This window comes from uncultured Dysosmobacter sp., assembly GCF_947631165.1.
Lineage (GTDB): Bacteria > Bacillota > Clostridia > Oscillospirales > Oscillospiraceae > Oscillibacter.
Map to the genome: position 1 here is coordinate 1 of NZ_CANRKH010000011.1, position 55,197 is coordinate 55,197.

The 55,197-nt window shown below is 61.5% G+C and carries 53 protein-coding genes and 1 riboswitch (1 of these 54 only partly in view); of the genes, 35 read left to right on the forward strand and 18 right to left on the reverse strand.

The features are described from left to right. Nucleotides 1–329: 329 nt before the first annotated feature. Nucleotides 330–1,466: an aldo/keto reductase gene (locus Q0Z69_RS07010; RefSeq protein WP_298031319.1), complete on the reverse strand. Its 1,137-nt coding sequence runs from the start codon at nucleotides 1,464–1,466 to the stop codon at nucleotides 330–332. Between the two features lie 163 nt (nucleotides 1,467–1,629). On the opposite strand from Q0Z69_RS07010, the gene Q0Z69_RS07015 reads away from it, so the two are divergent. Further along, the gene (locus tag Q0Z69_RS07015; RefSeq protein ID WP_298031321.1) at nucleotides 1,630–2,823 is read left to right on the forward strand and encodes a Xaa-Pro peptidase family protein; all 1,194 of its coding nucleotides are present in this window, start codon (nucleotides 1,630–1,632) and stop codon (nucleotides 2,821–2,823) included. Nucleotides 2,824–3,023: 200 nt separating this feature from the next. Here the strand turns inward: Q0Z69_RS07015 and Q0Z69_RS07020 are convergent, their stop codons facing one another. From Q0Z69_RS07020 to Q0Z69_RS07030, 3 genes are all read right to left on the reverse strand, one after another. Next, nucleotides 3,024–3,605 carry a LysE family transporter gene (locus Q0Z69_RS07020; RefSeq protein WP_298031323.1) on the reverse strand — a complete coding sequence of 194 codons (582 nt, stop codon included), beginning with the start codon at nucleotides 3,603–3,605 and terminating at the stop codon, nucleotides 3,024–3,026. A gap of 70 nt (nucleotides 3,606–3,675) precedes the next feature. After that, nucleotides 3,676–5,349 carry a DAK2 domain-containing protein gene (locus Q0Z69_RS07025; protein ID WP_298031325.1) on the reverse strand — a complete coding sequence of 558 codons (1,674 nt, stop codon included), beginning with the start codon at nucleotides 5,347–5,349 and terminating at the stop codon, nucleotides 3,676–3,678. 16 nt (nucleotides 5,350–5,365) lie between these two features. Further along, nucleotides 5,366–5,716 carry an Asp23/Gls24 family envelope stress response protein gene (locus tag Q0Z69_RS07030; RefSeq protein WP_298031327.1) on the reverse strand — a complete coding sequence of 117 codons (351 nt, stop codon included), beginning with the start codon at nucleotides 5,714–5,716 and terminating at the stop codon, nucleotides 5,366–5,368. Nucleotides 5,717–6,336: 620 nt separating this feature from the next. Between Q0Z69_RS07030 and rsmD the strand changes: the two genes are divergently transcribed. The 16 genes from rsmD (at nucleotide 6,337) to Q0Z69_RS07110 (ending at nucleotide 24,658) form a co-directional block, all read left to right on the forward strand. Further along, nucleotides 6,337–6,894, forward strand: a complete 558-nt coding sequence (gene rsmD / locus Q0Z69_RS07035) for a 16S rRNA (guanine(966)-N(2))-methyltransferase RsmD (protein WP_298031328.1) — start codon at nucleotides 6,337–6,339, stop codon at nucleotides 6,892–6,894. Between the two features lie 12 nt (nucleotides 6,895–6,906). Next, nucleotides 6,907–7,398, forward strand: coding sequence for a pantetheine-phosphate adenylyltransferase (gene coaD / locus Q0Z69_RS07040; protein ID WP_298031331.1), 492 nt, complete (start codon nucleotides 6,907–6,909; stop codon nucleotides 7,396–7,398). 5 nt (nucleotides 7,399–7,403) lie between these two features. Further along, nucleotides 7,404–7,931: a hypothetical protein gene (locus Q0Z69_RS07045; protein ID WP_298031333.1), complete on the forward strand. Its 528-nt coding sequence runs from the start codon at nucleotides 7,404–7,406 to the stop codon at nucleotides 7,929–7,931. A 379-nt stretch (nucleotides 7,932–8,310) separates the two neighbouring features. Further along, nucleotides 8,311–8,754, forward strand: a complete 444-nt coding sequence (mraZ, locus tag Q0Z69_RS07050) for a division/cell wall cluster transcriptional repressor MraZ (protein WP_298031335.1) — start codon at nucleotides 8,311–8,313, stop codon at nucleotides 8,752–8,754. Nucleotides 8,755–8,760: 6 nt separating this feature from the next. Beyond that, nucleotides 8,761–9,708, forward strand: coding sequence for a 16S rRNA (cytosine(1402)-N(4))-methyltransferase RsmH (gene rsmH / locus Q0Z69_RS07055; RefSeq protein ID WP_298031337.1), 948 nt, complete (start codon nucleotides 8,761–8,763; stop codon nucleotides 9,706–9,708). 54 nt (nucleotides 9,709–9,762) lie between these two features. Then, on the forward strand, nucleotides 9,763–10,317 hold the full coding sequence (locus tag Q0Z69_RS07060; protein ID WP_298031340.1) for a hypothetical protein: 555 nt from the start codon (nucleotides 9,763–9,765) through the stop codon (nucleotides 10,315–10,317). Nucleotides 10,318–10,584: 267 nt separating this feature from the next. Beyond that, nucleotides 10,585–13,002: a penicillin-binding transpeptidase domain-containing protein gene (locus tag Q0Z69_RS07065; protein ID WP_298031343.1), complete on the forward strand. Its 2,418-nt coding sequence runs from the start codon at nucleotides 10,585–10,587 to the stop codon at nucleotides 13,000–13,002. A 194-nt stretch (nucleotides 13,003–13,196) separates the two neighbouring features. After that, nucleotides 13,197–14,693: a UDP-N-acetylmuramoyl-L-alanyl-D-glutamate--2,6-diaminopimelate ligase gene (locus tag Q0Z69_RS07070; protein WP_298031345.1), complete on the forward strand. Its 1,497-nt coding sequence runs from the start codon at nucleotides 13,197–13,199 to the stop codon at nucleotides 14,691–14,693. Nucleotides 14,694–14,760: 67 nt separating this feature from the next. Further along, on the forward strand, nucleotides 14,761–15,753 hold the full coding sequence (gene mraY, locus Q0Z69_RS07075; protein WP_298031347.1) for a phospho-N-acetylmuramoyl-pentapeptide-transferase: 993 nt from the start codon (nucleotides 14,761–14,763) through the stop codon (nucleotides 15,751–15,753). Nucleotides 15,754–15,788: 35 nt separating this feature from the next. After that, nucleotides 15,789–17,072, forward strand: a complete 1,284-nt coding sequence (gene ftsW / locus Q0Z69_RS07080; protein WP_298031350.1) for a putative lipid II flippase FtsW — start codon at nucleotides 15,789–15,791, stop codon at nucleotides 17,070–17,072. A gap of 78 nt (nucleotides 17,073–17,150) precedes the next feature. Beyond that, entirely contained in the window at nucleotides 17,151–18,287 is a 1,137-nt protein-coding gene (gene murG, locus Q0Z69_RS07085; RefSeq protein WP_298031352.1) for an undecaprenyldiphospho-muramoylpentapeptide beta-N-acetylglucosaminyltransferase, read from the forward strand. A 63-nt stretch (nucleotides 18,288–18,350) separates the two neighbouring features. Further along, nucleotides 18,351–19,622 carry a UDP-N-acetylglucosamine 1-carboxyvinyltransferase gene (murA, locus tag Q0Z69_RS07090; RefSeq protein WP_298031355.1) on the forward strand — a complete coding sequence of 424 codons (1,272 nt, stop codon included), beginning with the start codon at nucleotides 18,351–18,353 and terminating at the stop codon, nucleotides 19,620–19,622. Nucleotides 19,623–19,638: 16 nt separating this feature from the next. After that, nucleotides 19,639–20,421, forward strand: coding sequence for a cell division protein FtsQ/DivIB (locus Q0Z69_RS07095; protein ID WP_298031358.1), 783 nt, complete (start codon nucleotides 19,639–19,641; stop codon nucleotides 20,419–20,421). Nucleotides 20,422–20,825: 404 nt separating this feature from the next. After that, nucleotides 20,826–21,932 carry a cell division protein FtsZ gene (gene ftsZ, locus Q0Z69_RS07100; protein WP_298031361.1) on the forward strand — a complete coding sequence of 369 codons (1,107 nt, stop codon included), beginning with the start codon at nucleotides 20,826–20,828 and terminating at the stop codon, nucleotides 21,930–21,932. 193 nt (nucleotides 21,933–22,125) lie between these two features. Beyond that, nucleotides 22,126–23,139 (forward strand): SpoIVB peptidase, encoded by a 1,014-nt coding sequence (gene spoIVB, locus Q0Z69_RS07105; protein ID WP_298031364.1) that lies wholly within the window; start codon nucleotides 22,126–22,128, stop codon nucleotides 23,137–23,139. 223 nt (nucleotides 23,140–23,362) lie between these two features. Next, the gene (locus Q0Z69_RS07110) at nucleotides 23,363–24,658 is read left to right on the forward strand and encodes a cation:proton antiporter (RefSeq protein WP_298031367.1); all 1,296 of its coding nucleotides are present in this window, start codon (nucleotides 23,363–23,365) and stop codon (nucleotides 24,656–24,658) included. 42 nt (nucleotides 24,659–24,700) lie between these two features. On the opposite strand, the gene Q0Z69_RS07115 is transcribed toward Q0Z69_RS07110, so the two are convergent. Further along, nucleotides 24,701–25,261: an NUDIX hydrolase gene (locus Q0Z69_RS07115; protein ID WP_298031370.1), complete on the reverse strand. Its 561-nt coding sequence runs from the start codon at nucleotides 25,259–25,261 to the stop codon at nucleotides 24,701–24,703. A 322-nt stretch (nucleotides 25,262–25,583) separates the two neighbouring features. Here Q0Z69_RS07115 and spo0A point away from each other — a divergent pair, with 322 nt between their 5' ends. Continuing rightward, entirely contained in the window at nucleotides 25,584–26,345 is a 762-nt protein-coding gene (spo0A, locus tag Q0Z69_RS07120) for a sporulation transcription factor Spo0A (protein WP_298031373.1), read from the forward strand. A 39-nt stretch (nucleotides 26,346–26,384) separates the two neighbouring features. Here spo0A and Q0Z69_RS07125 read toward each other — a convergent pair whose 3' ends face one another. Genes Q0Z69_RS07125 through Q0Z69_RS07135 form a run of 3 tightly spaced genes read right to left on the reverse strand, consistent with a single transcriptional unit; the run spans nucleotide 26,385 to nucleotide 29,520 of the window. After that, nucleotides 26,385–27,782: a DUF2812 domain-containing protein gene (locus Q0Z69_RS07125; RefSeq protein ID WP_298031376.1), complete on the reverse strand. Its 1,398-nt coding sequence runs from the start codon at nucleotides 27,780–27,782 to the stop codon at nucleotides 26,385–26,387. Continuing rightward, a complete protein-coding gene (locus Q0Z69_RS07130) occupies nucleotides 27,779–29,200 on the reverse strand; it encodes a DUF2812 domain-containing protein (RefSeq protein ID WP_298031378.1) in 1,422 nt (473 codons plus the stop codon). The genes Q0Z69_RS07125 and Q0Z69_RS07130 overlap by 4 nt, the downstream gene beginning before the upstream one ends. Continuing rightward, nucleotides 29,197–29,520: a PadR family transcriptional regulator gene (locus tag Q0Z69_RS07135; RefSeq protein ID WP_298031381.1), complete on the reverse strand. Its 324-nt coding sequence runs from the start codon at nucleotides 29,518–29,520 to the stop codon at nucleotides 29,197–29,199. The genes Q0Z69_RS07130 and Q0Z69_RS07135 overlap by 4 nt, the downstream gene beginning before the upstream one ends. 201 nt (nucleotides 29,521–29,721) lie before the next feature. Here Q0Z69_RS07135 and Q0Z69_RS07140 point away from each other — a divergent pair, with 201 nt between their 5' ends. From Q0Z69_RS07140 to Q0Z69_RS07160, 5 genes are all read left to right on the forward strand, one after another. Further along, complete coding sequence (locus Q0Z69_RS07140) at nucleotides 29,722–29,979, forward strand: TIGR03905 family TSCPD domain-containing protein (protein WP_298031384.1); 258 nt, start codon at nucleotides 29,722–29,724, stop codon at nucleotides 29,977–29,979. Further along, a complete protein-coding gene (locus Q0Z69_RS07145; RefSeq protein WP_298031386.1) occupies nucleotides 29,976–31,109 on the forward strand; it encodes a glycosyltransferase in 1,134 nt (377 codons plus the stop codon). The genes Q0Z69_RS07140 and Q0Z69_RS07145 overlap by 4 nt, the downstream gene beginning before the upstream one ends. Before the next feature lie 109 nt (nucleotides 31,110–31,218). After that, nucleotides 31,219–31,659: a cell wall hydrolase gene (locus tag Q0Z69_RS07150; RefSeq protein ID WP_298031389.1), complete on the forward strand. Its 441-nt coding sequence runs from the start codon at nucleotides 31,219–31,221 to the stop codon at nucleotides 31,657–31,659. Between the two features lie 8 nt (nucleotides 31,660–31,667). After that, a complete protein-coding gene (locus Q0Z69_RS07155) occupies nucleotides 31,668–32,273 on the forward strand; it encodes a hypothetical protein (RefSeq protein WP_298031391.1) in 606 nt (201 codons plus the stop codon). A gap of 220 nt (nucleotides 32,274–32,493) precedes the next feature. Then, complete coding sequence (locus tag Q0Z69_RS07160) at nucleotides 32,494–33,006, forward strand: nitroreductase family protein (protein ID WP_298031393.1); 513 nt, start codon at nucleotides 32,494–32,496, stop codon at nucleotides 33,004–33,006. A gap of 471 nt (nucleotides 33,007–33,477) precedes the next feature. On the opposite strand, the gene Q0Z69_RS07165 is transcribed toward Q0Z69_RS07160, so the two are convergent. Next, entirely contained in the window at nucleotides 33,478–34,863 is a 1,386-nt protein-coding gene (locus tag Q0Z69_RS07165) for a D-alanyl-D-alanine carboxypeptidase family protein (protein ID WP_298031395.1), read from the reverse strand. Nucleotides 34,864–34,980: 117 nt separating this feature from the next. Here Q0Z69_RS07165 and Q0Z69_RS07170 point away from each other — a divergent pair, with 117 nt between their 5' ends. The 4 genes from Q0Z69_RS07170 (at nucleotide 34,981) to Q0Z69_RS07185 (ending at nucleotide 38,360) form a co-directional block, all read left to right on the forward strand. Beyond that, the gene (locus Q0Z69_RS07170; protein ID WP_298031396.1) at nucleotides 34,981–35,361 is read left to right on the forward strand and encodes a helix-hairpin-helix domain-containing protein; all 381 of its coding nucleotides are present in this window, start codon (nucleotides 34,981–34,983) and stop codon (nucleotides 35,359–35,361) included. Further along, nucleotides 35,358–36,035 (forward strand): response regulator transcription factor, encoded by a 678-nt coding sequence (locus Q0Z69_RS07175; protein WP_298031398.1) that lies wholly within the window; start codon nucleotides 35,358–35,360, stop codon nucleotides 36,033–36,035. Before Q0Z69_RS07170 ends, Q0Z69_RS07175 begins: the two co-directional genes overlap by 4 nt. A gap of 64 nt (nucleotides 36,036–36,099) precedes the next feature. Then, entirely contained in the window at nucleotides 36,100–37,446 is a 1,347-nt protein-coding gene (locus tag Q0Z69_RS07180; RefSeq protein ID WP_298031401.1) for a cell wall metabolism sensor histidine kinase WalK, read from the forward strand. Next, the gene (locus Q0Z69_RS07185) at nucleotides 37,443–38,360 is read left to right on the forward strand and encodes a GerMN domain-containing protein (protein ID WP_298031404.1); all 918 of its coding nucleotides are present in this window, start codon (nucleotides 37,443–37,445) and stop codon (nucleotides 38,358–38,360) included. The genes Q0Z69_RS07180 and Q0Z69_RS07185 overlap by 4 nt, the downstream gene beginning before the upstream one ends. A 36-nt stretch (nucleotides 38,361–38,396) precedes the next feature. Here Q0Z69_RS07185 and Q0Z69_RS07190 read toward each other — a convergent pair whose 3' ends face one another. Together Q0Z69_RS07190 and Q0Z69_RS07195 are read right to left on the reverse strand one after the other, a co-directional pair. Further along, on the reverse strand, nucleotides 38,397–38,915 hold the full coding sequence (locus Q0Z69_RS07190; protein ID WP_298031407.1) for a spore maturation protein: 519 nt from the start codon (nucleotides 38,913–38,915) through the stop codon (nucleotides 38,397–38,399). After that, a complete protein-coding gene (locus Q0Z69_RS07195; protein ID WP_298031410.1) occupies nucleotides 38,912–39,496 on the reverse strand; it encodes a spore maturation protein A in 585 nt (194 codons plus the stop codon). Before Q0Z69_RS07195 ends, Q0Z69_RS07190 begins: the two co-directional genes overlap by 4 nt. A gap of 133 nt (nucleotides 39,497–39,629) precedes the next feature. On the opposite strand from Q0Z69_RS07195, the gene Q0Z69_RS07200 reads away from it, so the two are divergent. Then, entirely contained in the window at nucleotides 39,630–39,872 is a 243-nt protein-coding gene (locus tag Q0Z69_RS07200) for an AbrB/MazE/SpoVT family DNA-binding domain-containing protein (protein ID WP_298031414.1), read from the forward strand. 246 nt (nucleotides 39,873–40,118) lie between these two features. On the opposite strand, the gene rsmI is transcribed toward Q0Z69_RS07200, so the two are convergent. Together rsmI and Q0Z69_RS07210 are read right to left on the reverse strand one after the other, a co-directional pair. Further along, complete coding sequence (gene rsmI, locus Q0Z69_RS07205; RefSeq protein WP_298031416.1) at nucleotides 40,119–40,949, reverse strand: 16S rRNA (cytidine(1402)-2'-O)-methyltransferase; 831 nt, start codon at nucleotides 40,947–40,949, stop codon at nucleotides 40,119–40,121. Continuing rightward, a complete protein-coding gene (locus tag Q0Z69_RS07210) occupies nucleotides 40,946–41,680 on the reverse strand; it encodes a tRNA1(Val) (adenine(37)-N6)-methyltransferase (RefSeq protein WP_298031419.1) in 735 nt (244 codons plus the stop codon). Before Q0Z69_RS07210 ends, rsmI begins: the two co-directional genes overlap by 4 nt. A 207-nt stretch (nucleotides 41,681–41,887) precedes the next feature. Between Q0Z69_RS07210 and Q0Z69_RS07215 the strand changes: the two genes are divergently transcribed. Both Q0Z69_RS07215 and Q0Z69_RS07220 read left to right on the forward strand, forming a co-directional pair. After that, nucleotides 41,888–42,634, forward strand: coding sequence for an acyl-[acyl-carrier-protein] thioesterase (locus Q0Z69_RS07215; protein WP_298031421.1), 747 nt, complete (start codon nucleotides 41,888–41,890; stop codon nucleotides 42,632–42,634). Between the two features lie 338 nt (nucleotides 42,635–42,972). Further along, nucleotides 42,973–43,070, forward strand: a riboswitch (cyclic di-GMP riboswitch). A 32-nt stretch (nucleotides 43,071–43,102) separates the two neighbouring features. Beyond that, nucleotides 43,103–45,850, forward strand: coding sequence for a Cna B-type domain-containing protein (locus Q0Z69_RS07220; RefSeq protein ID WP_298031422.1), 2,748 nt, complete (start codon nucleotides 43,103–43,105; stop codon nucleotides 45,848–45,850). 60 nt (nucleotides 45,851–45,910) lie between these two features. On the opposite strand, the gene Q0Z69_RS07225 is transcribed toward Q0Z69_RS07220, so the two are convergent. Continuing rightward, nucleotides 45,911–46,930 (reverse strand): alpha-hydroxy-acid oxidizing protein, encoded by a 1,020-nt coding sequence (locus tag Q0Z69_RS07225; protein ID WP_298031425.1) that lies wholly within the window; start codon nucleotides 46,928–46,930, stop codon nucleotides 45,911–45,913. Nucleotides 46,931–47,142: 212 nt separating this feature from the next. On the opposite strand from Q0Z69_RS07225, the gene Q0Z69_RS07230 reads away from it, so the two are divergent. Then, entirely contained in the window at nucleotides 47,143–48,096 is a 954-nt protein-coding gene (locus tag Q0Z69_RS07230) for a DUF4349 domain-containing protein (RefSeq protein WP_298031427.1), read from the forward strand. A 112-nt stretch (nucleotides 48,097–48,208) separates the two neighbouring features. Beyond that, nucleotides 48,209–48,826, forward strand: a complete 618-nt coding sequence (locus tag Q0Z69_RS07235; RefSeq protein ID WP_298031431.1) for an MBL fold metallo-hydrolase — start codon at nucleotides 48,209–48,211, stop codon at nucleotides 48,824–48,826. A 279-nt stretch (nucleotides 48,827–49,105) separates the two neighbouring features. Here the strand turns inward: Q0Z69_RS07235 and Q0Z69_RS07240 are convergent, their stop codons facing one another. The 4 genes from Q0Z69_RS07240 to Q0Z69_RS07255 all read right to left on the reverse strand — a co-directional run bounded on the left by Q0Z69_RS07240 (nucleotide 49,106) and on the right by Q0Z69_RS07255 (nucleotide 53,258). Continuing rightward, nucleotides 49,106–49,807 (reverse strand): cysteine hydrolase family protein, encoded by a 702-nt coding sequence (locus Q0Z69_RS07240; RefSeq protein WP_298031434.1) that lies wholly within the window; start codon nucleotides 49,805–49,807, stop codon nucleotides 49,106–49,108. A gap of 14 nt (nucleotides 49,808–49,821) precedes the next feature. Then, nucleotides 49,822–50,643: a putative RNA methyltransferase gene (locus tag Q0Z69_RS07245; RefSeq protein WP_298031437.1), complete on the reverse strand. Its 822-nt coding sequence runs from the start codon at nucleotides 50,641–50,643 to the stop codon at nucleotides 49,822–49,824. After that, the gene (locus Q0Z69_RS07250; RefSeq protein ID WP_298031440.1) at nucleotides 50,640–52,031 is read right to left on the reverse strand and encodes an MATE family efflux transporter; all 1,392 of its coding nucleotides are present in this window, start codon (nucleotides 52,029–52,031) and stop codon (nucleotides 50,640–50,642) included. The genes Q0Z69_RS07245 and Q0Z69_RS07250 overlap by 4 nt, the downstream gene beginning before the upstream one ends. A gap of 93 nt (nucleotides 52,032–52,124) precedes the next feature. Next, nucleotides 52,125–53,258, reverse strand: a complete 1,134-nt coding sequence (locus Q0Z69_RS07255; protein ID WP_298031443.1) for a cysteine desulfurase family protein — start codon at nucleotides 53,256–53,258, stop codon at nucleotides 52,125–52,127. A 180-nt stretch (nucleotides 53,259–53,438) separates the two neighbouring features. Here Q0Z69_RS07255 and Q0Z69_RS07260 point away from each other — a divergent pair, with 180 nt between their 5' ends. The 3 genes in view from Q0Z69_RS07260 to yfbR are tightly spaced (at most 4 nt apart) and all read left to right on the forward strand, a layout consistent with a single transcriptional unit that may run on beyond the window. Further along, complete coding sequence (locus Q0Z69_RS07260) at nucleotides 53,439–53,630, forward strand: hypothetical protein (RefSeq protein ID WP_298031447.1); 192 nt, start codon at nucleotides 53,439–53,441, stop codon at nucleotides 53,628–53,630. Beyond that, nucleotides 53,627–54,913: a tRNA (N(6)-L-threonylcarbamoyladenosine(37)-C(2))-methylthiotransferase MtaB gene (gene mtaB / locus Q0Z69_RS07265; protein ID WP_298031451.1), complete on the forward strand. Its 1,287-nt coding sequence runs from the start codon at nucleotides 53,627–53,629 to the stop codon at nucleotides 54,911–54,913. Before Q0Z69_RS07260 ends, mtaB begins: the two co-directional genes overlap by 4 nt. A 4-nt stretch (nucleotides 54,914–54,917) precedes the next feature. Further along, nucleotides 54,918–55,197: the beginning of a 5'-deoxynucleotidase gene (gene yfbR, locus Q0Z69_RS07270; RefSeq protein ID WP_298031454.1), read on the forward strand. Its footprint extends 296 nt past the window's final position; the window shows 280 of its 576 coding nt (coding positions 1–280); the start codon lies at nucleotides 54,918–54,920; its stop codon lies off the right edge, out of view.

Genomic DNA, 55,197 nt, shown 5'->3' on the forward strand with positions numbered 1-55,197 from the left:
ATGCCTCATGTGGGCGCCGGCACCAAGGAGGCTCAGAAGCGCATCGGCGCCGAGCTGGTGGATATCGTGGAGCATTTTTGACAGACCGCTGATCTGTTAAGATGCACTTAAAAGTTCAGAGGAAATACCTAGAAAGGCATTTCCTCTGAACTTGGAATTATTTTATAGTCAATGAATTTGAAAATCGCAAGCGATTTTTCAAACGGGCTACGCCCGCTGCGCACAAAGTGCACTATGAAATCCAAATCATGGCGGCGTACCGCAGCCTGTCACAGCGCATCTGCGCTGTGACACTTGAAAAGTGGTTTACCACTTTTCAAGTGATTTGATTATAACAGCTCTGCTGCCTTAGCCATCCGGCTCACCACCGGAACGCCAAAGGGACAGCGGGACTCACAGCCGCCGCAGGCCATGCAGTCGCCGGCGTTGGCGCTCAAGGCGTTGTAATGCGCCCGGATGGTGGCGGGGATCTCGGGCTGCATGACGGCCAGATCGTACAGCTTGTTCACCATGGCGACATCAATACCGACCGGGCAGGGAGCGCAGTGGCCGCAATAGGTGCATTGACCGAAATAAGCGTTGCGGGGCGCGGACGCCAGAACAGTCGCGTAGTCTTTCTCATCTGGGGAGGCAGTCTCATAAGCCACGGCAGCATCCACGTGTTCCGGTGTGTCATAGCCCACCATCACACTGGCGACAGCTGGACGGGTCAAGGCATAGTGCAGGCATTGCACAGGGGTCAAGGCCACGCCGAAAGGAGAGGTGGAGGCGGAGAACAACCGGCCGCCGGCATATCCCTTCATCACGGTGATGCCTACGTTTTCCTGCTCGCAGATGCGGTACAGCTCCGCCCGTTCCGGCGCGATATTGCCCAGAGAGGGATCATACTGCTGGTAATAAGTCTGTATATCCTCCGAAGCCGGCAGCATGTCGAAAGCGGGATTGACGCTGAACAGGATCATCTCGATCTTGCCGCTGCGGGCAGCCAGTGTGGCCACATTTGGATTGTGAGTGCTCAGGCCAATGTGGCGGATGGCGCCTGCCTCCAGAAGCTGTCGGGCATATTGAAAGAACTCGCCCTCCATGATCCGGTGGAACTCCGCGATCTCATCCACAAAGTGGATCATGCCCAGATCGATGTAATCTGTCTGCAGCCGGGCCAGCAGATCGGCGAAGGCCTCCTTGACTTTGGGCATATCCCTGGTGCGGACATACTGGCCGTTTTGCCAGGTAGACCCCAGGTGGCCCTGGATGTACCAGCGTTCCCGGCGGCCCTTCAGGGCAGCGCCGATGTTGGAGCGGACGTTTGGCTCCGCCATCCAGCAGTCCAGAATATTGATCCCGGCGGCCTCGCAGCGGTCCACCACGGCCTGGATCTCCTGTGCATTGTGGCGTTCCAGCCATTCGCCGCCCAAACCGATCTCACTGACAAGAAGGCCGGTCTTTCCTAATTTCCTGTATTTCATTTCTGCACCTCATTTTTCTAAAGGCATATTGCGGGATATTTGGCATAAAGCCCAGCGTGTCTTATTGTACCGGGAAGACAGGGAAATGTCCATACATAAAAACACAGATAAGAACATAAATCCATGGCCGGGAGAAAAAACCGGCGGAAAGGAAGAACAAATCATGGAACTGAAAGAATATCGCATCGAACGGCTGAAAGCTGCTGCCGCGGCTGCCGGCGCGGACATGATCGTGGCGACTCTGCCGGCTAACCTGAACTATATCACAACGGGATATGTCTGCATCAATCAGGATGTTTTGACCCGTGCGGAATGCGCCATTGGCTATATCCCGGCGCAGGACAAATATGTGTACATTGTTGGCTATGCGGATCTTCCCACTGTGTTGGAGTTCGCCGGCAATGATGCGGAGGTCTATTTTGCTGGCGGCGGCTTCTTCTTTGAAAAGGGCGCTGAAAACGATGAATTCGTAGACAAGATCATGGCCTATAAGGAAAAGGCCTATCCTACTACCGCAGACGCCTGGAACGCCGCCGTCCGTAGCAATCTGCCGGAGGGATCCACCATCGCCATTGATGAGAGCCGTATTTTTGCCAGCCAGTTAAAGGCTGTAGAGGCCAAGCTGTCCGGTTATCAGGTCATCAATGCCACGGATCTGTTCATGGAGGCCCGCCTGATCAAGCATCCCGAGGAAGTGGCCGGTGTGGAGGCTTCCGCCCGCTGTGCAGCTGACTCTTTGATGGCTGCGCTGGCTCAGTTTGAGCCTGGCATGACGGAGTACCGCATTGGCGAGCTGTACAGCATCGAATTGGCCAAGCGGGGCGCCAAGCCCTATTTTTGCACGGTGACGTCTCAGCTTCGTGCTGCGTTCTCCGATACGACCAACGACCGTGTCCGCCCCATTGTCAAGGGTGACATGATCCGCTTTGACTTTGGCTGCATCCTGAACGGCTATTGCTCTGATCTGGGCCGCTTCGCTGTGGTGGGCGAGCCGACGGATAAAATGCGGCAGTACTACACGGCTATCTGCGCCGGTCTGGACGCGGCTGTCGCCATCGCAAAGCCCGGCGTCACGGCAGGCGAGCTGTTCGACGCCGCCATGGATGCGGTCCGTAAGAACGGCCTGCCGCATTATCGCCGTCATCACACGGGACATGGTATTGGCCTGGAGTGCTATGACAATCCCACCATTGCCCACGGCAATCCCATGCCCATTGTTGAAAATATGACCTTCAATCTGGAGACGCCCTACTATGAGTTGGGCTGGGGCGGCATGATGATCGAGGATACCTTTGCCATGACAGCCAACGGCGCCCGGATGCTGGACCATACGACCCGGGATATGATCCTGCTGTAATACGATTTCCTGACAAAAAATCAGAAGATCGTTTTATCAGGGATTCGTATATTGCCTCCGGCGAGTTTATACTCGCCGGGGGCTTTTCCCTTTTGACGGCAGATCAAAGCCAACGGGCAGAAGCCTCTGGCGGCCGTTTTTTTTGAAAACACACTGCATGCAGGGAGATCAGGCGGGAAAAGCGGGGCTGCCGGGTATTTTTACAGAAACAGCCGCACCGCGCACCAGACCATCAGCAGGGCCATGACCTTGTTGACGATGGCGGCATGCCGGGAGAACAGGACCCGCAGAAGCGAGCCGAACCCCGCCCAGCACAGGTTCAGGCAGAATCCCAGGAAAGCCAGCAGCAGGGCGAAGAGCAGTAAATGCACCGGCTGCCCCTGGTACAGCGGCAGCACGAAGCTCTGCATGGACACGATGCAGTAGATGTAGATCTTGGGATTGACGAACTGGAGAAAAAACCCGTCCCGAAAGCCGGACCGGGCGGCGGTGTTGTCGCCAATAGCGCCCGCCCGCCAGGTTTTCCAGGCCAGGTATAGGATGTAGCAGGCCCCCAGCACCAGCATGGGCGTCCGAATGGCGGGGATCAGGGCCTCCAGCGTGCTGCACAGCAGGGTGCAGGCCACGGAGACAATGGAAAATCCCGCCCAGATGCCGAAGGTATAGGGCAGTGTCCGCCAAAAGCCCAGACGGCTGCCGTTGGACAGGGAGGACAGGGTGTTGGGCCCCGGTGTCCCGGCGGTGACCAGGACATAAAGAAAAAATCGTGCCCAGGGAAACATGGATTACCTCCTGAATTGTGATATGAAACCCGCCTGGACATCCATTCAGGCGGGTTTCATAAGCAAGTGCTTATTCCATAGAGACGATATAGTAGTAAACGGGCTGTCCGCCGGAGAGGACCGCGATCTCCGCGTCGGGGCAGGCGGCCTTAAAAAGCTGCCCGGCCTTTTGAGCGTCGGACTCGGACACGTCCTCGCCGAAATACAGGGAGATGAAGCTGGCCTCCCGCTCCACAGCGTCCGCCGCCAGCTTGTGCAGCAGAGCGTCCAGGTCGCTGTCGGTGCCGAAGAGCTTGCCCTCCTCCAGGGCCAGATAATCGCCCGCCTTGATGTCGAAGCCGTCAAAGTCGGAATCCCGGGCGGCGTAGGTGATCTGGGCGGTGGTGACGGTGGAGAGGCTCTCCGTCATGGCGTCGGTGATGGTCTGGGCGTCCGGAGCCTCAAAGTCCACGTTCATCATGGCGGTGATGCCCTGGGGCACTGTCTTGGTGGGGATGACCACCACGTTTTTCTCCGTCAGCACGCCGCACTGCTGGGCGGCCATGATGATATTGCCGTTGTTGGGCAGGATGAACACGGTCTCGGCGGGGATCTTCTCGACCCCTGCCAGAATGCTCTCCGTGGAGGGATTCATGGTCTGTCCGCCGGATACCACGCCGTCGGCCCCCAGATCCTTAAAGACCGCCGCCAGGCCGTCGCCGGCGCAGACCGCCAGGAAGCCATAGGGCTTCTCCGGCGCGGCGGGGGCCTCGCCCCGTTCCAGCTCTTCCTCGACAGCGTCCAGGTCGTCAGTGCTCTGCGCCTGCCGGCCGGCGGCCAGATCCTCCGCCTGGGTGCGCATGTTCTCGATCTTGGCCAGCTCCAGCGTACCGTATTTCTGGGCCTCCATCAGAGCTGCGCCGGGGATATCGGTATGGACGTGGACCTTGAATGCCTCGTCGTCCTCGCCGATGACCAGGCTGTCACCGATGCTGTTCAGGTATTCCCGGAAAGGCTCCAGGGGCTTATCCACCGTCTTGCGGACGATGAACACCGTGTCGAAGGTGAAAGTGATGTCCTCCAGGCCCAGGGCGGCGAAGTCCGCCTTTTCCTGAACGGATTCCTCCTCGGCTGGCTCCGGCAGAGGTTCGCCCCGCAGAGCGGCCAGCATCCCCTCCAGGATCAGCAGGTAGCCCTTGCCGCCGGCGTCCACCACGCCGGCCTTTTTCAGCACCGGATTCATGTCGGTGGTCTGAGCCAGGGTTTCGTAGCCCTCCTTCAAAGCCGCCTCCAGCACCGTCTCCAGGTCTTTGACGCCTTGAGCGGCGGTCTCGGCGGCCCGCTTGGCCGCCAGCCGGGAAACGGTGAGCACCGTACCTTCGGCAGGCTTCATCACCGCCTTATAGGCGGCGGACACGCCCTCCTGCATGGCGGCGGCAAAGGCGGCGGCGTCGGCGGTCTCTCTGCCTTTCAGACCCTTGGAGATGCCCCGGAACAGCAGGGACAGGATGACGCCGGAATTGCCCCGGGCGCCCCGCAGCAGGGCGGAGGCGGTGACGTCGGCTGCCTTGGACAGCGTGGGAGGCTCGGCCTTCCGCAGCTCCGCCACAGCAGCGCCGATGGTCATGGACATATTGGTGCCGGTGTCTCCGTCAGGCACGGGGAACACGTTCAAATCGTTGATGCCCTGCTTCTGGGCGGTGATAACGGCGGCGCCGTGGAGCACCATCTGCTTGAACAGGGCGCCGGTGATCAGTTCGTTCATCTGACTGCTACCTCCCTCACAGGGTCATGGAATCGACGCACACGTCCACAGCGCGGACGGCGACGCCGGTGTTTTTGGTCACCACATAGCGGACCTCGTTCATGATGGACCGGCACACTGCGGGGAGGTTGACGCCGTTCTCCACGATGATGTGCAGCTCGATGGAGACGGAGTTATCGTCGTGATAGGTGACGCTGACGCCCTTGCTCATGGCCTCCCGCCGCAGCAGGTGGACCAGGCCGTCGGTCATAGAGCGGTAGGCCATGCCCTTGACGCCGAAGCAGTTGGTGGCGGCCATGCCGGTGATGTTGGAGAACACGGCGCCGCTGACGGAGATCTCGCCTAGTTCAGATGTGAAATGGATCATGAGAACATCCTTTCCTTCCCGGTCATTCTGAAGCAGGCGGCGGAGCCGCCTTTTCTGACGCGCAGTTTTTGAGGACTTTATTATATACGATTCTTTCGCAAAGTACAAGTAGAAAAAGTCCGTCTCCCGTTTGAAATGCTCGCCGCAGGGTCAGATCTCCGGCGAGCTGCTGAAACGGTTTGCCGATGCGCGGCCTCATGCGGCGTCCGGCGGCCCCGGTTCATGTCAAGCCCTGCGGAGGCGCTCCCGCGTCGTAAGACGGCATACATAGACAGCTGCTATCCTGCTAAAATAAAGGGAAATATATGGAAAACCGCTCGGAAACATGATATACTCGACCCAAGCAGCCGAGCGATAAAGGCGGATTTAATCGGGAGAAAACACGAGGGCCCAAATCATAAAAAACGATTCACTTCCAGTTTCCCGGAGAGACAGCAGACCTTACCGCGGATCACGGCGGGATCGCCCGAAAGCGGCTCCGGGGAGGCGGACGGGCGGCCCCGGTGCCGAAATCGGCAAAAAAGCTGGAAAAAGGCGGCGGCATCCTATTGAAATCAGCGGCGGGATGTCCTAAAATAATAAACTGAGAAACCGCCGGAGAGGGCGGAGGAGGATGGACCATGCGTGTCATCACAGGCTCCGCCCGGGGCCGCCGACTGAAAGAGCTGGAGGGGATGGAGACCCGCCCCACCACCGACCGGGTGAAGGAGGGCCTGTTCAGCGCCCTGCAATTCGACATCGAGGGCCGCCGGGTCCTGGATCTGTTTGCCGGCACCGGCCAGCTGGGCATCGAGTGTCTCAGCCGTGGGGCCGCCTCCGCCGTGTTCGTGGACCGGCGGGCCGACGCGGTGAAGCTCATCCGTGAGAACCTGCGGATCACGGACCTTCAGGACAAGGCCCAGGTGGTGGCGGGGGATTCGGTGGAGTATCTGAAGTCCGTCCGCCAGCCTTTTGACATCATCCTGCTGGACCCGCCCTATCAGGCGGGCCTGCTGGAGCCGGTGATCGCCCATATCATCACATTTGACATTCTGTCGCCGCATGGTATAATTGTGGCGGAGCATCCGGCGGGCATGTCCCTGCCAGGGGTCAGCGCCCCATACCGGCTCCACAAGAACTACCGCTATGGCAAGATCGGTCTGACCATCTTCCGCCGGGGCGGAGACCAAGAGAACTGAGGGAACGGCCCTATGAAAACAGCCATCTGCTCCGGCAGCTTCGATCCGATAACCCTGGGCCACCTGGACGTGATCCGGCGGGCTGCCGCGTGTTTCGACCAGGTGTGGGTGTGCGTCAGCCCCAATGCGGAAAAGAAGAATCCCATGTTTAGCCCGGAGGAAAAACTCCTGCTGGTAAAAGCCGCCGTGGCGGACCTGCCCCATGTGGAGGCGGAGCTGTGGCCCGGCCTGCTGGCGGATTACGCCGTGGCCCACGGGGCCTGCGCCATCGTCCGGGGCGTCCGCAACGCCACGGATTTTGATGTGGAATATCAAATGGCCCTGATCAACCGGGGCCTGCATCCGGAACTGGAGACGCTGCTGTTGCCTGCCAGCGCGGCGTATCAGCATTTCAGCTCCTCCATGGTGCGGGAGATGATCCGCTACAACCAGCCGCTGGAGCAGTATATGCCGCCGTCCATTATCCCCCTGGTGCGGGACATGATGAAGAAAAAGGAAGGATAATACTTATGGCCAACGATGTCAACCGCCTGATCGACATGCTGTATGAAAAGATCGAGGACGCTAAATCCCCCGCTTTAAAGCCCACGATGTGCGTGGTGGACCGGGATGAGCTGCTGGACCTGCTGGACGAGCTGCGGGCACAGCTGCCGGTGGAGATCAAGCGCGCCCAGGAACTGCTGGCCGCCAGGGAGAAATTCGTGGAGGAGGCCAAGCGGGATGTGGAGCGCATGATGCGCCAGGCGGAGCTGGAGGCCAAGACCAAGGTCTCTGACAGCGAGGTGCTCTACGCCGCTAGGGAGAAGTCCCGCCAGATGGTCGCCCAGGCGGAGGAGCGTTCCCGCAAGCTGTACCAGGTGGCCAACGAATATGCCGAGGACGTCCTCTCCCGGACCGAGGAGGCCGTGCAGGCCGCACTGGACGAGGTGCGGGAATCCCGTGTGAATTTCCGCAGCGCCTCCGCCGCCAAAATGCAGGCGCAGCGGGACGAGCTGGACGGCAAAAACGACCCCCAAGCGGGCCAGGAGACCGGCTGACGCCACAGGTAGACCATAATTCAAAAAATTTTGTAAAAATCGACGAAAAAATCGGTGAAACTTTTCTACGCACTTCAAGATTTTGTAGTTGAGTTTTTCACAAAACGCCTCCGGCACAAGATGTTGTGCCGGAGGCGTTTTCCAATTTTACGTCAACCAGCGAAAAAACATCGAACGTTCGTTTCATTTTCCTGATTTTTTATGAAAAAACGAATAAAAATGAATTTTTTGCCAGTTTCACGTCGGAAAAAAATACTTGCATTTCCTGGAATATTTGCTTATACTCAAAATACATGGTGGGGAAAAGTGGGGCCAACTAACTGCTAAGTGTTAAATTATCCCTAAAATTCCTCAAAAATCCGGGGAAGGTGGCGGCACTATGGCGGGTTTGCTGGGAAAATCCAATAACAGCATCGACGCCAAGGGCCGTTTGGTGATTCCCTCCACCATGCGGGACGCGTTGGGAGACACTTTTTTTATCACCATCGGTGCGGAGCACTGCCTGACCATCTACCCTCAGGCCAAATGGGAGCGGATGGGAGAGGACATGGACGCCCTGTCCTATACTGAGGCCCGAGCGCTGACACTGCTGTATGCCAACGCCGTCCAGTGTGAGCCGGATGGCCAGGGCCGGGTCCTGATCCCTGCCAGCCTCCGGGCCTATGCGGGATTGAAAAAGACGGCCACCGTGGTGGGGATGAACTCCTTCGCGGAGATCTGGGACCAAAAGACCTGGGCGGAGCGGGAGCAGCAGATGCTGGAGGCCGACGACATGGCCGCCGCCATGGACGCATTGGCCCGTGTCCGCCGGAACCGGGGGTAAGGCTCCATGGAATATACCCACAAGCCGGTTCTGCTGGACGAGTGCGTCGACGCGCTGCACATCCGCCCTGACGGAGTCTATGTGGACGGGACCCTGGGCCGCGCGGGACACAGCCGGGAGATCGCCAAACGATTGACCACCGGCCGTCTGATCTGCATCGACCGGGACATGGCCGCTATCGACGCGGCCAAGGAGCGGCTGGCCCCCTGGATGGACCGGGTGACGCTGGTGCACAGCAACTTTTCTGAATTGGGACAGGTCCTGCGGGCCGCCGGGGTCACCGGCGCTGACGGGATGCTGTTTGACCTGGGCGTGTCCTCTCCCCAGCTGGACGACGCCTCCCGGGGCTTTTCCTATATGCAGGACGCCCCGCTGGATATGCGGATGGACACCTCTGCCCCCCTCACTGCCCATGAGGTGGTGAACGGCTGGAGCTGTGAGGAGCTGCGCCGCATCCTGTTTGAATACGGCGAGGAGCGCTATGCGCCCGCCATTGCCAAAGCCATCGTCCGGGCGCGGGAGACTGCGCCTGTGGCCACCACGCTGGAGCTGGTGGCGATCATCAAAAGCGCTATGCCTCCGGCGGCCCTGCGGGAGAAACAGCACCCTGCCAAGCGCAGCTTTCAGGCCATCCGCATCGCTGTCAACGGCGAGCTGGACGCCCTGCCGCCTATGCTGACGGCGGCGGTGGAGGGACTGGCCCCCGGCGGGCGGCTGGCGGTCATCACATTCCATTCGCTGGAGGATCGCGTGGTCAAGCGCCGCATGGCGGAGCTGGCCAGGGGCTGCACTTGCCCGCCGGAGTTTCCGGTGTGCGTGTGCGGCAATAAGCCGAAGATCAAGGTGCTGACCCGCAAGCCCATCGTCTCCGGCGGGGCGGAGCTGGCGGAGAACCCCCGCGCGCGCAGCGCAAAATTACGCGTGGCGGAGAAATGCGATCCATTGGATATTTGATATGGGGGACAAGCCCCCTGTTTGTAAAGATCTGGAGGAAGGGAGGAGTTCACTGTGGCATCCACAGCGCGGGAACTGCGCTATCAGAGCCGGTCCGCTGTCAACGGCAGCCTGGCCTATGATCTGGATTACGCGGTCCGGGAACGGGAACTGCGCCACGCCGGCGAACTCCCCCGCCGCCAAGAGCAGGAGAAGGCGAAGGTCCGCAGCATTCCCAAGGTCCAGCTGCGGGAGCGGCAGCGGGTGTCCGTCCTCTCTGTACTGGGCACTGCGGCCATCATGGGGCTGGCAGTCCTGGTGCTGATGAGCTACATCCAGCTGACGGTCCTCTCCGCCGAGACAGTGGAGCTGAAAAGCCAGCTGAGCACTCTGGAGACGGAGAACGTGACCCTCACCGCGGAATACGAGCAGATCTTCGATCTGGCCACCGTGAAGGAGGCCGCCGAGGCCGCCGGGATGTCCAAGCCCAGCAGCAGCCAGATCTTTTACATCGACCTGTCCGGCGGGGACAGCGCCGTGGTGTACCGGCAGGAGGACCCCAGCGTGCTGGATCGGGTGTTGACGTCCCTGAACCACGGCGTCTACGCGGTGGTGGAATATTTCGACTGACCGCCGCACTATACTGAAACACAGCGGGGAGTGAGAAGCTAGTTTCTCGCTCCCCGCCGCCTGTCATACTATTTCCTGATCAAAAACATTCAAAAAGTTTTTGATTGCGGCGCACAGGAAAAGTATGGACGTTCATCGCAGGCGGCTTTGCCGCCGGGGCCGCTTGTGCGGCCCCCATAAAACAAGAAAATTGTTTTATGCGTGATTCGTATCAGAGGGGAGCGGTCCCGCTGGTGGGCGGCAAAACGGCTCCAAGGAGGAAAAACCATGGCAAGCAATCGAAAAAGCGAAGCGGCCCGCCGGGCGAATCAGGTCATCCGGACCCGGACGGTGCTGATCATGCTGCTGCTGGGCGTGGGGACCTTCCTGCTCCTGTTCTGGAAGCTGTACGACATCCAGATCAACCAGCACGAGGATATGCAGGAGCGGGCCGTGGGCCAGCAGACCCGCAGCGCGGTGATCTCCGCCTCCCGGGGGACCATCTATGACCGCAGCGGCGTGACCCTGGCCATCTCCGCCTCGGCGGAGACGGTGAATATCTCCCCTCTGGATATCCAGAGATTCGTGGACAGCCAGGAAGATACCATTGCGAAGAAGAAGGAAGCGGCGGCGGAAAAGGGAGAGACCTACACCGCCCCGGAGGTGCGGGATCAGGCCTATATCGCCCGGGGGCTCAGCCGCATTTTGGACGTGGATCAGGGCACCATTGAAAAGTGGATGGAGCAGGTCGACGACCAGTATGTGGAGGTTAAGAAAAAGACAGAACGGGCCGTGGCGGACCAGGTCCGCCAGTTCATCAACGGCCAGATCGACGACGAGGGGAACGCGGTGCCGGAGAACCAGCAGAAGCGGCTCCAGGGCGTCTGGCTCCAGCCGGATTCCAAGCGCTATTATCCATACAGCAGCCTGGCGGCCAACGTCATCGGCTTCGTCAACGGCGAGAACCAGGGCGGCGTGGGCCTGGAGGCCAAATACAACGCCGAGTTGGATGGCACCGCCGGCCTGACCGTCACCGCCAAGAACGCTGCCGGTACGGATATGCTGTTCAACTACGAGCAGTATTACGATGCCGAGAACGGCAACAGCCTGATACTGACCATCGATCAGGAGGTCCAGTCCTATCTGGAAAAGGGGCTGGAGAGCATGCTGAAAAAATATGACGCGGCCAACGGCGGCACCGGCATCGTCATGAACGTGAACAACGCGGCCATCGTGGCCATGGCGTCCTATCCAAATTACGACGTGAACGAATACGGCACCATCCTGGACGAGGCGCTCCAGGAAAAGCTGGACGCCGCCCTGGCGGAGCTGGCCAAGGACCGGGGAAAATACGAGACGGAGGAAGCGTACCAGAAGGCCGTCGACAAGGCCATGAGCGACGCGGTGCAGACCCAGTGGCGCAACAAGTGCATCGACTCTACCTATGAGCCTGGCTCCACCTTCAAGCCCATCACCCTGGCGGCGGCGCTGGAGGAGGGCAAGGTGAACATGAACTCTACCTTCAACTGCACCGGCTCCGTCATGGTCCCCGGCTGGAACAAGCCCATCAAGTGCTCCAATAAGTCCGGCCACGGGATGCAGACCTTGGAGGAGGCGGTGGGGCACTCCTGCAACCCCGCTTTTATTTCCATGGGCTTGAAGGTTGGCACAAAGACCTATTATAAATACCTGAAGTCCTTCGGCTTTATGGAAAAAACTGGAGTCGACATGATCGGCGAGGTGCCTGGCATTTTTGCCAGCGAGGAGAGCTTCAATTCCAATGTGGTCTCTTTGGCGTCTTACTCCTTCGGTCAGACCTTCAACATCACGCCTCTGGAGCTGATCCGGGCGCAGGCGGCCTGCATCAACGGCGGCTATCTGTATACGCCTTATGTGGTGGAGCAGGTGCTGGATGACGAGGGCAACATTATTTCCCAGCACGACAGCACCCCTATACGGCAGGTCATCAGTGAAGAGACCTCCGCCAAGGTCCGCCAGTGCCTGGAGTATGTGGTGGCTGAGGGCGGCGGCAAAAACGGACAGGTGGCGGGCTACCGCATCGGCGGCAAGACCGGCACGGCGGATAAGACTGGTACAGGCGACGTTGTGGTCTCCTTTATGTGCTTTGCCCCGGCGGACGATCCCCAGTACATCATGCTGCTGACCATGGATACCCCCAGCCGCAACACCGGCACCGCCGTATTCGGCGGCACTATGGTGGCCCCCGTGGCCAGCCAGATCATGGCGGATATTCTGCCCGCCTTGGGCATCGAGCCGGACTACTCCGCCGAGGAGCTGAAGGGCGCCGACGCGGCGGTCCCCAATGTAGTGGGCAAATCCGCGGCGGACGCCAAGGCCAAGCTGACGGCGGCGGGCTTTGGCTGCCGTACCGTGGGCAATGGGGACACAGTGACCGACCAGACGCCGGCAGGCGGCGCCATCGTGCCCAACAACGCCTCTATCGTGCTCTATCTGGGGGTCGCCAAGAGCGACGCCAAGTGTACCGTGCCCAATGTGATCGGCAAGACCGCCTCGGCGGCCAACACCGCCCTGACCAACGCGGGCCTCATCATGAAAGTCACCGGCACCACCAACAGCAGCTCCGGCAATGTCCACGCTCTCAGCCAGTCCTACCCGGAGGGAACGGAACTGGCGGCGGGGGCGGTGGTCACCGTCCAGTTCGGCGACAGCTCCGTGCTGGACTGAGGACCCCGCGCGCCAGTATGCCGGAGACGGATGTTCAGGTCCGGCGGCAAAAGGCCACGCATCCAGGCCCCGCTGGCGGGACGGCAGATTTTGCATGGTTTTCGGCACCATTCTCCGTATGCTTCCCGGTCCCAGGGGGATATACTGGATGCTGACGGCTTTTGGCCGCCATACCTGTGAAAAGAGGCTGTGACATGAAATTAAAGGAACTTTTGCGGGGCGTTCCCGTTCTCTCCGCCACGGCGGACATGGAGCTGGAAATCCCCGGCGTCAGCTATGACTCCCGCACGATCCGGCCCGGCGAATTGTTCGTGGCTATGACCGGCTTCGCGGCGGACGGCCACGCCTTCATCGGAAAGGCGGCGGAAGCCGGCGCGGCGGCGGTGCTCTGTGAGCAGATACCCCGGGGGGGTATCCATGAAGAGGCCGGCAAGATACCCCCGGGGGGTATCCCCTATGTCCAGGTGGAGAACTCCCGCCGCTGCCTGGCGTTGTTGGGGGCCAATTTCTTCGGCCATCCGGCGGACAGCATGACCATGGTGGGCGTCACCGGCACCAACGGCAAGACCACCACCACCTATCTGCTGAAAGAGGTCCTGGAGCGGACCCGGGGAGCCAAAGTCGGCCTGATCGGCACCAACCAGAACATGATCGGCGATCAGGCCCTGCCCACGGAGCGGACCACGCCGGAATCCTTTGAGCTGCAGCGGCTCTTCGCCCGGATGCGGGACGCGGGCTGCACCCATGTGGTGATGGAGGTGTCTTCCCACGCCCTGGTGCTGGACCGGGTCTACGGCGTGCGCTACGCCGTGGGCATCTTCACCAATCTGACTCAGGACCACCTGGACTTCCACAAGACCATGGAGGCCTATTGCGACGCCAAAGCGCTGCTGTTCCAAAACTGCACTGTCGGCGTGTTCAACGCCGACGATCCCTGGGTCGGGCGGCTGCTGGAGGGCACCGCCTGCCGGAAGCTCTTTTACGCGGAGCGGGAGGCGGCGGATCTGCGGGCAGAGGATATCCGGCTGGCGGCGGACCACGTGGCCTTTACAGCAGCGGCCGGCGCGGAGCGGGTCCCGGTGCGGGTGAACATCCCCGGCGGCTTCATGGTGTACAACACCCTGGATGTGCTGGGGGCGGCCATGGCCCTGGGCGTCTCCCTGGAGGAGAGCGCCGCCGCCCTGGCCCATGTGCCGCATGTGAAGGGACGGGTGGAGGTGGTCCCCACGCCGGGGAAGGACTACACCGTGCTCATCGACTACGCCCATACGCCGGACAGTCTGGAAAACGTGCTGAAGAGCGTGAAGGGCTTTGCCAAGGGCCGCACCGTGGCGCTGTTCGGCTGCGGCGGAGACCGGGACCGGACCAAGCGGCCCAAAATGGGCAGGATCGCGGCGGACTGCGCCGACTTTGTCATCGTGACCACCGACAATCCGCGGACGGAGAAGCCGGGCGACATCATTGCCGACATCCTGCCGGGACTGGCGGGCACCGACACGCCCCATGTGGTGGTGGAGGACCGGACCGAGGCCATCCGCTTCTGTCTGGACCACGCCCTGCCGGGGGACGTCATCGTGCTCTGCGGCAAGGGCCACGAGACCTATCAAGAGATCAATCATGTGAAGCATCACATGGACGAACGGGAGATCGTGGCGGAGCATCTGAACGAGCAAGAGATCAATAGGAGTTAGGAGTTTTCCTCTCTTCATTTACGAAGGAACCGGGGAACCGGCGGGAACAGGAAAGGGAGAAGAGCAAATGGATATTTATTGGCTGTTGGCGCTGGCGGTCAGCTTTGTGCTGACGCTGGCGGTGGGCAGGTCGCTGATCGCCGAGCTGAGGAAGCTGAAGGCGGGACAGGAGATCCGGGAGGACGGCCCCAAGTGGCACGCCGGCAAGGCGGGAACGCCCACTATGGGCGGCATCATGTTCATCCTGGGCACCGGCGTAGCGGTGTTCGTTGTGGGCTGGAACCGGATGCTGACAGGGCAGTTCGCACACCTGTATGTGTACCTCTTCTCCCTGGCGTTCGGCATGATCGGTTTTGTGGATGATTACCGCAAGGTCCGCCAGCACCAGAACGAGGGCCTGACCGCCAAGCAGAAATTTGTCCTGCAGCTGGCGGCGGCGGTGGTGTTCCTGTGCCTGATGCGGTATGAGGGCCTGCTGACCAACGCGCTGTATATCCCCTTTTTCAACACGACCTGGAACGTCAACTGGATCGTCTATCTGATCTTCGCTGCCTTCGTTATCGTGGGCTGCGTCAACGCCGTGAACCTCACCGACGGCATCGACGGCCTGGCGGCCAGCGTGACTCTTGTGGTGATGGCGTTTTTCACCGTGGCGGCGGTGAGCTGGGGCCTGTTCGACCTGGCGCTGTTCCCTGCGGCGCTGGCGGGGGGCCTTGCGGCGTTCTTCGTCTATAACCACCATCCGGCCAAGGTCTTTATGGGCGACACCGGCAGCCTGTTTCTGGGCGGCGCGGTGGCGGCTCTGGGCTTTGCGTTGGATATGCCCCTTATTTTGATCCCCGTGGGCATCATATACATCGCCGAGACCATGTCCGACATTATCCAGGTTGCCTATTTCAAGGCGACCCACGGCAAGCGCTTTTTCAAAATGGCGCCGCTGCACCATCACCTGGAGCTGTCTGGCTGGAGCGAAACCAAGCTGGTGACGGTGTTCTCCGCCATCACGCTGGTGTGCTGCATGCTGGCCTGGATAGGCGTGCAGGGGAGATACGGAGCCTGAGTGGTCCTGAAACGAAGCGGAAAGGAGGGAGCGGGATGTCCCAACGCCGGAGGCCGGAGACATACCAGACGCACCGAAGAGCAGAGCCGCACCGGGGCCCGGAGCCGCAGCGGCGCAGGCCGCTGACCCGGGAAGAGGCCCAGGCGCGGCAGGAGCGCCGCCAGCGGCAGCAGGAGCGGGAGGAGATCAGCCGGGAGCTGGCCAGAGGCCCCATCGACCTGCCCTTTTGCCTGCTGGTGCTGCTGCTGACGGCCATCGGCCTGGTGATGCTGCTGTCCGCCAGCTTTCCCTCCGCCTATTACGAGACGAAAAATCACGACCCCACCTATTACTTTACCCGCCAGAGCGTGTTCGCCGTCATGGGCATTGCCGCCATGTTTTTCGTGGGAAAGATCAACTACCAGCGGTTCCGGGGCGCGGCGAAGCTGCTGCTGTACGTGTCCATCGTGCTGCTGATCCTGGTCATCATTCCCGGCAATCCCCTGGCTGTGACCCAGAACAACGCGACCCGCTGGCTGGGCAAGGCCGGCGTGTTCACCTTCCAGCCGTCGGAGATCGCCAAGGTGGCTATCGTCCTGTATTTTTCCGACAGCATTTCCAAGAAAAAAGATAAGATGCAGACGACCCGCTACGGCGTGGCGCCCTATGTGGTGTGGCTGCTGGTCACCGGCGGCCTGGTAGCTCTGGAGCCCCATCTGTCCGGCGCTATCCTCATCATGGGCGCCGGGGCGGTGCTGATGCTGGTGGGCGGCATCAACTGGCGCTGGGTGTTCATCGCCGCAGGCGGCGCGGCGGGAGCGCTGTATATGATCCTGTTCGTCATCGGCTACAACACCTCACGCATCACCTACTGGCTCCGGCCCTGGGAGGACGCACAGGGCAAGGGATACCAGCTCTGGCAGAGCATGATCACCATTGGATCCGGCGGACTGTGGGGCGTGGGCCTGGGCAAGAGCCGCCAAAAATTTATGTATCTGCCGGAGGAGCACAACGACTTCATCTTTGCTGTGATCTGCGAGGAGCTGGGCCTGATCGGCGCCACAGTCATCATGCTGCTGTTCGCGGCGCTGATCCTGCGGGGCTACTGGATCGCGCTCCACGCCCGGGACCGCTTCGGCAGTCTGATGGTGGTGGGCGTGACCACCCTGATGGCCATGCAGGTCTTTCTGAACATCGGCGTGGTGACGGGCCTGCTGCCCACCACTGGCATCTCCCTGCCATTTTTCAGCTACGGCGGCACGGCGTTGTCCATCCAGCTGGCGGAAATGGGCATCGTGCTGAGCGTGTCGCGGCAGATGCGGCCGGCAAGCGGGAAATAGGGAGCTGCGTTCCGCCTTTCCGGCTTTTCCACTAAGGGGCGCAGAGTACAGGATACTGTGAAATGTGAGGTGAGAGAAATGGAGAAAAAGCTGAAGCGGGTCATCTTTACCTGCGGCGGGACGGCGGGGCATGTGAATCCCGCCATCGCCCTGGCGCAGCTGATGCGGGAAAAGGACCCGGAGACGGAATTCCTGTTTGTTGGCGCGGAGCGGGGCCTGGAAAAGGATCTGATCCCCAAGGCGGGCTACGCGTTCCGCACGGTCCACATCTCCAGCTTTCACCGCTCCCTCAAGCCTCGGGAGATCAAGCACAACGCGATCTCCGTCTGCAACCTGATCCGGGCGCCCCGAGAGGCCCGGGGCATCCTGCGGGAGTTCCGGCCCGATGTGGTCATCGGCACCGGCGGCTACGCCAGCTATCCCATGGTGAAGGCCGCCGCCAAGGCGGGGATCCCCACGGCGGTCCATGAGTCCAACATGGTGCCAGGGCTGACCACGGAGATGCTGGAACCATTCGCGGACCGCGTTCTGGTGGGCTTTGAGGCCTGCCGCCAGCACTACCGCCATCCGGAAAAGGTGATCGTCACCGGCACGCCGGTGCGGGGAGACTTTTTCGCCCTGACGAAAGCGGAGGCCAGGCGGAAGCTGGGCCTGGACGACGGACGGCCGCTGGTGGTCTCCTTCTGGGGATCCCTGGGGGCTTCCGGTATGAACCGGCAGATGGCGGATATGCTGGCGCTGGAGGCGGCCAGGGAGCCGTTCCATCACATCCATGCTGCCGGAAAGAGCGGTTATCCCCTGGTACGGGAGCTGCTGCGGGAAAAGAACGTGGAGCTGGCCAGCTGCCCGGCCCTGGACCTGCGGGAGTATATCTATGACATGGCGGTGGTCATGCGGGCGGCGGACCTGGTGATCTGCCGGGCGGGAGCCTCCACCATCAGCGAGCTGACGGCCCTGGGCGTGCCTGCCCTGATGGTGCCGTCCCCCTATGTGACCAACAACCACCAGGAGAAGAACGCCCGCATCCTGGAGCAGGCCGGCGGCGCGATGGTGCTGCTGGAGAAGGATTCCACCGGGCAGGCCCTGTTCCAGGCCGCCTGCGGCATCCTGCGGGACGGCGCCCGCCGGGCGGAGATGGAAAAGGCCATGGCCGCGCTGGGCATCCGGGACGCCACGGAGCGCATTTATCAGACTGTGCTGGAGATCTGCGGGTAACCAAGGACCCCTTTTGCCCATAGGATGGTTTGGATACCATTTTGGGCACGGAGGGGAACGGATATGAGCCAGCTTTTGGTAAAGGGCGGGAACCGCCTCACGGGAGAGGTGACTGTCCAGGGAGCGAAAAACAGCGTACTGCCGATCCTGGCGGCCACGCTGCTGGCGGGCGGACAGGTGGAACTGCGAAACTGTCCCCGCCTGCGGGACGTGGAGGCGTCCATCCACATTCTGGAGGCGCTGGGCTGCGCCGCCCGGTGGACGGACAGCGGCCTGCTGGTGGATACTGGCGGCTTGAACGGCTGCGTGATCTCTGATATACTGATGAGAGAGATGCGCTCCTCCGCCATCTTCCTCGGGGCGATCCTGGCCCGGTGCGGACAGGCGGAGCTGAGCTATCCCGGCGGCTGTGAGCTTGGCCCCAGGCCCATCGACCTGCATCTGGCGGGTCTGCGGGAGCTGGGGGCGGAGATCGACGACACTGGCGGCCTGCTGCGCTGCGAGGCCCCCCGGCTGCGGGGACGGGAGATCGTGCTGAGCCTGCCCTCTGTGGGAGCCACAGAGAATTTGATGCTGGCGGCCTGCGGGGCCGAGGGCGTTACGATCCTCTCCAACGCTGCCCGGGAGCCGGAGATCGTGGATCTGCAGGAGTTCCTGAATGCCTGTGGGGCGGAGGTGTCCGGCGCGGGGACCGACAGCGTGGCCATCGTGGGCGGGCGCAGGCTCCATGGGTGCACCTTCACCATCATGCCGGACCGCATCGTGGCGGCTACTTACCTGTGCGCTGCGGCGTCGGCGGGGGGAGAGATCTTTCTGCGGAACGCCGGGGAGCGGCACCTTGCCACCGTCACCGCCGCCCTGCGGGAGGCGGGCTGCGCTGTTACGGCGGACAGCGGCGGCATCGCCTGCGCCTGCCGCCGACGGCTGAAGGCGGTCCGCCCCGTGCGGACGGCGCCCTATCCCGGATTTCCCACCGACGCCCAGGCGGTGCTGATGGCGGCGCTGCTGCGGAGCCGGGGCGCCACGGTGTTCGAGGAGAACATGTTCTCCAGCCGCTACCGCCATGTGGGGGAGCTGACCCGCATGGGCGCGGAGATCCGGGTGTCCGGCCGGGTGGCGGTGGTCACCGGGGTCGAGACACTGTATGGCGCGCCGGTCTGCTGCACCGATCTGCGGGGCGGCGCGGCCCTGTGCGTGGCGGCTCTGGCGGCGGAGGGGGAGACCCGGGTGTCCCAGACCGCCCACATCGACCGGGGCTACGAGGACATCGCAAGAGATCTGACGGCCCTGGGCGCGGAGATCCGGCGAATAGAGACTACGCCCATAGAGACATAGAAGGAGAGCGCGACTGATGGCCAGACGAAGACATTCCAAACGGCGGCGCAGAGGAAGCTTCAGCTTCCTCTATAAGCTGCTGTCTACGCTGGTGATCTGCGGGGCCATCATCTTGGCGCTGACCCTGTTTTTCCGGGTCGATACCATCCTGGTGACGGGCCAGGAACGCTACACCGCCGAGGAGGTGGCGGCGGCCACCGGCGTGGAGATCGGCGACAACCTGTATCTTTTGAACAAAAACCGGGTCGCCAACAACATTCTGGCGGCGCTGCCCTATATCGAGCATATCCATCCCTACCGCCGCCTGCCGGACACCCTGGTGATCGAGGTGACGGAGTGCGGGACCCCGCTGGCGGTGGTGCAGGACGGCAGCGCGTGGCTCATCAGCCCCAGCGGCGACCCCGGCGGCAAGATCGTGGAGCAGAAGGATGATGCCGCGGCGGCGGATTACGGCGTGATCGACGGCTGCCAGCTGCTGGCTCCCACCGTGGGTACGCCCCTGGCCCTGGCCACGGAGTACGCCGGCCAGCAGACCAGCCTGCTGGCCCTGATGAAAGCCCTCTATGAGGCGGACATGATCGACGATGTGGACGCCATCCATCTGGCGGACTTGTCCATGCTGACGCTGGATTACGCCGGACGATTCACTGTGCAGCTGCCCTACGGCGCGGACTACGCCCAAAAGCTGAAGACGCTGCGGCTGATCCTGGAGGGGGAGGCTATTCAGGACAATATGACCGGCACTTTCGACATGCGAAAGGACAGCGGCCGCATCCCCTTCAAGCAAAACGTGCGCTGATACGCATCACTTATAAAACAATTTTATTGTTTTATTGGGGCCGCGTAAGCGGCCCCGGCGGCAAAGCCGCTTGTGAGGAACGTCCATACTTTTCCTGCGCGCCGTAGGCGCGGCGGCGCAATGCGCCGCAATCAAAAACTTTTTAAAGTTTTTTGTCAGGAAACAGTATGAATTGGAAGAGCGGCGGCACCGCTCTTCCAATTTTTGTATGGGGCGGCGGAGGGGCGGCGAAAAATTTGACGGACGTGCATATTTTTTAGAAATTTTCCCCGAAAAGCCAAAGGGACACTTGACCGGAGCGGGAAAGTGTCATACAATAAACTAAATATTAAAGAATACAGGATATTGGGTACATCGGCGGGAAATTTCCCCCGCTTCTACAAATGATAGCAGGAGGCACCACTATGGCATTTGGATTGGAGACCGGTCCCGATACCGTTGTCAACATTAAGGTCATCGGCGTTGGCGGCGGCGGCAACAACGTGGTCAACCGCATGGTCCGCTCCGGGACCAAGGGCGTGGAATTTGTGGCGGTCAATACCGACAAGCAGGCGCTGAACGTGTCCAGCGCCACGTATAAGATCCAGATCGGCGAGAAGCTGACCCACGGTCAGGGCGCCGGATCTGATCCGGAGGTGGGCCGCAAGTCCGCCGAGGAGAGCCGCCAGCAGATCGCCAAGGCGCTGGAGGACACCGATATGGTGTTCATCACCGCCGGTATGGGCGGCGGCACCGGCACTGGCGGCGCGCCCATCGTGGCGGAGATCGCCAAGGAAATGGATATCCTGACGGTGGCCGTGGTCACCAAACCCTTTGGCTTTGAGGGCCGCCGCCGGATGCAGCAGGCCGAGGCCGGTATTGCGGAGCTTCAGGGAAAGGTGGACTCTTTGGTCATCATTCCCAATGAGCGGCTGAAGCACGCCACCGACCAGAAGATCACCTTTGCCAACGCTTTTGAGATCGCCGACGATGTGCTGCGCCAGGCGGTGCAGTCCATTTCCGACCTGATCCGGGACACCGGCTTCATCAATCTGGACTTTGCCGATGTGACCGCCATCATGAAGAACGCGGGCATGGCCCACATGGGCGTGGGCCGGGCCGCCGGCAAGGGCAAGGCCGAGGAGGCCGCCAAGATGGCCATTTCCAGCCCCCTGCTGGAGACCTCTATCGAGGGCGCCAAGGGCGTGCTGATCAACGTCACCGGTTCTATGGACATCGGCCTGGAGGAAGTGGAGCAGGCTGCCAGCCTGGTGCAGGCCGCCGTCCATCCCGACGCGCTCACCATCTTCGGCGCCACCTTCGACGAGACGCTGGATGACGAGATCCGCGTGACTGTTATCGCCACCGGCTTTGACAAAGCGCCCGGTGAGCTGCCCAAGGCCGCGGAGACCGCCGCGGCTGCTGAAGCTCCCAAGCTGAAGCCCCTGGATGAGACAGATCTGCCCAAGCCCGGCGACGATGATGACGACGTGTTCAGTGATATTTTGAAAATTTTCAACAAGCGCGAATAAATATCCAAGTTTTGGCGAGACCCGCAGACATTTGCCTGCGGGTCTCTTTTTATCCCGCCTGCTGTGGGACAGGCAGATGGTACCATGGGCGCGCTGCCGCTTTTTGCTTGGCGTGTTTTCGCGCCGCCGGCAGATGATAACGGTGCCGGCGGCCGGTGCGCCGCCGGTCGATGTGAGAAAGGGGTGATTTTGATTGTATGAAGGGATATCTTATGCGAAGCGGCTGCTGCGGATCGGGGCGGCTGCTGTTTTGGCGCTCTTCCTCTGTTCTTCCACGCTGGCAATGGCCGTTGATGTGACGGAGGAAAGGCCCCGGATGCTGATCCCCGTGGGCCACACCGTGGGCATCAAGCTGTTTGCCCGGGGCGTGGTGGTGGTAAAGCTGCCTGACGGCGGCACGCCCGCCAGGGCCTGCGGCCTGCGGACCGGGGACATCATCATGTCCTGCGGCGGCGCCGCCGTCACCTCCACAGAGCAGTTCCAGTCCCTTTTGCAGAAAAACGGCGCTCGCTCCACAGACCTGCAGGTCCGGCGGGACGGGGACAGCATGACCCTGTCTGTGGCGCCCTCGCAGAATGAGCAGGGCGTCTACTGCATCGGCGCCTGGATCCGGGACAGCATGGCGGGCATCGGCACCATGACCTATGTGGACCCGGCCACCGGGGCCTTTGGCGCACTGGGCCACGGCATCACCGATGTAGACACCGCCCAGCTGATGCCCTTTTCTAACGGCTCCATCCTGCCCTCTACCGTGAAGGCGGTGAAGAAGGGCACTGTGGGAGCTGCGGGCGAGCTGCGGGGAGATTTTGATCTGACCCAGGATCTGGGGACGCTGTACGCCAACACCAGCAGCGGCGTGTTCGGAACGCTGACGGAGCTGGAGACCTCCAGCCTGCCGGCGGCCGTGCCGGTGGGGGCTGCCAGGACAGGACCGGCTTTGATCCGCTGCAATATCCAGGGAGACACGGTGCGGGAATATGAGATCGAGATCCTGAAAGTGGTCTCCAACGCCGCCGACGGGCGGGACATGGTGCTCTCCGTCACGGACCCGGCGCTGTTGGCTGCCACCGGAGGCATCGTCCAGGGCATGTCCGGCTCACCCATTCTGCAGGATGGCAAGCTGATAGGCGCGGTGACCCATGTGCTGCTGAATGATCCCGCCAGGGGATATGGCATTGCCATCGAAACGATGCTGAACGCTGCGTAACGGTAGGGAAAGGGCGGCTTCCGCCCTTTCCCTTTCATACGTAATCGTTAGCGAATATCATAAAAAAATTTTCGGAAAATATTTCAATAATTTACAAAAATTTTAAAAAAATACACAATATTATCATTGTAAAAATTCTGTAAAAAACGCAAACGATTGCCTTGATTTTTAAAAAAGTCTGCTGTATACTGGGGAAACCAAATTCGAGATAGGAAGATGCCTTATGTCTACATTGCTGTCTGTTTCCATTGCCGTTCTGGCAGGACTTTTGATGACCCGTGTGGTCCACCCGCTGAAGCTGCCCGACGTTACCGCTTATCTGGTGGCAGGGGTCCTGATCGGCCCTTACTGCCTGGGGGCGATGCATATCGACGGTTTGGGCTTTGTATCCGCCGAGGCGGTGGAGCAGATGTCGCTGGTCTCGGAAGTGGCCCTGGGTTTCATCGCTTTTTCCATCGGCAATGAATTCCGGCTCCGCGATCTGAAGTCCACTGGGCGGCAGGCCACCATCATCGGCGTGTTCCAGGCCCTCACCGCCACGCTGCTGGTGGATCTGGCGCTGCTGGCTGTCCATCTGCTGATCCCAGAGAAGCTGACTGTTGCCCAGGCGATCACCTTGGGGGCCATCGCCACGGCTACCGCCCCTGCCGCCACGCTGATGGTGGTGCGGCAGTACAAGGCAGACGGCCCGCTGACCCGCCTTCTGCTGCCCATCGTGGCCCTGGATGACGCCGTGGGACTGGTGGCCTTCGCGGTGTCCTTCGGCATTGCCAAAACACTGGTCAGCGGCGTGGTGGATCTGGTGTCCATCCTGGTGAATCCCCTGGTGGAGATCGTGGGTTCCCTGCTGCTGGGGGCGGTGATGGGCTGGCTGCTGACGCTGCTGGAGCGGTTGTTCCACTCCAACACCAACCGGCTGAACATGACCATTGCCTTTGTGTTCCTCACCGCTTCCATGGCTATGCTGGAATTCCGGATCGGCCCCGTCACTGTGGGCTTTTCCTCTCTGCTGGTGTGCATGATGCTGGGCACGGTGTTCTGCAATCTCTGCCCCCTGTCCCAGGACCTGATGGGGGCGGCAGATAAGTGGACCTCCCCGCTGTTTGCCTTGTTTTTTGTCATCAGCGGCGCGGAACTGGAGCTGGGCGTGTTTGCCGATGCCGCCATCGTCTGCATCGGCGTGGTATACATTTTGTCCCGTTCCCTGGGGAAATATATCGGCGCTTATGTCAGCGCCAAAAAGACCCGCTGCGCACCTCAGATCTGCAAATATTTGGGTGTCACGCTGCTGCCTCAGGCGGGTGTCGCCCTTGGCATGTGTGCCACCGCCATGCAGCTGGGCCAGCAGGGAAGCCTGATCCGCAACATCACCTTGTTTTCGGTGCTGATCTATGAGCTGGCAGGTCCGTTGCTGACCCGGCAGGCCCTCACCGCCGCCGGCGATATCAAACCCATGAGCGAGGAGGTCCGCAACCGCCGCCAAACCAAGCTGGAATCCGCAAAAAAACAGCGGACATAAAGAGATTTCCCGGATACGCGCTGCGTATCCGGGAAATTCTTTTCACAATTTCTGTAATTTTGCGTTGAGCTTTTGATAGATCCGCGCCTGCATCCATGGCTCCGAGGAGGCCGACACCGCGTCATCCAGTGAAAACCAGGCGACCCGGCTGTTTTCATCCGGTTTGCAGTGAAGAGGGGCCGCCGGGTCGGCCTCCAGCAGAAAGGTGACGTTGAGGTGCAGGTGGGAGGGAATGTAGACGCCCCGCTTCTCGTGGCCGTGGACGGCCAGGATCTCCACGGAGTAGATGTCCGCCGTCACCGGCGTGACGGCAGTAAGACCGCTTTCCTCCCGGACCTCCCGCTGAGCGACTGCCAGCAGGTCCCGGTCTCCGTCGGCGTGTCCGCCCAGCCAGGCCCAGGAGCTGTACAGATTGTGGTAGGCCAGCAGCACCTGGCTCCGGTCAGGGGTGACGACCCAGGCGGACGCTGTCAAATGGGCTGCGGGATTCTCCCGGCCATACAGCTCCTCGCCAGACCGCAGGCGGCGCAGCAGCTCGGCCCGGTCCCGCGTCTCCTGCTCGTTCCAGGGCTGGAACGCCTCCAGAGCGGCGATGATATCCATAGATCCGGCCTTCCTTCCGCAGATGTGGTGGGGCGGCAATGTACGCCGTCTGGCAACAGAATACCACACTTTGCCGGAAAAAGGAAGCGCCAAAACCGGCGAAACGGGGAAATCAGAGAAGTCCCAAGAAACGTGTCGAATGATTTATGGAATAATTTTACATATGCGGCTTGAAAAATCTGTAAGTTTATGCTAGTTTATAGAAAACGGGGTTTAAAGACGGGGGCGGAACGCAGGACAGGAAGGAACGGCCCGTTTTTACCGCCGTTTTGTATGATCGCGTTCACAGATCGCAAATTCTGGGAAAAGGACAAGGGGTAGTATGGACAACAGAAGAACGGTATTGCTGGCAGACGCCAATGAGGGCTTTCGCGGGATACTGCGGGAAGCCATTGAAAAGCTGGAGGGATTCACAGTGGTAGGCACCGCGGGAGACGGGAAAGAGGCTCTGCGAATGCTGAGTCAGCATCATCCCGACCTGGTGGTGATGGATGTGATGCTGCCGGAGCTGGACGGCCTGAGCATCCTGCGGCAGATGCAGGGGGACAAGCGCCCGAAGGTGATCCTGGTCTCCGCCCTTTGCACCGATCAGGTGGTGGGAGAAGCCATGAGCCTTGGGGCCAACTTTTTCCTGCCCAAGCCCTGCGCCTTGGACGCACTGCTGGATCGGGTTCAGAGCGTGTTCCAGAAGCCCGTCACGCCGGAGCAGCGGGCCGCCATGCTGAAAAACATGGTCACCAACATCATCCATGAGGTGGGCGTGCCTGCCCATATCAAAGGCTACCAGTATCTGCGGGAGGCCATCATCATCGCCGTGGGGGACATGGAGGTCATCAACGCCGTCACCAAGGTGCTGTATCCCGCGGTGGCCAAGCGCTTTTCCACCACGCCCAGCCGGGTGGAGCGGGCCATTCGCCACGCCATTGAGGTGGCTTGGGACCGGGGCGACCTGGAGACCCTGCAAAAGTATTTCGGCTACACGGTGAGCAACGCCAAGGGCAAGCCCACGAACAGCGAGTTCATCGCCATGATCGCCGACCGCATCTCTCTGGAGCTGAAAAACGGCAAGGGGCTGACGATATAAATCGAAATAAAAACAGGCGGGGAATTCCCCGCCTGTTTTTTATGCGTTTTTTAGCCTTTCCGCCGTAATAGCCATCTGTTCCGCCGTGACGGACCAGTCATGCGCAAATTCGATCTCCACCAGCCGGTCTTCATAGCACAGGAGATACTGGTTCCGCGGCTTGCCGCCGGTGGTGAGGCGGTAGGCCCCCAGGGCATTCCAGGGGGTGGGGTCCACCGGCTCATAGAGGTCCAGGAACTCCGGGATGTCCGGGTCGTTGAACCGCTCCGCATGGCGCAGCATGGCCTGTTCCGTAAACTCATACAGGGACGGACGCTTCACCTGGACCACCGTGTACTCCAGATCCGGCTGGTCCCAGTCGCCCACCCTGGCCCGCTGGCGGTACTCCGTTTTCGCCAGCAGGAAGGTGGACTGGCCGTCCGCCTCTGTGGACCAGCCGTCATAGTCCGTGTCCGTCAGGTCCTCAAGGCGGAGGGGGATCTGGTCGTGATAGACCTCCCAGGTCATGCCGTGGTACTGGTAGGTCTCCGCCGCGACCTTGCCGGAAAGGCTGCCGGACGAGTGGAAGATCCAGGCGAGGAGTCCCGCCATCAATCCAATGGTGAGGGCCAGGATCATACCCAGGGACACCAGCCGGTTGACCCAGGACTTGAAGTTCAGGCGCCGCATGGCGTTGGTGGCCACGGCGGTGAGGCCGCCCATCAGGGAGATGGCCGCGATCATGATCAGGAACAGCCCCCGCATCTGCCGGGAGCCGCTGAACAGCAGCATCGCCAGGACTTGGATGCCCACCAGGCCCCAGGTCACGATGTTCAAGGTCCGGCTGCTTCGGAAGGACGGCAGGGAGCCGCCGGCCTCCACGGCCCGCCTGGCCCGCCGGAGCCAAAGCCCATAGATGACGGCATATCCGACCGTGATGAGGAGCAGCGGCAGCAGGGACGTCAGGTTCATCAGGTAGACGGGATTGGACAAAACGTCTACCGCGTCGTCCCGGAGCCGCTGCAGGTTGGTACCACCCAAGAGCAGCGCCTCCACCAGCACCAGCATGACCAGAGGCCGCAGGGACCGGCCTGCGCTGCGGCGGATGGTGTCCAGCTCCACCGCCGGGTCTGTCTCGATGGGCACGGCGTTTTCATCTGCGGTGTAAAAGATCTGGGCCTGGCCGCTGTCCGCCGCGAAGGTCCAGCCCGCCGCCGCGCAGTAGTCCCGAAAGGTCTCCGCGTCCTGACTGTTCGCAGGGGTAAATTGGGACGCCTGGGGGAGATAGGCCACGGAGAAGCGGAGCTTCTGGGGCTCGATCCGCCGGTAGCGCCAGCCGCCGGGACCGACGCTCTCCAGCAGCCAGCCTTCCGAGGCCCGTTTTTCCAGGTGGGCTTCAATGCGGCCCCGTTCGTACAGAGTGTAGGTGATGAGATATTCCCGTTTTGTGTTTTTCATGGGAGCAGACCTCCTGTTTTCGGATCGGTTTGGTGGAGGCGGTCGTGGATGAGCGTTTTCTGCGCCGCCGTGAGCGGCTCTGTCAGGTGGAGACGGCTGATGCGGTCCGGATATTGCAGCAGGTAGACCGGCAAGGGATCCTCTTCGTCATGGAGCTGCCAGGCCGCCTCCGCCTGCCAGCCGGCGGCGGAGATGCTCTCCCAGCGGAGGCCCGGATCGGCGGAATGGACGCCATAGTTGTACCGGTCAAAATAGAGCTTCTGGATCAGATCGTCGTCCTCGCCGGGGGTATTCAGGCAGTGGTCCAGCGCCATGGCCACTACCCGGGGATAGGGCGAGATGGTGAGGGTATAGCTGAGATCATTGCCGGAGTCCTGGCTGGGGAACCAATAGATGTGGTGGGACAGCAGAACGGACTGGCCTCCGTGGTTCCAGCAGCCGTTGAAGGCGCGGCCCGGGGCCAGATCCTCCGGGGACAGGGGCGCGGTCCAGGCCGGGGCATTTGGATCGTCGAACTGGCGGGCCAGCCATCCGTCGGACCGGGTCAGCCAGGAAAGTCCGAGGATAAAGGGAACGACCAGGGCCACGTCCACCAGCACGGTGAGCCAGACGGTGCGGAGGACGGCGCTGCCTCGGTCCCGCAGACGCTCCCGGGTGTGGTGGATGATGAGGCTGAGCAGGTTGAGGCCTGCCACGTACAGCAGGAGATGAATGCCCTGTTCCGGGGAATCGGAGAGAAAGGCGGCAGAGAGCAGGAGCGCCAGAACGACCGCAAGCAGAAGCGTGCCGCCTGTCCGGTCCAGGACCCGCAGGGGCGCGGTGGAGGCGCAGCCGCCGCCCTGAGCAATGGAGCGGCGGGACAGCCGGCGCCAGATGTAGTAACCGGCGAAGCGGCAGACCGTGAACAGCAGCAGGAGCGCTGTGGCGGCCAGGAACGCCAGCATACTGTTGCTGGATAAGCCCAGCGGGGGATCGCACACCAGCCGGTACAGCGGCTTCCACAGCACAAACAGGACCGCGCCCAGCAGGATCAGGTCGGATGGGAAGGCGGTCTTCCACATGGAGCGGTGGATGGCGTCCAGCCGGACGGCCTCGTCGGTCTCCAGGGGGACGGGGTCCGCCGACTCAGAGCAGAAGACCTGCATCTGGAGCCAGTCCGTCACCTTGGCCCATCCCGCGGCGGCGCACAGCTCCTCCAGGCTCTCCTGGCTTTCACTGGGGCGGGGGTCGAACATGGAGACATCCAGATAGGTGACGGCGTAGGTGATCCGGGCAGGCTCCGCCCGACGGAACCGCCACAAAAAGGCCCCGGCCTTTTCCAGCCGCCAGCCCCTGGCGGCCTGTTTGGAAAGCCAGCGCTCCGCCGCCTGATAGTCGTACAGCCCGTAAGGCGGGCGCATGTATTTCGTGTTTTTCACAGCAAGCCCTCCCGGCCCGTCAGGGCCTCGTAGTCCGCCGCCAGCAGCCGCAGGCGGCGGTATTCCTCGTCCAGCGCCGTCTGCCCGGCCCCGGTGATGAGATAGCTCCGCTTCCGGCCCTCCACCTTGGTCTCCCGGATCATCCCGGTGGACTGGAACTGTTCCAGCAGATTATAGAGCGTTCCCGGCCCCACCGTCACCCGGCCCTGGGTCAGGGCGGTGACCTGGGCCATGATGTCCGCGCCGCACTGCTCCTGCCGCAGGCACAGCAGGATGTAGAACATTTGCTCCGTCAGGGTCTGAAATTTTTCCCGGGCCATATGCTTCACTCCAAATATCGAATATCGTTATTTACTGCCCTCAGTATATTATCGAATATCGTTATTGTCAAGCGAAACTTTTTCTGACCTGCTGAAACCGGCCTGATACAGAAGGGCGGCCTTGCCTTTTTCGAGGGGATGTGATATGCTGGATGCGGTCATAACAAAGAGACATTACGGATATGGAGAGGAGAACCGATCATGACATATACATTCCGCCCCCGGGGCGTTTGCTCCCAGGCTATGCGGGTCGAGGTGGACGACCAGGGCACCATTCAGGAGCTGGAAGTGCTGGGGGGATGCAGCGGCAACCTGCAGGGCATCTCCGCCCTGGTGAAGGGCATGGACGCCCGGGAGGCCATTCAGCGGCTCAAGGGCATCCGCTGCGGCTTCAAGGACACCTCCTGTCCCGACCAGTTTGCCCGAAATCTGGAGAAAGCGCTGGAACAGAACAGATGAAGATCGTATTGGTCATCGACCAGTTTGACGACGCCAACAATGGCACCACTATCAGCGCCCGCCGGTTCGCCGCCGCGCTGAAGGAGTATGGCAACGAGGTGCGGGTCATCGCCATCGGCAAGCCGGCGGATTACAAATACGCCGTGCGGCAGATGCGGTTTTTCCCAGTGATGGAGCATCTCATCACCAGCCAGGGGATGCGGCTGGCCATCCCCAACAGGCATGTGTTTGAAAAGGCGGCGGCCTGGGCGGATGTGGTCCATTTCATGATGCCCTCCCCCTTGGCCATCATGGGACTGCGGCATGTGGAAAAGCTGGGCATCCCCCACACGGCGGCCTTCCACTGCCAGCCGGAGAACATCACCTTTACCCTCCACATGGGCAACAGCAAGCGGGTCAACGATTTTGTGTATGACCGTTTCCGGGATACCTTCTTCAACCGCTTTACCCATATCCACTGCCCCAGCAACATGATTGCGGACCAGCTTCGCCAGCATGGCTACACCGCCCAGCTCCATGTCATCTCCAACGGCATCAGCCCCCAGTACTTCTATGGCAAGCGCCCCAAGGAGGACTGGATGCGGGACCGCTTCAACGTGCTGATGGTGGGCCGCTACGCTGGGGAGAAGCGGCAGGACGAGCTGATCGAGGCCTGCGCCAAGTGCCGCCACGCCCAGGAGATCCAAGTGATCTTGGCGGGCAAGGGGCCGCTGGAGAAGAAGTACCGCCGCCTGGCGGAGAAGCTGCCTAATCCCATTGTCATGCAGTTCTACGAGCCGAAGCGGCTCCTGGACATCCTGCACATGGCGGACCTGTACGTCCACACCTCTGACGCGGAGATCGAGGCCATGAGCTGCATGGAGGCCTTCGCCTGCGGATTGGTGCCCGTCATCGCCGACTCTCCCCGGTCCGCTACGCCCCAGTTTGCTCTGGATGAGCGGAGCCTGTTCCCCGCCGGGGATACAGACGCCCTGGCGGAGCGCATCGACTGGTGGATCGAGCATCCCCAGGAGCGGCAGGAGATGGAGCTGCGGTACGCCGAGCACGCCAAGCAGTATGCTCTGGATCGCTCCATCCAGCAGACGGAGGAGATGTTCCGCACCGCCATCGCTGAGCAGAAGCACAAATGAATATCTGCTGAGACAAAAAACGAGACCGCTGCACAGGCGGTCTCGTTTTCGCATACAATGAGTTGAATCCACCTGCCGGCGGCCCCGGCAGTAAGGAGGGAACGATCCAATGGCTTATTCCGACCGCGAGCTGCTGGCCCGGCTGATCCAGTGCGAGGCGGGCGGCGAGGGGGAGACCGGCATGAAGGCGGTGGCGGGTGTGGTGATGAACCGAGTCCACGCCACGGGCGGAGAATACGCCCGGATTGGCCAGGGCAGTATCCGCAAGATCATTTTCCAGCCCTACCAGTTTGTCTGCGCCAGCGAGACAGAGGGCGGCGCCTACAACCCCCAGAACATCTACAACATGCGGCCTGAGCAGATCCACTACGACATCGCCGACTGGGCCATCGCAGGCAACCGCATCCCGGATGTGGCGGAATCCCTGTGGTTCTACAATCCCTTTGGCCCTCAGTGCCGGTCCCGCTTCCCGTCGGATGTGGGATACTGGCAGACCCGCATCGGCGACCACTGCTTTTATAATCCAACAAACGCGTATTACAAGACTTGAGAGGTGCTATGATGGTACAGTATTCGAATACTTACACGCCCGCGCGGACCCTCAACGGCCGCCCCCTGACTCAGATGGACTGGGCGGCGGAGATCACCGCAGACCAGGACGGCCAGCCCCGCGCCGCCTCCGACACAGGTATGGGCGGCATGACCAGCACGCCCGGCGGTCTGTCCGCCGGTGCGGCAGGGCAGTCCACAGACATGATGAGGCAGTCCGGCGGCATGGCCCAGTCCGGCGGCATGACGGCCCCCAACGGCCGTCTGTTCCAAAACGGCGGAGAGCTGGACATGAAGACCGGCCTGCCGGATGAGGTGATCCAGGCCCCCACCACCGTGGATGAGGCTTACCGGGGTTCCTTAAAGGCCATGCTGGCCCGAAACGTGGGCAACTATGTGGTAGCCACCTTCCTGGTGGGAACTCAGGGGACCGTGGCCTGGGAGGGCATCCTGTATGACGTGGGCAACGACTTTGTGACCATTTACCAGGAGGCGAGGGAGCGGTATATCGTCATCGATATCTATTCTCTCAAATATATTGAGTTTTATGATACCCGCCGCCGGGAGCTGTGCGAGTCCATGATGCGGCAAAACGGCTGGCAGAACAATTTTTGATATCTTTGAAAAAGACGGCCGCCTGAAAGGGCGGCCGTCTTACTTGGCGGGGAATCGGGCATTGCGGAAAGGGGCGGACTGTGATATAGTCAACATAGTTGAAAAGGAGCAGGTCCCTTTTCAATTGACGGGCCAATGGCCCGCCGGCGCGCAAGGCGCGCTGCCCTTTGCCTGCTGAGGGTAAGATCCGGATATTACAAATGATAAAGGAGATCGTGTTATGGATTTTGCAAAGCTGTCCGCGGAGCGGTATTCCCTCCGCAAATTCAGTGACCGGCCTGTGGAGGAGGAGAAGCTGGCCTTGGTCCTGGAGGCGGGCCGCAGCGCCCCTACCGCCCACAACAACCAGCCCCAGCGCATCTTCGTGCTGCGTTCGCCGGAGGCCATGGAGAAGGCCGACGGCTGCACCAGCATGCACTTTCATCCGCCGGTGATGCTGGTGGCGGCCTATGACCCCGCCGCGGCCTGGGTCCGGGAGCACGACGGCAAAAACCACGGCGAGATCGACGCCGCCATCGCCGTGACCCAGATGATGCTCCAGGCGGCGGACCTGGGCCTGGGCACCACCTACATCGGTGTGTTTGAGCCGGAGAAGCTGCTGGCGGCCTTCCCGGAGATGGCGGGCCTGACGCCCATTGCCATGCTGCCCCTGGGCTACCCGGCGGAGGATGCCCATCCCTCCCGGCGCCACACGGTCCGCAAGCCCATGGAGGAGCTGGTAAAGGTCCTGTAATACTGTTTCTTTGAAAAAAACTTTAAAAAGTTTTTTATCACGGCGCAATGCGCCGCAGCGCCTACGGCACACAAGAAAAGTATTGACAACATTCTTGGGCGGCTACGCCGCCAGACCGCTTACAGCGGCCTCGATAAAGCGATTAAATCGTTTTATCGAGAATTAGTATAAAAGAGAAATGCAGGCAGCTCGCGGGACGTTTTCGTGCCATGCCCGCCGTCCTTTCGCGGAGATGCACCTCGCACCTGTCCCATGAAAAACAGAGGGAGACCGCCCACAGGCGGTCTCCCGTTATTTTTAGGGAACCTCTGATTAAATCGGGATGTGCGGATTGGCAGGCAGTTTTTTTGCCTGCCAAGAAAGAAAAGTGCAGGAATCCTGACGGATTTCAAACTTTTCTGACGCAGTTCAGGCGGAAAAATGTTGCCGAGACGTGCGTCACGATTTAATCAGAGGTTCCCTAGATATCCTTTACCGTCTCCGGCGGCCCCGATAATTGCTCCGGCTGCTGCGGCCCACGCTGCGGCCGTAGCGGTAGCGCCGGCGGCTGAACAGCAGCTTCCAGACCAGGAAGGCCAGGAGCAGTACTGCCAGTACCACCAGGGCGACCCGGACGCTGGTCTTGGCGAAGAACAGCTTCACATCCCGCCAGAAGGTCAGCAGCTTGCTGGCTTCCACATCGTTGGCGGCCAGCAGGTCCACGGTGGCGTAGACCGTGTCGTTATAGCTCAGCTCCAGGGTCCCCAGCTTCTGGCCCGCCGTGACAGGAGCTTCCACCGTCTCCTGGTCCAGCGTGACCTTTTGGCTCAGATTCTCCGGCGAGAGGACCCGGGGCATCAGCACTTCCTTTTCCCCGGCGGTCTCCGCCAGTACATGGTCGATCTTGGAGAGGGACACCGGCACCTCCTGCACGGCCACGCCCTTCTCTATCACAGTCTGGTAGGAAAAGCTGTCGAAGGCCCAGTTGAAGAGCAGATTGGTGTCGTAAAAGCTGTATGTCCGGATCTCGTTGTTCTCCAGCGTGACCCGGTCGCCGCCCAGCACCACGCTGATGAAGCTGAGGCTGCCCCGGGTCGCGGAGGATACCAGGCAGTGGCCCGCCTCACTGGTGGAGCCGGTCTTGATGCCGTGGGCGTCGCTGTTGAGATAGCCCCGGGAATACCAGGAGCCGATGAGGTAGTTGGTGGTGTGGAGCGTCCGGGCCTCACTGAGATTGGTGGCGGGGATGGTGGCGGTAGCGGTGTCGCACAAGCTCATAAAGACGTCGTGTTTCATGGCCTCCCGGACGATGAGGTACAGGTCCCAGGCGGAGGTGTAGTGCTGGCTGTCGTGCAGGCCGGTGGTATTGACGAAGTGGGTGTTGACGCAGCCCAGCAGGGCGGCCTTCTCGTTCATGGCGTCCACAAAGGCGGCCACGGAGCCGGAGACCGCCTCCGCCAGCACATCGCAGGCCTCATTGGCGGAGACCACCAGCATACAGGTGAGATACTGGGCCGCCGTCATGGTCTCGCCTTCCTTGATGTTGGCGGTGCTGCCGTCGCTGGACAGGCCGGTGTGCAGGGCGGTGTAGGAGGCGGTCAGGGGCTCGTCCAGGGACAGCCTGCCCTCATCCACCGCCTCCAGCACCAGCAGGGCGGTCATGATTTTAGTGAGGCTGGCGGGGTACAGCTCCTGATGCTCATTTTTGGCGTAGACCGGCAGACCGGTGTTGGCGTCCACCAGCAGCGCCGCTTTGCAGGAGATCTCCGGGTCCTGAGGCAGCTCCGGCGGATCGTCCGCCAGGGCGCAGGGGGCGGCAAACAGGCTCATGACCAGAGCGGCCAGTAAAAAAACCGATAAAAAGCGTTTTGTTTTCATGTTCTTCTCCCGCAATCTATGCTATAATGGTAAAACAATGGAGTGTGTCCATGTCAAAATGCGTGGTGTTTCGACAATTATCTATTAGTATATCAAAAAAACCATGGGAGTTCAACCATGAACGAGAAGGGAAAAATCGCTAAAATCGAATGGCTTCTTTTGGCGTCGACGGCGCTGTTTTTGTGTATTCTGATGGCGCTGTATTTCCGCGACCGGGCGGCCATGGAGCGCGGGGCGGTGGAGACCGACGTTCAGGTGCCCCAGGAGGAGCTGGTGCCGAAGCCGCTGCCGCCGGTGGACCTGAACACCGCCACAGCAGAGGAGCTGACAGCTCTGCCGGGCATCGGTGAGGAGCTGGCCGGGCGCATCGTGGCATATCGGGAGGAGCACGGACCCTTTGAAACGCCGGAGGAGATCATGAACGTCTCCGGCATCGGCGAGAGCAAATTCGCCGACTTGAAAGAGCATATCACAGTGAATGGAGAAGAGACGTCATGAAGATCCTGGTGGTGGACGATGAGCGGACCCTGGTGAAGGGGATGAAATTCAACCTGGAAAACGAAGGCTACCAGGTGGAATGCGCCTATGACGGCGCGGCGGCGGTGGAGCTGGCCCGGAACGAGAAATTCGACCTGCTGATTTTGGATGTGATGATGCCGGAGCTGGATGGACTGGAGGCGTGCATGCGCATTCGGGAGTTTTCCAACGTCCCCATCATCATGCTGACCGCCAAAAGCGAGGACGCGGACAAGCTGATGGGCTTTGAGTGCGGCGCCGACGACTATCTGACCAAGCCCTTCAACATCCTGGAGCTGAAGGCCCGGGTCCGGGCGCTGCTGCGGCGGGCCGCGGGGGTCCAGCGGAGCCAGGGCAGTCTGCTGACGGTGGGGGACCTGACCCTGAACACCGAGGAGCGGGTCGCCGTCCGGGATGGGAAAACGGTGGACCTGACCGCCAAGGAATACGACCTGATCGAGCTGCTGATGCGGAATCCCCGGCGGGTGTACAGCCGGGAAAATCTGATGAACGTGGTGTGGGGCTATTCCTACGGCGGGGATTACCGCACGGTGGACGTCCATATCCGCCGCCTGCGGGAGAAGCTGGAAAAAAATCCGGCGGAGCCGGACCACATCATGACCAAGTGGGGAGTGGGGTACTATTTTAAAGGATAGGCAGAGGATCTGGAGCAGTCTCCGCGTCAAGTTCGGCCTGAGCTACATCAGCATCATCGCGGCGGTGCTGGTTCTGCTGAACACCTATCCGCTGCTGGTGTCGGAGGACATGGTGTTCCACTCCAAGGTGACGACGATGCAGAGCAACGTCTCCGTGATGGTGTATTCCCTGTCAGGATTGGACAGGCTGAATGAGGAGAACGTGGCGGCGGCCATGGCGGTGGTGGAGGAGACCGGCCTGTCCCGCATCCTGGTGACGGACGCAGAGGGAAAGGTCTTGTACGACACCCGGGAGACCGGCAGCACCGTGGGCAAATATGTGTTTTTTTCCGAGATCGTGTCGGCCCTGATGGGCAACGATGCCTCCTCCTGCGTCTATCGGAGCGGGGCCTTCCGCAGCCGCGCGTCCTCGCCGGTGCTGTATCAGAACCGGATCATCGGGGCGGTATACGCCTATGAATACGACACGGCCCAGGCGGCCCTTCTGGAGGGCCTGCAGGTCAATCTGCTGAAGCTGTCCGCCGTCATCGGGGCGGTGGTGCTGGGATTGAGCCTGCTGCTGTCCATGGCCTTGACCCGGAAGATCAGCCGCCTTCTGACGGCCATCCGCCGGGTGCGGGAGGGCGCATACAGCCACCGGGCGCGGATCGGAGGACACGACGAGATCGCCCAGATCGGCCAGGAGTTCAACAGCCTGACGGACCGGCTCCAGACCACGGAGGATCTCCGCCGCCGCTTCGTGTCTGACGCCTCCCACGAGCTGAAAACGCCGCTGGCGGCCATCCGGCTGCTGACGGACTCCATTTTGCAGACCGACAACATCGACCCCGCTACGACCCGGGAGTTCGTGGCGGACATCGGACGGGAGGCCGAGCGGCTGACCCGCATCTCCGAGGACCTGCTGCGGCTGACCCGGCTGGACAGCGGTGTGCTGGACCCGGCCACGGCGGTGGAGGTGCTTCCGGTGCTGGAGCAGGTGATGCGGATGATGAGCCTGGTGGCGCAGGAGAAGAACGTGGATCTGACCTATGACGCGGCGGAGGGCTGCGTGGTCCAGGCGACCCGGGACGAGATCCACCAGGTCATCTACAATCTGGTGGACAATGCGGTGAAATACTCCGCCGGCGGTGCGGTGCAGGTCTCCCTTGGAACAGAGGGGGCGTGGGTGGCCCTGTCTGTGGCGGATAACGGTCCCGGCATCCCGGAGGAGGATCTGAGCCGTATTTTCGAGCGGTTCTACCGAGTCGACAAGGCCCGCTCCCGGGCCGCCGGAGGAACGGGCCTGGGATTGTCCATCGTCAGCGACACGGTGCGCCGCCGGGGCGGCACGGTGGAGGCGGTCAACCGGCCCCAGGGGGGCGCGGTGTTCACCGCCCGCTGGCCCCGGATGGAGGGAGGGGCGGCCCTATGAGACGATGTGCGGCGCTCCTTCTGTTCCTCCTGCTGCTGGCGGGATGTGCCGCCGCTGAAGCGGAGCGGGAGCAGGGAACTGCCTATAAGCTGTATTTTCTGGAGACCGACCTGCGGCAGGCCGCCGGAGGCGGCGCACTGCGGGAGGAGACCGTTTACCTGCAGAATATGGAGGAGGCGGGAACGGTCCAGGTCGCGGAGGCACTGTTGGAGGCGCTGCTGGAGGGACCGGGGAGCGAGGACCTGGAGAGTGCCATCCCGGCGGGGACCAGCCTGCTGTCTTTGAAGATGGAGGGCAGCCAGGCGCTGGTGGACTTCTCGGCATCGTACAGCGCCCTGTCCGGCGTGTCGCTGACTCTGGCGGATTACGCCGTGACCCTGACGCTGACCCAGCTGCCGGAGATCGCCCGGGTCGGGATCACCGTCCGGGGACAGGAGCTGGCCTATCGGGACAAGCAGATCTTTTCCGCCCGGGATGTGCTGCTGGCGCCGCAGGGCGACGTGGTCAGTACTGTGCCAGTTACGCTGTATTTCCTGGACGAGGACGGATATTTGATAGGCGAGGAACGGATGCTGTCCCTGTACGAGGGCGACACCCAGGTCAGCGCCGTGGCCCAGGCTTTGGAGAACGGGCCGGAGAGCAAGAACCTGATCCCGGCGCAGCCGGAGGGCTTCCGGGTGAAGTCCGTGTGGCTGGAGGAGGATGTGTGCTATGTCAACCTGTCCTCCGCCCTGTGTGAGGAGCTGCCGCCGGAGGAGGCGGATCTGGCCACGGCGCTGGAGGCCCTGGCGCGGTCCCTGTGCTCTCTGGAGAGCGTCAGCGAGACCCAGTTCCTGGTGGACGGCGTGTTTGCCAGCCATTATGGCGGTATCGACGTGGCGGAGCCGTATCAATACGGCGAATACAGTGCATGATAACGGCGCGGGGCATCTGCCCCGCGCTGCTGCCGTCTATCCGAAGAACAGCCGCACCGCCAGGGCAGAGGCCAAAAAACCCGTCAGGTCTGCTGCCAGGGCGGCGGGAATGGTGTGGCGGGTCCGGTGGATGCCCGCCGAGCCGAAGTAGACGGCGATGGTATAGAAGGTGGTCTCAGTGCTGCCCAGCATCACGGCAGCCACCCGGCCCACGTAGCTGTCAGGTCCGTGGGTCATCATCAGGTCGCTGGCCACCGCCAGCGCGCCGCTGCCGGACACAGGCCGGATCAGCATCAGCGGCGTGGTCTCCGGCGGCACACCCAGGGCTTCCAGCACCGGCGCGCACAGGCCGGACAGCCACTCCATGGCCCCAGAGGCCCGGAACATGCTCACCGCGGTCAGCAGCCCCACCAGGGCGGGAATGATCCGCAGAAGGACTGTCAGTCCCTCCTCCGCGCCGTGAGTCAGGGCGCTGTATACGTCCACACGGCGGCCCATGCCGTACACAGCCACGGCGGAGAGCAGCAGGGGAATCACTAGAGAGCTGAGATTCACCGCCGCCTCCTTCCCACCCGGGCCAGGAGTTGGGCCGTCATCAGTCCGGCCGCCACCGACAGCACCGAGGACAGCCACACCGCCGGGAGGATATCGAAGGGGGTCTTGCATCCGGCGGCGGCCCGGACTGAGGCGATGGTGGCGGGCAGCAATTGGATGGAGGCGGTGTTCAGCACCACCAGCAGGCACAGCTCATCGCTGGCTGTACCGCCGCAGCCCCTGGCCATCCGACGAGCGGCCTGGATGCCCAGGGGGGTGGCGGCATTGCCCAGCCCCAGCAGGTTGGCGGAGACGTTGGCGGAGACGGCGGCCAGCGTCTCCGGGTCCCGGCAGGCGTTGGGCAGCAGCCGCCGCAGGATCGGGCGGAAGGCCCTGGCCAGTCCGCCGGACAGGCCGCAGACCCGCATGATCTCCATCACACCGCTCCAAAGACACAGGATCCCCGCCATGGAAACGCTCAAGTCAATGGCGGAGCGTGCGCCGTCCAGGGCGGCATTCGCCACCGCGTCCAGATTTCCGGTAAGGAGGCCAAACACCAAAGAGAGCACCACCATCCCGGTCCAGACCCATGCCATCGCCATATCTGCCGCCTCCTTTTGAACGAATTGTAAACTATGCTAAAAAATTTGCAGATTTTGATTGACAAATTATGACATAATGTGATATTGTCAGTTTCACTGAAAAGTGGGAATTTAGCGGAAAAGGAGAAATCGTATGAAATCGACGGGTATTGTGAGAAAGGTGGATGAACTGGGCCGGATTGTGCTTCCTATCGAGATGCGCCGCACCCTGGACATCGCGGAGAAGGACGCACTGGAAATCTATGTGGAAGGCTCGTCTGTCATTCTGAAAAAATACAAGCCCAGCTGTATTTTCTGTGACAGCAGCAAAGACATCACGGTTTTCAAAGGCAAGAACGTCTGCCCCAAGTGCTTGAAGGAACTGAAGAGCCTGTGAGCGCTGCCACGCTCGCAACAAAGCGGAACGCCCCCGCGGTCTGGTGGACCACGGAGGCGTTTTTCGTATGCCTGTCATACTGTTTCCTGATAAAAAACTTTAAAAAAGTTTTTTGCGGCGCATCGCGCCGCCGCGCCTACGTCGCGCGGGAAAAGTATGGACTTTCATCACAGGCGGTTTCGCCGCCGGGGCCGCATAAGCGGCCCCAATAAAACAATTTCATTGTTTTATGAGTGATTATTAGTATCACCGCTCCAGTGCGGCGGCGTACAGCTCGTTTTTGGAAAGGCCGGTGTGCTGGGCCACCTCCTTGGCGGCGTCCTTCAGGCGGAGGCCCTGTTCCTTCAGCGCCAGCACCTGGGCCACGCCGTCCTCCAGTGTGACGGCGGCTTCCGTGCTGGGGGCGGCGCCGGCCACCACCAGCACATACTCGCCCTTGGGAGCGTTTTCGGCATAATAGGCCGCGGCCTCTCCCAGCGTGCAGCGGCGGGTCTCCTCGTGGAGCTTGGTCAGCTCCCGGCACAGGGCAACCCGCCGGTCCGGCCCGAAGGCGGCGGAGAGGTCCTCCAGCGTGGTCCGCAGCTTGTGAGGGGCCTCGTGGAAGATCATGGTCCGCTGTTCGTTTTTCAGGCTGTCCAGATGCTCCCGGCGGCTCTTTTTGTTGACGGTCAGAAAGCCCTCGAAGGTGAACCGCCCGGTGGGCAGTCCGCTGACGGCCAGGGCGTTCACCGCGGCACAGCAGCCGGGGATGGACAGCACCTCCACACCGTTTTCGGCGCACAGCCGCACCAGGTCCTCGCCGGGGTCGGAGATGGCGGGCGTCCCGGCGTCGGTCACCAGGGCGCAGGACTCCCCCGCCAGCAGCCGGGCCAGGATGGCCTGCCCTGCGGTGATGTGGTTGTGCTCGTGATAGCTGACCAGGGGCCTTTTGATGGCGAAGTGATTCAGCAGCTTTACGGATACCCGGGTGTCCTCCGCCGCGATGAAATCCACGGTCTCCAGCGTCTCCACCGCCCGGGGAGAGAAGTCCCCCAGGTTACCGATGGGAGTGGCGACCAGATACAGCGTGCCGCTCATGGCGTGTCCTCCTGTTGCCTGAAATAGATGGCGTCCAGCTCCGCCGTGGGGGAGCCGCCGCTGTTTTGCAGAAGCAGAGGGGCCTCGATGACCAGTCCCGGCTTCCCGCCCCGGCGGGCCTCCAGCAGAAGCAGGGAGGGGGCCGCCCCAGCGGTCTTGCAGACGAAGCGCAGCCGTTTCGGCTCCATGGCCGCCGCCCGCAGGGCGCAGAGCAGATCGGTCAGCCGCTCCGGCTTGTGGACCAGGCAGAAGCTGCCGCCCCAGCGGAGCAGGTAGGCCGCCGCGGCACAGACATCCTCCAGGGTGCAGGCCACCTCCGCACGGGCCGTTCGCAGGGCGGCGTCCGCCGCCCCACGGCCGTTGGCCGTTGGATAATAAGGGGGATTGCATACCACCAGGTCGGAGCTGCCGGTGGGGAAGCGCTCCCTGATCGTACGCAGGTCCAGCGCCCAAAAGGCCAAGCGGTCCGTCAGGCGGTTTTCCGCGGCGGCTTTTTCTGCCAGCCGCACCGCTTTTTCCTGGATCTCCACACCGGTGACATACAGATCCGGCTGCCGCTGGAGCAGCAGAAGGCCCAGCAGCCCGGTGCCGCATCCGAGATCGCACACCCGCAGTCCCGGCTTCAGCCGGGGCAGGGAGGAGAGGAGAAAGGTATCCGTTCCGGGGCGGAACAGGCCGTCGTCATAGACAAAGCGAAAGCCGCCGGGACAAAGGGTCTCCCAGTGTTCCATGCAGGCGCCTCCCCTCTTGTTTATGATTTTCTCTATTATAAAGGAAAAACCGCCGTCTTGCAACGGCAGAAATAGACCCAAGCGGGGAGCCTGAGGCCCGTCTCTTGTAAAAATTGCTAAAATGTGGTATCTTATGCATGACCTGGGACGGACATGTTCCGGTGGAGCCGCCGTCCCGGACATAAACGAAAAAAGGAGCAGATCAGCGTGGAATCCTTCAAGCAAAATTTGACAGAAAACAGCTACTCCCGCCAGGAGGAGCTGACGTTTTGGGACTGCGACCGGGACCAGAAGGCCCGGGTCGCGGCGCTTTTGAGCAAGATGGCGGTGTTTGCCGGCTACGACTACGATGCCCGGGGCCTGACCCATCAGGTCCTGTATGACCGGCGGGAGGTCTTCCTGCTGTCCCGGGCGGCGCTGCGCATCCATGTCTGTCCCCAGGCCGGGGACGTGCTGGACATCACCACCTGGGAAAACGGCGCCCGGGGCGCCCACATGCAGCGAGTGTTCGAGATGCGGGACCAGACGGGCCGCCTGTGCGTCAGCGCCAAGAGCGACTGGATCCTGGTGGACCCCTTGACCCGGAAGATCCTGCGTCCCAACTCCTTCACGGCCAAGGCCCTGACGGTCTGTCCCAAGGAGATCGACTGCCCCGCCCCCCGGAAGGTGGTCCTGCCCAAAACGGGATTGGAGGAGCTGGGGACCCGGATCGTCCGCTGGTCAGACCTGGACGGCAACGGCCACCTGTTCAGCGGCAACTACGGCGACATCATCTGGGACGCCCTGCCCGCCGGCCTTCAGGAGCGGACGCCTCAGGAATTTTATATCAACTACTGCAAGGAAGCGACCCTGGGAGAGGAGCTGCGGCTGGTGGGCGTCCGGGAGGGAGAGACCTTCCGCATGGAGGGGTTTGGCTCGGACGGCGCATGTTTTTCCAGTCTGTGCGTGTTTTAAAAAAGCACGGAAATTTATGCAAAAAAACAAACACCAGGAAAGAGTGACAAAAGTAAACTTCTGGTGCCAAATTATCCATAAATGTAAAATAAGAGGGCAAATAGACCGCAAAATGCACAAAAAACATGCGGAAAATACACCTGTTTTTTTTGCGCGTTTTTTGGAAAAAGAAGTGTGGTTTGTAACCGGTTTTGTAACCGGCGTATGGTAATATGATATCAAAGGGGAGCGGAGAAGAAAGATTTGGACGCCCAACAGGGGATATCCCCTGTTCTGCTTTGCTTCACAAAGCAGAATGTGCATTGCATATCCAACGCGGGGAGCCGCGCCGATGATAATGCTGCAAAGAGCAAACCGTCTGAAAGGGCGGGACGCAAAGCCTGGGGGCTAAAACGGAGAGCGCCAAAGATCCTGTCACACCGGCTCGGCCAGCAGGCTTTCCATCAAAAAGAAAAGGAGGTTGAAAAAATGGCAAAGAAGAAGCTGCAAAAACTGTTTGCCGTACTGTTGACGGTCAGTATGGCCATGAGCCTGCTGAACCTCTCGGCAGCGGCCGCCGGAGGTACTGCTTCACTGCTTTCCGTAGAGCTTCCGGAGGGAACGAGCACGACTCTGGAGGTTCCTGTGGGGACGACGCTTGAGGATGTCATCGCACAGCTCCCGGAGGAACTGAACGCGACCATCCTGATCGTGCCGGTGGCACCGATGAGTTCAGTGGTTCCTGAGATCCCGGCCGCGCCTGTGGATCCCGCCGATCCCACGGACCCTGTCGATCCCACGGACCCTGTCGATCCTGTGGATCCCGCCGATCCTGTGGACCCTGTCGATCCTGTAGACCCCACTGATCCTGAGACTCCTGAGAACAATGAATCCACTGAGTCTGAAGGCTCTGGCGCAGATCCTGAGGCTTCCGATGAAAGCGGTGAAATGTCGGCGGAGCTGATCCATGAAGATCCTCTGCCTGAGAACAACAATAGCAACGGCACTGATGTAAGAACCCCCGACGTGCCCGATCCCGACGTGCCCGATCCTGACGTGCCCGATCCCGACGTGCCCGGTTCCGACGTGACTGATCCCGACGTGCCCGATCCCGATGTGCCCGATCCTGACGTGCCCGATCCCGACGTGACTGATCCCGACGTGCCCGGCCTTGATGCGACACTCCCCGAGGGGATCATTCCTGATGTGCCCACCATCCTGAGTACGGAACCCGTCCCTGCCGATACGACTGTGCCCGTCACTTGGGAATGCCAGACGGAATATGATCCTGAACAGTTAGGCACTTATACGTTTATTCCCAAACTGATGAAGGACATTTATGACAACGCGTCCGAAGTGGAATTCCCCACGATCAACGTCATTGTGCGGAATATCGTAAAGGTAGAGACTGAGGAAGCACTGAATGCGGCTATTGGAAACGCTCAGCAAACGCAGCAGCCGACTGTGATTGATATAACCGCCAATATCGCTTTAGCTGAGACAGTCGTCATCCCAGAGGGATTTGACATTACATTTACTTCAAAAAGCAGTGCTCCGCTTTGCCGGACAAAAAATGCTGTGATGATCCAGATCGAGAAAGGCGGATGCCTGACGCTGGAAAAGATCAATCTGAATGGTTCCAGTAAGGAATCAAAATATAGCGTCTCTCCCATTGCCTGTGCGGGCAACATGACCTTGAAAGACGGCGCTGTGATTTCCGGCTTCCATGCCTATCAGGGCGGCGGCTTGACCGTGGAAAATGGCGGCAGAGTCATCATGGAAGGCGGCAGGATCACAGGCAATACGGCCAGCAGAGTTACTGAAACAGACGAGGGAACCTATGGCGGCGGCGTTTTCATCGAGGACGGCGGCACCTTCATCCTGGAGGGCGGCCTCATCAGCCGCAATACGTGTACGATTGGTATAAGCTCAACGGCTTCCTATGTTTCCGGCGGCGGTGTGGCTGTCGGTAACGGCGGACGATTCATCATGGTTGGCGGCTCGATTGAAAACAATGAGGCAGATGGCGCTTTTGGCGGCGGCCTCTCCATTGGCAATCTTACGACTTCGGGCTGTGTTGCCGCGGGAGATGTTCAACTGTGGGGCGGTACGATCCGGAACAATTCCGCGAGGACAGGCGGCGGTATTTATGTTGAACGATTCAGCACACTGGTGCTGGAACGGACTGCCGTGACGAACAATGAGGCAAAAAACGCAATGCCAGAAGGTCTCCCTCCATGGATGGAAGCATTTTTTGATGGAGGATATGGCGGAGGCGTCTGGTATTGCAGTTATGGGGGCGGTCATTTTTACGCGACCTCCGGCGGCCTGATCACAAACAATACTGCGAAAAAATCCGGAAAGGACTTTGTTGCACAGGCGAGCTTTGAGGCAGATATCCACCTGGCTTCCCGGCTCCACGATGGAACGCCTGTGGAATGGTATCAGGATCCCGGAGCTTCCGGGTGGACCGACGAGACCATCGGCGACTCTCCGATCCCGGACCTGGACAAATATGTGGCTGACTGGTACGCAGAAGAGAGTGCTCCTGTGGGCCAAAGCCTCGCGCTGCGCAGCGAGACCACCGGAAGCGCGAGCGACAGCTACTATGACTTTTTCGTCGTGAACAATAAGGCGACTATGGAGGGCGGCGGCATCGCCTGCAACGGAACACTGACCATGGGCGAAGATCGGGATATGACCCTGACGGTGAAAAAAGTGTGGAAGGGCAAGCCCGAAACTGGCCACCCCACCTCTGTTCAGGTGGATGTACACCGTGACGGCCGTTATCTGGAAACGGTGACGCTGAGCGAGGAGAACAACTGGACTGTGACGCTGAAGGATCTGCCCGCGGCTGACTACACGGTGAAAGAGCGGGCGGTGACGGGTTATGCTGCCGCATATGCCCCTGATACGGCGGATAGCGGCGCACCGGTCATTACGATCACAAATACCTACAACTCCGGCGGTGGCGGCAGCCACGAGGACCCTGATGACGACCCGCGCGATGATCCTGACCCTGAGGATATCCCCGATGAACCCACGCCTCTGACGCCCGGCCCCGAGGAGCCTCCCGTGACGCCGGAGGAGCCGGTGGCGGAGCTTCCCGAGGAGGAGATCCCCCTGGTCGAGATTCCCAAGACTGGCGACATCTCCGCGGCGTGGCTGGCCCTTACGGCCCTGTCGGCGTTGGGCCTGGCTATGGTGAGCCTGCGCAAAAAGCGGGAAGAGGCCTAAGCCCCTGCCTGTGAAGCAGTAAAAAAACCGCTCCCGATGGGGAGCGGTTTTTTCAGCGTCTTAATATCCGTAGAGCATGGAGCGGTCAATGTCCGCCAGGCAGTGGGCACCGCACATGGCCATGGTGTCGGCCAGCTCGGCCTTCAGCTTGTCCACATATACCTGCACGCCCTCGGCTCCACCGCCATAGACCATGTTCACGAAGGGGCGGCCGATCAGCACCGCGTCGGCGCCCAGGGCCAGTGCCTTGAACACGTCCATGCCGGTGCGGATGCCGCCGTCCACCAGAATGGTCATCTGGCCGCCCACGGCGTCAACGATGGCGGGCAGCACCTCGGCGGTGGAGGGGCACTGGTCCAGCACACGGCCGCCGTGGTTGCTGACCACGATGCCGCTGGCCCCGGCCTCCAGGGCCTTCCGCGCGCCCCGCACCGTCATGATGCCCTTGAGGATGAAGGGCTTGCCCGCCATGGCGGCGATCTCCTTCAGCTCCTCCACGGTCTTGCTGCCGGCGGGGGGCTGCAGGTTCTTCAGGAAGGGCAGACCGGCGGCGTCGATGTCCATGGCGATGGCAAAGGGATCGGCAGCCTTCACCAGGTCCATTTTTTCCCGGATGGTGTCCATGTTCCAGGGCTTGACGGTGGGGATGCCGCAGCCGCCGTTTTTCTTCAGCGCCTCGGCGGCGGCTTTCATCACGGCGGGATTGGTGCCGTCGCCGGTGAAGGCGGCGATGCCCGCCGCCGCGCAGGCAGGCACCAGGATATCGTTGTATTGCAGGTCGTCGTATTTATCGCCGTAGTGCAGCGTCATGGCCCCCACGGGAGCGGCAAAGACCGGCAGGTCCACCTTGTGGCCGAACAGCTCGAAGGTGGTGTCCACCGGCTTGTTCTCACAGATGGTATCCATATTGACGCACAGCTCCTGCCACTTCTGATAGTTGCGGATGAAGCCGGTGCCGATGCCCTTGGCGCCGGGGCCGGGGACGGTGTTTTTGCAGGCCAGGCCGTTGCAGGTGGGGCAGCCCTTGCAGTAGGGACCCATGCAGGTCCGGGCGTTGGCCAAAACTTCCTGATATGTCATGTTGATTCCCTCCGAAACGATGTAAAGTTTTCTTATTCTCTTAGCGGAAAGCTGGAATAGCAGGAACATTGTACCGCGCAACGGGAAAAAAGGCAAGGCGTGAGAAAAATTTTGCGGAAATGCGCCGTGGACGGGAACTTTTTCCGGGTTTTCCCGTCTATACAGGCAAACGGCTCCGTGGAAGAAGGGCTGTAAAAGAGGAGGACGATACGATGAAGAGAAAAGCGCTTGCGGGCCTGCTGGCCCTGATGCTCCTGCTGACTCTGACCGCCTGCGGCGGCAGCGCCAAGGGGGAGTCCAATTCCGCGGCTATGGACGCGGCGGTCCCATCGAATACTACGACCGCAGAAGCGGACTACGGCTACTACCCGGCGGACACTGAAGAGATGGTGGAGGCGCCTGCGGCGGAGCCCCAGGAGAGCGCGTCCAAGGCGGAGGCGCTCCAGGGCCGGAAGCTGATCTGCACCGCCCAGCTGGAGCTGGAGACCACGGAATTTGACCAGGCGTCCGTCCGCCTGGCGGAGCTGACGGAGGAGTACGGCGGCTGGTTCGAGTCCAGCAGCGTCGGCGGACGGGGCAGCGGGCACTGCTGGGCCAACTACACCGTGCGGGTCCCCGTGGCCCGGTACCAGGCGTTTCTGAACCAGATCGGAGAGCTGTGCCATGAGACCTGGCGCTCCACCGAGCAGCAGGACATCACTGAATCCTACTATGATACCCAGGGCCGCCTGGAGACCCAGAAAATCAAGCTGGAGCGCCTTCAGGAGCTGCTGCGGAAGGCGGAGGCCATGGAGGACATCATCACCATCGAGTCGGCCATTTCTGAAACGGAATGGATGATCGACGACCTCTCCGGCACCATGCGGCACTACGATTCCCTGGTGGACTACGCCACCATCACCGTCTCCCTCCAGGAGGTCTATAAGCTCTCCAATGTGGAGGAGGTGCCGGACAGCTTCGGCAGCCGGATCGGCGCGGCCTTCCGCAACGGCTGCAGCGCCTTTGCCGACGGAATGGAAAATCTGGCCGTGGCCCTGGCCTACGGCTGGATGTGGGTGCTCCTGGCGGCAGCGGCCGTCGTGCTCGTGGTCCGCATCCTGCGGAAGCGGCGGAAGAAGGCGGGCAAGCCCTCCGCAGAGAAACGGGACGAACAGGAGAAGCAGTGACGGCGCCGCACGAAAAAGGCCGTGACAAAAGAGGCGAAAGCTGGTAAGATGAAAGAGACGGGAGACCGTCTCTTTCATCTTGTATCAATGACTATATAAGGAGGGACCCGCTATGAAGCTGACCTGGCTGGGACATGCCTGTTTTCTGCTGGAACAGGACGGATACCGGATCGTGACAGATCCCTACACGGGGGTCGAGGGCTATCCGCCTCTGGACGTCTTCGCCCACGAGGCGGTTTGCAGCCACCATCACTTTGACCATGACGCAGTGGACTGTGTGAAACCGCTGCCTCGGGCCAAAAGCCCCTTTGCCGTCCGGGAGGTGGAGACCTGCCACGACGAACAGGGCGGCGCGCTGCGGGGGCCTAACATTGTCCGGATTTTCACCGCCGGCGGCGTGTCGGTGGCCCATCTGGGGGACCTGGGCCATCAGCTGACGGCGGGCCAGCTGGCGGCCATTGGTCCGGTGGACGCGGTGCTGGTGCCGGTGGGCGGCGTCTATACCGTGGATGCGGCGGGGGCCAAGGCGGTCTGCGACGCCCTGGGCGCACGGTGCGTGATACCCATGCATTACCGCCACGCCCCCTATGGACTGCCCAATGTGGCGGGAGTGGAGGGCTTTCTGGCCCTTTGGCCCGCAGAGCAGGTCCGACGCCTGGACGGGCCGTCCTTCGATGTGACGAAGGAGACCGGCGGCGTGCTGGTACCGCGCTTTTTGAATGAGGAATGAGCAGCTGGGAATTTTAGAACCTGTACCAATAGGTGCAGCACACCGTCTGAGCGGTCCTTTTCCCGCCGCTCTGCGTTGTTTCTCCTTGGAATACTTCAAGTATTCCTGCGTCAAAACGCCTTGATCGGCAGAGAAATTCCTCTCCCATCCGGCGTTTCTCCCCTATTGGTACAGGTTCTATATCAGCCGCCGCTGGGGCAGCATTGAAAGGAACTGGCCGGAAGCCGGCCAGTTCCTTTCAATGCTTTTGAAACTTGCGGAAATCCCTCGTTGTCAACGTTACCACAGATCCGTCCAGCCGGTGCCCTCTCCAAAAGTCTGGAACGGCTCCGGAACATCATCGCTCTCCAGCATCCCCGCCCGGATGGCGGCGGAGACATCCGGCACGGTGTCCGGGCCATAGTCCAGGAAGGCGGCGCTGTCCATCAGGATGGCGCCTGCCCGCTCCATGTCCTCCAGATTGACCCGCTGGATCTCCTCCGTCTGAGAGGAGCAGCAGTCCGTCAGAACCACCGTGTTGTACTCCAGAGCGATGGCGTCATAGCAGGTGGTGCGGACGCAGTTGGGGGTCGTGGTTCCCGCCAGGATGACGGTGCGGACGTCCAGCCGCCGCAGAATCAGGTCCAGCTCCGTCTGGAAAAAGGCGCTCCACCGGGGCTTGATGATGGTGTAGTCCCCCGGCTGGGGCCGCAGGCCCTCCGGCGCCTGGGCGCTGTTGAAACCGGCGGAAGCAGGCATGCAGGCCCGGCCTCCGGCCAGCCACCCGGCGTGGCGGGTCAGCTCCACGTCGCTGCCGTCGGAGCGGTAGATACGCTTGACGAAAAACACCGGGATGCCCTTGCTCCGGGCTGTCTCCACTGCCTGGACGCAGGCGGGGACGGTGGACTGGGCAAAGCGGATGCAGTGGCCGCCTTTGGGGTCCACAAAGCCGTTTTCCATGTCGATGACGATGAGGGCGGAGCGGGTTGGATTGGGTCTCATGGCGATTCCTCCAGTCACAGTTTGCGAAAGATGTGGATGCGGAAGGCGATGCGGGCCGTCAGGGTCTCCAGCGATGCCAGCCTTTCCGCTCCGGCCCTGGGCGTTTTCCAGTAGTAAGGCGTCATCTGGAACAGGGCGTGGATGTCCGCCTGGCTTTCCAGCGTGATGGTGTCCTCCACCGGGACGATGGCCTCATAGGCGAAGCCCTCATAGGGCGTCTCCTTTTCCTCGTTGGGATAGGGCCGGTCGTACAGCACCTGCTTCAGCTCCCACAGGTGGTCCGCCGCCGGGACCACGTAGAGGAAGGTCCCGGCGGGCTTCAAAACCCGCCGGAACTCCTCCAGGGCCAGGGGCGAGAAGCAGTTCAGCAGGGTGTCCACGCTCCCGTCTGCCAGGGGCAGGTGGTAGGAGGATGCCACGGCGAACTCCACGCCCCGCTCCCGTTTGGCGGCCAGCCGCAGGATGGCCTTGGAGATATCGGTCCCCACCATCCGGGGCGCTTTTCCGGCGCTCTGCAATGCCTGATAGATGCCGGCAGTGTAGTAGCCCTCGCCGCAGCCGGTGTCCAGGATCGCGGGGCCATTGCCGGAACGGGCCAGGACCTCACGGCAAAGAGCTTCCAGCAGCGGCGCGTAATAGCCCTTGGACAGGAACGCCCGCCGGGCCTGGGCCATGCCCTTGTCGTCGCCGGGGGCGGCGGAGTGTTTTTGATTGGGGGGCAGGAGATAGATGTAGCCTTCTTTGGCGATGTCATAGCTGTGACCTGCCGGACAGCGGCAGGCATGTTCCCCCCGGTCCAGCGGTCCGCCGCAGACAGGACATCGAAACAGGCTCATAAGGCACTTCCTTTGGTGACGTCGTTGATCCATCTGCCGCTGTTGATGCGCCAGATGCAGATGGGCACTTTTAAAATGCTCTCCACTTGCATAGCGATGGCGATGGGCCAGCAGCCCGTCTTCAGCACCAAAGCCGCCAGAGCCGTCAGCGGCAGACCGGCCAGCCACTGGGGAGCCAGATCCAAAACGGTGCTCCAGGTCACGTCGCCGCCGGCCCGCAGCACGCCGGTGATGGCGGAAATGCCGCAGGCGTGGAGGGGGATGGAGGCGAAGCCCGTCACCGCCAGGGCCGTGGCGATGGCGGCGGACTGGCCGAACAGCTTGAAGAGCGGGAACACCACCGGCACAAACAGCAGCGGCACCAGCAGCAGGGAGACGACGGCCAGCCCCGCGCCCACCAGGATGGTAAAGCGGAGCAGGGCTTGGCTCAAGGCCTGCACCTGGGCGCGAGCCTGTCCCTCGCCGATGGCCTTGCCCACGATCACCGCCGTGGCGGCGCCCAGGCCGAAGCACACCACCAGGAACAGGCGGTTCAGATTGCCCATGACGGCGTTGGCCGCCAGCATCTCCACAGAATTGTCCGTGTAGCCCAAAATGACCGTCAGCAGGGAATTGCCCAGGCCCCAGGCGGCCTCGTTGAGGACCACGGGGGAGGCGTATTTCACAAAGCGGCGGGCCATGGCCAGTCCCGGCCGCAGCAGGCAGCTCAGCTTGAAGGGGACGGTTTTGCTGTGGACGGCATAGACGGCGCAGATGACGAACTCAGAGATCCGGGCCAGCAGCGTGGCGATGGCCGCACCGGCTACTCCCAGAGCGGGGAAGCCGCCGTGGCCGAAGATCAGCAGATAGTTCAGCCCCGTGTTCACCAGTGTGGAAAAGCCGAAGAGCTTCATGCCGAAGGTGGGATTTTCCACACTGCGCTGGGCGCTGGCGTAGATGGAGGAGAGCATGTTGAACACGTAAGAAAAGCCGATAACCCGCAGATAGGGCGCGCCCAGCAGGCTCAGGTCGTGGCGGTTGCTCAGCAGGTCCATCACCTGCACCGGGAACAGGGCAAAGACAACGGCCAGCGCCAGCGTGATGCCGGAGCCGATCAAGGCGGCCACGCCGATGGCCCGGTTGATGTTGTCCGTGTCCCCCTTGCCCCAGTATTGGCTCACCAGGATGCCCAGGCCGCTCTGCACGCCGAACACGATGCTGAGCAGCAGAAATACCGGCACATTGGCGGTGGTAACGGCGGCCATTTCCTCATTGCCCAGCTGGCTCACCATGAAAGTGTCGATCAGTCCCAGGGAGAAGGTGATGAGATTTTGCAGGATCATCGGCAGAGACAGCTTCCACAGCCGACGGTAAAAGCCGGGTTCCCGGCAGAAAAAGTTGTTTTTCATAATACCATTTCTCTTAATTAGAAAGTAGGAATTGAGATAAAAGATAGGAGATATTTTTATCTTCTGCCTCTTCACTCTTATCTCTTCACTTTTTCACAGCATGGGCATCCGGGTGTCGTGATGATGCCGTAAGGCGGCGGCGCAGGCGTCGATGTCCGCCTTGCCGGTCTCCGGGCCGAAGCTCAGGCGGATGACGCTGCCAGCCGTCCGCTTGGGCAGATCCAGCGCCGCCACCACATGGCTGGGCCTGCCCTGATGGCAGGCGGAACCGGCGGAGACGCAGATGCCCTGGCCGCTCAGGTCGTTGACGATGTTTTGACTGGGCCAGCCCGTCAGAGCCACGGACAAAATGTGGGGCGCGGCGCCGCTGCCGATGACCGTGAGATCCGGGATGGCGGAGAGCGTTTCCACCGCATAGGCCTTGATGTCCGCCATGCGGGCCAGCTTGTCCGCCAGATGGTCGGTCCGCAGCTCCACGGCCTTGGCAAAGCCCGCGATCTGGGCCGTGGCCTCGGTGCCGGAGCGGAGGCCGCCCTCCTGTCCGCCTCCCGCCAGCAGAGGCCGGGGATTGCGGACCCGAGGGCCGATATACAGCGCGCCGATGCCCTTGGGACCGCCGATCTTGTGAGCGGAGAGGGTGATGAAGTCCGCCCCCAGGCTCTTGGCGGCGAAGGGGACTTTCAAAAAGCCCTGCACCGCGTCAGTGTGGAGCAGGGTCTTGGGATTTTTCACCGTCAGGCCCCGGGCGATGTCCGCGATGGGGTAGACGTTCCCCAGCTCGTTGTTCACCATCATCACGGAAACCAGCGCTGTGTCGGGCCGCACGGCGGAGAGCACCTGCTCCGCCGTGATGCCGCCATTCCCGTCAGGGGCGATATAGGTCACTTCATAGCCCTGCTTTTCCATCCACTTGCAGGCCTCCAGCACGGCGTTGTGCTCCACCGCCGTGGTGACGATGTGCTTGCCCAGATGGCGGTTCTGCCAGCAGGCCGCCTGGATGGCCCAGTTGTCGCCCTCGGTGCCGCAGGAGGTGAAAAACAGCTGCTTCGCCTCGCAGCCCAGGGAGCCCGCCACGGTTTTCCGCCAGTCCTCGACCTTTTTTTTCATGTCCAGGCCCAACTGATACTGGGAGCTGGGATTGCCGAACTGCTCCGTCAGTACGGCATACATGGCGTCGGCCACCTCCTTTGGAACCGGCGTGGTGGCGGCGTGGTCTAAGTAGATCATAGAAAACTCCTTTCATGGGCTTGCCCAATGGAGAAAAAATCGCTATAATAAAAACGCGTTCAATCATTATATACCATTCTTGAACAAAGGGCAACACAGTTTTTCCAGCTGCTCCGGCGGTTGGAACACGGCCCTGCGGGGATGGCGGGGGCGCATCCAAGATCTCAATGGAGGAACGATATGAAACGAAAAACGCTGCTGGCGCTGCTGGCTGCCGTGATCCTGCTGGCTGCGGGGCTGTTCACGGAGAACTGGATCTTCTATCTGCTGAACGGCTTCCTCGCTCTGGGGATCTCCCTGTACTGGGTTCGGAAACGGTGGGCCCGGCGGGGCGGGACCACGAGCGATATCGTGAAGGACCAACTGTTATGAGAGTAGCCATCTACACCTTGGGCTGCAAGGTGAACCAATATGAGACCCAGGCCATGGAGCAGCTCCTTCGGGCCAGGGGCCATCAGATCGTGGACTTTGGCGGCGAGGCGGACGTTTATGTGGTGAATTCCTGCTCCGTCACGGCAGTCAGCGACCAGAAGTCCCGGCAGGCCATCCACCGGGTCCGCCGGGAGCACCCGGTGGCGGTGGTGGCCCTGTGCGGCTGTTATCCCCAGACCCACGCTGATGATGTGCGGGGGCTGGACGTGGACCTGATCGCCGGCACCGGCGACCGGGCCGGCTTCCTGGACCTGCTGGAACAGGCCGCAGCGGAAAAGCGGCGCATCGAGGCCATCGACCAGTCCTTTGACCGCCGGACCTTTGAGGTCCTGCCCGCCGGTGGGCAGGACCGCCGCACCCGAGCCATGCTGAAGGTGGAAGACGGATGCGTCAATTTCTGTACCTACTGCATCATCCCATACGCCCGGGGGCCGGTGCGGTCCCTGCCGCTGGAGACGGCGGCGGAGCAGGCCGCACGATTGAAGAGGGACGGCTACCGGGAGATCGTGCTGACGGGCATCGAGATCTCCTCCTGGGGCCGGGACCTGAAAACCGGCCAGACCCTCATCGACCTGATGGAGGCTGTCTGCGCCGCCGCTCCCGGCGTTCGGATCCGGCTGGGCAGTTTGGAGCCCCGGACCGTCACCGAGGACTTCTGCCGCCGCGCCGCAGCCCTGCCGGACCTGTGCCCCCAGTTCCACCTGTCTATGCAGAGCGGCTGCGACGAGACCCTGAAACGGATGAACCGCAAGTACGATACCGCCAGATTTGCACAGTCTGTTGCACTTTTAAATCAATATTTTGAACATCCTGCCGTTACTACCGACCTCATTACCGGCTTTCCGGAGGAGACGGAGGAGGAGTTCAGCCAAACTCTGGCGTTCATTCGGGACTGCCGGTTTGCCCAGATGCACATCTTTCCCTACTCCATCCGCCCCGGCACGCCGGCGGCAAAGATGGCCCAGATTCCCAAAGCCATCAAGGAGGAGCGGGCGAAGCGGGCCGCGGCGGCGGCGGCGGAGATGCATCGGGAGTATCTGTCCGCCTGTGTGGGCAGGACCTATCCCGTTTTGTTCGAGCAGCCAAAGAACGGCAGATTCTCCGGCCACGCCCCCAATTATATGGAGGTGCTGGCGGCGGGAGAGGACCTGCACAACACCGTGAAGCCCGTCCGGATCACGGAGACCGACGGGGAAGTTCTGTATGGAGAGATCGAGGAGTAAGCTGATGAAGAGCCACTTTTTTGCCTACATTTCCCGGATGCGGTTCATCCAGCGCTGGGCGCTGATGCGGAACACCGCCCAGGAGAACGTCCAGGAGCACAGCCATCAGGTGGCCGTCCTGGCCCACGCTCTGGCGGTGATCCGCAATGAAAAATTCGGCGGCGGTGCGGACCCCGGAACCGTGGCGGCGGCGGCGCTGTACCACGATGCCAGTGAGATCCTGACCGGTGACATGCCGACCCCTATCAAATATGACAACCCTGCCATCCAGACTGCCTATAAGC

What these genes read in the sequence shown, in the direction of transcription:
- Q0Z69_RS07210 (WP_298031419.1), bottom strand. Translation starts at nt 41,680, where the DNA reads ATGGAACACTGGGAGACCCTTTGTCCCGGCGGCTTTCGCTTTGTCTAT.
- rsmH (WP_298031337.1), top strand. Translation starts at nt 8,761, where the DNA reads ATGGAATATACCCACAAGCCGGTTCTGCTGGACGAGTGCGTCGACGCG.
- Q0Z69_RS07135 (WP_298031381.1), bottom strand. Translation starts at nt 29,520, where the DNA reads ATGGCCCGGGAAAAATTTCAGACCCTGACGGAGCAAATGTTCTACATC.
- Q0Z69_RS07030 (WP_298031327.1), bottom strand. Translation starts at nt 5,716, where the DNA reads ATGATCCATTTCACATCTGAACTAGGCGAGATCTCCGTCAGCGGCGCC.
- Q0Z69_RS07125 (WP_298031376.1), bottom strand. Translation starts at nt 27,782, where the DNA reads ATGAAAAACACAAAACGGGAATATCTCATCACCTACACTCTGTACGAA.
- ftsW (WP_298031350.1), top strand. Translation starts at nt 15,789, where the DNA reads ATGTCCCAACGCCGGAGGCCGGAGACATACCAGACGCACCGAAGAGCA.
- Q0Z69_RS07155 (WP_298031391.1), top strand. Translation starts at nt 31,668, where the DNA reads ATGATGGTACAGTATTCGAATACTTACACGCCCGCGCGGACCCTCAAC.
- Q0Z69_RS07010 (WP_298031319.1), bottom strand. Translation starts at nt 1,466, where the DNA reads ATGAAATACAGGAAATTAGGAAAGACCGGCCTTCTTGTCAGTGAGATC.
- Q0Z69_RS07045 (WP_298031333.1), top strand. Translation starts at nt 7,404, where the DNA reads ATGGCCAACGATGTCAACCGCCTGATCGACATGCTGTATGAAAAGATC.
- Q0Z69_RS07260 (WP_298031447.1), top strand. Translation starts at nt 53,439, where the DNA reads ATGAAACGAAAAACGCTGCTGGCGCTGCTGGCTGCCGTGATCCTGCTG.
- Q0Z69_RS07225 (WP_298031425.1), bottom strand. Translation starts at nt 46,930, where the DNA reads ATGACATATCAGGAAGTTTTGGCCAACGCCCGGACCTGCATGGGTCCC.
- Q0Z69_RS07175 (WP_298031398.1), top strand. Translation starts at nt 35,358, where the DNA reads ATGAAGATCCTGGTGGTGGACGATGAGCGGACCCTGGTGAAGGGGATG.
- Q0Z69_RS07195 (WP_298031410.1), bottom strand. Translation starts at nt 39,496, where the DNA reads ATGGCGATGGCATGGGTCTGGACCGGGATGGTGGTGCTCTCTTTGGTG.
- Q0Z69_RS07140 (WP_298031384.1), top strand. Translation starts at nt 29,722, where the DNA reads ATGACATATACATTCCGCCCCCGGGGCGTTTGCTCCCAGGCTATGCGG.
- coaD (WP_298031331.1), top strand. Translation starts at nt 6,907, where the DNA reads ATGAAAACAGCCATCTGCTCCGGCAGCTTCGATCCGATAACCCTGGGC.
- Q0Z69_RS07255 (WP_298031443.1), bottom strand. Translation starts at nt 53,258, where the DNA reads ATGATCTACTTAGACCACGCCGCCACCACGCCGGTTCCAAAGGAGGTG.
- Q0Z69_RS07095 (WP_298031358.1), top strand. Translation starts at nt 19,639, where the DNA reads ATGGCCAGACGAAGACATTCCAAACGGCGGCGCAGAGGAAGCTTCAGC.
- rsmI (WP_298031416.1), bottom strand. Translation starts at nt 40,949, where the DNA reads ATGAGCGGCACGCTGTATCTGGTCGCCACTCCCATCGGTAACCTGGGG.
- Q0Z69_RS07220 (WP_298031422.1), top strand. Translation starts at nt 43,103, where the DNA reads ATGGCAAAGAAGAAGCTGCAAAAACTGTTTGCCGTACTGTTGACGGTC.
- Q0Z69_RS07070 (WP_298031345.1), top strand. Translation starts at nt 13,197, where the DNA reads ATGAAATTAAAGGAACTTTTGCGGGGCGTTCCCGTTCTCTCCGCCACG.
- Q0Z69_RS07065 (WP_298031343.1), top strand. Translation starts at nt 10,585, where the DNA reads ATGGCAAGCAATCGAAAAAGCGAAGCGGCCCGCCGGGCGAATCAGGTC.
- Q0Z69_RS07160 (WP_298031393.1), top strand. Translation starts at nt 32,494, where the DNA reads ATGGATTTTGCAAAGCTGTCCGCGGAGCGGTATTCCCTCCGCAAATTC.
- rsmD (WP_298031328.1), top strand. Translation starts at nt 6,337, where the DNA reads ATGCGTGTCATCACAGGCTCCGCCCGGGGCCGCCGACTGAAAGAGCTG.
- Q0Z69_RS07200 (WP_298031414.1), top strand. Translation starts at nt 39,630, where the DNA reads ATGAAATCGACGGGTATTGTGAGAAAGGTGGATGAACTGGGCCGGATT.
- murA (WP_298031355.1), top strand. Translation starts at nt 18,351, where the DNA reads ATGAGCCAGCTTTTGGTAAAGGGCGGGAACCGCCTCACGGGAGAGGTG.
- murG (WP_298031352.1), top strand. Translation starts at nt 17,151, where the DNA reads ATGGAGAAAAAGCTGAAGCGGGTCATCTTTACCTGCGGCGGGACGGCG.
- spo0A (WP_298031373.1), top strand. Translation starts at nt 25,584, where the DNA reads ATGGACAACAGAAGAACGGTATTGCTGGCAGACGCCAATGAGGGCTTT.
- Q0Z69_RS07170 (WP_298031396.1), top strand. Translation starts at nt 34,981, where the DNA reads ATGAACGAGAAGGGAAAAATCGCTAAAATCGAATGGCTTCTTTTGGCG.
- Q0Z69_RS07150 (WP_298031389.1), top strand. Translation starts at nt 31,219, where the DNA reads ATGGCTTATTCCGACCGCGAGCTGCTGGCCCGGCTGATCCAGTGCGAG.
- Q0Z69_RS07250 (WP_298031440.1), bottom strand. Translation starts at nt 52,031, where the DNA reads ATGAAAAACAACTTTTTCTGCCGGGAACCCGGCTTTTACCGTCGGCTG.
- ftsZ (WP_298031361.1), top strand. Translation starts at nt 20,826, where the DNA reads ATGGCATTTGGATTGGAGACCGGTCCCGATACCGTTGTCAACATTAAG.
- Q0Z69_RS07165 (WP_298031395.1), bottom strand. Translation starts at nt 34,863, where the DNA reads ATGAAAACAAAACGCTTTTTATCGGTTTTTTTACTGGCCGCTCTGGTC.
- Q0Z69_RS07185 (WP_298031404.1), top strand. Translation starts at nt 37,443, where the DNA reads ATGAGACGATGTGCGGCGCTCCTTCTGTTCCTCCTGCTGCTGGCGGGA.
- mtaB (WP_298031451.1), top strand. Translation starts at nt 53,627, where the DNA reads ATGAGAGTAGCCATCTACACCTTGGGCTGCAAGGTGAACCAATATGAG.
- Q0Z69_RS07240 (WP_298031434.1), bottom strand. Translation starts at nt 49,807, where the DNA reads ATGAGACCCAATCCAACCCGCTCCGCCCTCATCGTCATCGACATGGAA.
- Q0Z69_RS07235 (WP_298031431.1), top strand. Translation starts at nt 48,209, where the DNA reads ATGAAGCTGACCTGGCTGGGACATGCCTGTTTTCTGCTGGAACAGGAC.
- Q0Z69_RS07245 (WP_298031437.1), bottom strand. Translation starts at nt 50,643, where the DNA reads ATGAGCCTGTTTCGATGTCCTGTCTGCGGCGGACCGCTGGACCGGGGG.
- Q0Z69_RS07020 (WP_298031323.1), bottom strand. Translation starts at nt 3,605, where the DNA reads ATGTTTCCCTGGGCACGATTTTTTCTTTATGTCCTGGTCACCGCCGGG.
- Q0Z69_RS07110 (WP_298031367.1), top strand. Translation starts at nt 23,363, where the DNA reads ATGTCTACATTGCTGTCTGTTTCCATTGCCGTTCTGGCAGGACTTTTG.
- mraZ (WP_298031335.1), top strand. Translation starts at nt 8,311, where the DNA reads ATGGCGGGTTTGCTGGGAAAATCCAATAACAGCATCGACGCCAAGGGC.
- Q0Z69_RS07115 (WP_298031370.1), bottom strand. Translation starts at nt 25,261, where the DNA reads ATGGATATCATCGCCGCTCTGGAGGCGTTCCAGCCCTGGAACGAGCAG.
- Q0Z69_RS07025 (WP_298031325.1), bottom strand. Translation starts at nt 5,349, where the DNA reads ATGAACGAACTGATCACCGGCGCCCTGTTCAAGCAGATGGTGCTCCAC.
- Q0Z69_RS07015 (WP_298031321.1), top strand. Translation starts at nt 1,630, where the DNA reads ATGGAACTGAAAGAATATCGCATCGAACGGCTGAAAGCTGCTGCCGCG.
- mraY (WP_298031347.1), top strand. Translation starts at nt 14,761, where the DNA reads ATGGATATTTATTGGCTGTTGGCGCTGGCGGTCAGCTTTGTGCTGACG.
- Q0Z69_RS07145 (WP_298031386.1), top strand. Translation starts at nt 29,976, where the DNA reads ATGAAGATCGTATTGGTCATCGACCAGTTTGACGACGCCAACAATGGC.
- Q0Z69_RS07230 (WP_298031427.1), top strand. Translation starts at nt 47,143, where the DNA reads ATGAAGAGAAAAGCGCTTGCGGGCCTGCTGGCCCTGATGCTCCTGCTG.